The 56,278-nt window shown below is 60.6% G+C and carries 50 protein-coding genes (2 of these 50 cut by a window edge); 37 read left to right on the forward strand and 13 right to left on the reverse strand.

All coding sequences use genetic code 11. From position 1 onward, the window contains the following. Positions 1-3,513, reverse strand: the 5' portion of a protein-coding gene (gene metH / locus HV822_RS15960) for a methionine synthase (protein ID WP_238871203.1). The gene continues 180 nt to the left of window position 1, outside the view; the window shows 3,513 of its 3,693 coding nt (coding positions 1-3,513); it begins with the start codon at positions 3,511-3,513; the stop codon falls past the left edge of the window. Positions 3,514-3,684: 171 nt separating this feature from the next. Here metH and nfuA point away from each other — a divergent pair, with 171 nt between their 5' ends. Both nfuA and HV822_RS15970 read left to right on the forward strand, forming a co-directional pair. Then, complete coding sequence (gene nfuA / locus HV822_RS15965) at positions 3,685-4,269, forward strand: Fe-S biogenesis protein NfuA (RefSeq protein WP_238871205.1); 585 nt, start codon at positions 3,685-3,687, stop codon at positions 4,267-4,269. A gap of 131 nt (positions 4,270-4,400) precedes the next feature. Beyond that, positions 4,401-5,333 carry a chemotaxis protein CheV gene (locus HV822_RS15970; RefSeq protein ID WP_238871206.1) on the forward strand — a complete coding sequence of 311 codons (933 nt, stop codon included), beginning with the start codon at positions 4,401-4,403 and terminating at the stop codon, positions 5,331-5,333. A 32-nt stretch (positions 5,334-5,365) separates the two neighbouring features. Here the strand turns inward: HV822_RS15970 and HV822_RS15975 are convergent, their stop codons facing one another. Then, a complete protein-coding gene (locus HV822_RS15975; RefSeq protein ID WP_238871208.1) occupies positions 5,366-7,297 on the reverse strand; it encodes a transglycosylase SLT domain-containing protein in 1,932 nt (643 codons plus the stop codon). A 198-nt stretch (positions 7,298-7,495) separates the two neighbouring features. Between HV822_RS15975 and HV822_RS15980 the strand changes: the two genes are divergently transcribed. Then, positions 7,496-9,418 carry an ATP-binding cassette domain-containing protein gene (locus HV822_RS15980; protein WP_238871210.1) on the forward strand — a complete coding sequence of 641 codons (1,923 nt, stop codon included), beginning with the start codon at positions 7,496-7,498 and terminating at the stop codon, positions 9,416-9,418. 133 nt (positions 9,419-9,551) lie between these two features. Here the strand turns inward: HV822_RS15980 and HV822_RS15985 are convergent, their stop codons facing one another. Continuing rightward, on the reverse strand, positions 9,552-9,989 hold the full coding sequence (locus HV822_RS15985) for a universal stress protein (RefSeq protein WP_238871211.1): 438 nt from the start codon (positions 9,987-9,989) through the stop codon (positions 9,552-9,554). A 497-nt stretch (positions 9,990-10,486) separates the two neighbouring features. Between HV822_RS15985 and fadB the strand changes: the two genes are divergently transcribed. From fadB to HV822_RS16015, 6 genes are all read left to right on the forward strand, one after another. Continuing rightward, a complete protein-coding gene (gene fadB / locus HV822_RS15990; RefSeq protein ID WP_238871213.1) occupies positions 10,487-12,634 on the forward strand; it encodes a fatty acid oxidation complex subunit alpha FadB in 2,148 nt (715 codons plus the stop codon). Between the two features lie 30 nt (positions 12,635-12,664). Further along, complete coding sequence (gene fadA / locus HV822_RS15995) at positions 12,665-13,840, forward strand: acetyl-CoA C-acyltransferase FadA (RefSeq protein ID WP_083726001.1); 1,176 nt, start codon at positions 12,665-12,667, stop codon at positions 13,838-13,840. Positions 13,841-13,909: 69 nt separating this feature from the next. Then, positions 13,910-14,122: a DUF1653 domain-containing protein gene (locus HV822_RS16000; protein ID WP_174704249.1), complete on the forward strand. Its 213-nt coding sequence runs from the start codon at positions 13,910-13,912 to the stop codon at positions 14,120-14,122. 91 nt (positions 14,123-14,213) lie between these two features. After that, positions 14,214-16,835, forward strand: coding sequence for a type I DNA topoisomerase (gene topA / locus HV822_RS16005; protein ID WP_238871215.1), 2,622 nt, complete (start codon positions 14,214-14,216; stop codon positions 16,833-16,835). 11 nt (positions 16,836-16,846) lie between these two features. After that, positions 16,847-17,347 (forward strand): DUF6586 family protein, encoded by a 501-nt coding sequence (locus HV822_RS16010; protein ID WP_238871216.1) that lies wholly within the window; start codon positions 16,847-16,849, stop codon positions 17,345-17,347. Positions 17,348-17,410: 63 nt separating this feature from the next. Next, positions 17,411-17,656: a hypothetical protein gene (locus HV822_RS16015; protein ID WP_238871218.1), complete on the forward strand. Its 246-nt coding sequence runs from the start codon at positions 17,411-17,413 to the stop codon at positions 17,654-17,656. A 52-nt stretch (positions 17,657-17,708) separates the two neighbouring features. On the opposite strand, the gene sulA is transcribed toward HV822_RS16015, so the two are convergent. Together sulA and lexA are read right to left on the reverse strand one after the other, a co-directional pair. After that, positions 17,709-18,191: an SOS-induced cell division inhibitor SulA gene (sulA, locus tag HV822_RS16020; RefSeq protein ID WP_238871219.1), complete on the reverse strand. Its 483-nt coding sequence runs from the start codon at positions 18,189-18,191 to the stop codon at positions 17,709-17,711. A 10-nt stretch (positions 18,192-18,201) separates the two neighbouring features. Beyond that, positions 18,202-18,810 (reverse strand): transcriptional repressor LexA, encoded by a 609-nt coding sequence (gene lexA / locus HV822_RS16025; protein ID WP_238871221.1) that lies wholly within the window; start codon positions 18,808-18,810, stop codon positions 18,202-18,204. A gap of 236 nt (positions 18,811-19,046) precedes the next feature. Between lexA and HV822_RS16030 the strand changes: the two genes are divergently transcribed. From HV822_RS16030 to HV822_RS16050, 5 genes are all read left to right on the forward strand, one after another. Beyond that, positions 19,047-19,709 (forward strand): TetR/AcrR family transcriptional regulator, encoded by a 663-nt coding sequence (locus tag HV822_RS16030; protein ID WP_238871223.1) that lies wholly within the window; start codon positions 19,047-19,049, stop codon positions 19,707-19,709. Positions 19,710-19,769: 60 nt separating this feature from the next. Next, the gene (locus tag HV822_RS16035) at positions 19,770-20,255 is read left to right on the forward strand and encodes a L,D-transpeptidase (protein WP_238871225.1); all 486 of its coding nucleotides are present in this window, start codon (positions 19,770-19,772) and stop codon (positions 20,253-20,255) included. Between the two features lie 78 nt (positions 20,256-20,333). Beyond that, complete coding sequence (nagZ, locus tag HV822_RS16040) at positions 20,334-21,320, forward strand: beta-N-acetylhexosaminidase (protein WP_238873630.1); 987 nt, start codon at positions 20,334-20,336, stop codon at positions 21,318-21,320. Continuing rightward, a complete protein-coding gene (locus HV822_RS16045; RefSeq protein ID WP_238871226.1) occupies positions 21,317-22,486 on the forward strand; it encodes a mechanosensitive ion channel family protein in 1,170 nt (389 codons plus the stop codon). The genes nagZ and HV822_RS16045 overlap by 4 nt, the downstream gene beginning before the upstream one ends. Further along, a complete protein-coding gene (locus HV822_RS16050) occupies positions 22,483-23,229 on the forward strand; it encodes an S-methyl-5'-thioinosine phosphorylase (RefSeq protein WP_238871227.1) in 747 nt (248 codons plus the stop codon). Before HV822_RS16045 ends, HV822_RS16050 begins: the two co-directional genes overlap by 4 nt. A gap of 17 nt (positions 23,230-23,246) precedes the next feature. Here the strand turns inward: HV822_RS16050 and HV822_RS16055 are convergent, their stop codons facing one another. Next, positions 23,247-23,813, reverse strand: a complete 567-nt coding sequence (locus HV822_RS16055) for a CsiV family protein (RefSeq protein ID WP_238871229.1) — start codon at positions 23,811-23,813, stop codon at positions 23,247-23,249. Then, positions 23,810-27,298: a transcription-repair coupling factor gene (mfd, locus tag HV822_RS16060; protein WP_238871230.1), complete on the reverse strand. Its 3,489-nt coding sequence runs from the start codon at positions 27,296-27,298 to the stop codon at positions 23,810-23,812. The genes HV822_RS16055 and mfd overlap by 4 nt, the downstream gene beginning before the upstream one ends. 177 nt (positions 27,299-27,475) lie before the next feature. Between mfd and HV822_RS16065 the strand changes: the two genes are divergently transcribed. After that, entirely contained in the window at positions 27,476-28,921 is a 1,446-nt protein-coding gene (locus HV822_RS16065) for a glyceraldehyde-3-phosphate dehydrogenase (RefSeq protein WP_396265170.1), read from the forward strand. Between the two features lie 62 nt (positions 28,922-28,983). Here the strand turns inward: HV822_RS16065 and HV822_RS16070 are convergent, their stop codons facing one another. Beyond that, on the reverse strand, positions 28,984-29,496 hold the full coding sequence (locus HV822_RS16070; protein ID WP_238871234.1) for a chalcone isomerase family protein: 513 nt from the start codon (positions 29,494-29,496) through the stop codon (positions 28,984-28,986). 343 nt (positions 29,497-29,839) lie between these two features. On the opposite strand from HV822_RS16070, the gene HV822_RS16075 reads away from it, so the two are divergent. The 9 genes from HV822_RS16075 to sthA are packed head-to-tail and all read left to right on the forward strand — an operon-like array spanning position 29,840 to position 38,415. After that, on the forward strand, positions 29,840-31,177 hold the full coding sequence (locus tag HV822_RS16075; protein ID WP_238871235.1) for a Na(+)-translocating NADH-quinone reductase subunit A: 1,338 nt from the start codon (positions 29,840-29,842) through the stop codon (positions 31,175-31,177). 3 nt (positions 31,178-31,180) lie between these two features. After that, a complete protein-coding gene (locus tag HV822_RS16080; protein ID WP_238871236.1) occupies positions 31,181-32,395 on the forward strand; it encodes an NADH:ubiquinone reductase (Na(+)-transporting) subunit B in 1,215 nt (404 codons plus the stop codon). Further along, positions 32,385-33,164, forward strand: coding sequence for a Na(+)-translocating NADH-quinone reductase subunit C (locus HV822_RS16085; protein ID WP_238871238.1), 780 nt, complete (start codon positions 32,385-32,387; stop codon positions 33,162-33,164). Before HV822_RS16080 ends, HV822_RS16085 begins: the two co-directional genes overlap by 11 nt. A 2-nt stretch (positions 33,165-33,166) precedes the next feature. Continuing rightward, positions 33,167-33,838 carry an NADH:ubiquinone reductase (Na(+)-transporting) subunit D gene (locus HV822_RS16090; protein ID WP_396264924.1) on the forward strand — a complete coding sequence of 224 codons (672 nt, stop codon included), beginning with the start codon at positions 33,167-33,169 and terminating at the stop codon, positions 33,836-33,838. 6 nt (positions 33,839-33,844) lie between these two features. Further along, on the forward strand, positions 33,845-34,453 hold the full coding sequence (nqrE, locus tag HV822_RS16095; protein ID WP_238873632.1) for an NADH:ubiquinone reductase (Na(+)-transporting) subunit E: 609 nt from the start codon (positions 33,845-33,847) through the stop codon (positions 34,451-34,453). 15 nt (positions 34,454-34,468) lie between these two features. Then, positions 34,469-35,692, forward strand: a complete 1,224-nt coding sequence (nqrF, locus tag HV822_RS16100) for an NADH:ubiquinone reductase (Na(+)-transporting) subunit F (RefSeq protein WP_396264925.1) — start codon at positions 34,469-34,471, stop codon at positions 35,690-35,692. A 3-nt stretch (positions 35,693-35,695) separates the two neighbouring features. Then, entirely contained in the window at positions 35,696-36,718 is a 1,023-nt protein-coding gene (locus HV822_RS16105; RefSeq protein WP_238871240.1) for an FAD:protein FMN transferase, read from the forward strand. A 3-nt stretch (positions 36,719-36,721) separates the two neighbouring features. Continuing rightward, positions 36,722-36,961 carry a (Na+)-NQR maturation NqrM gene (nqrM, locus tag HV822_RS16110; RefSeq protein ID WP_238871242.1) on the forward strand — a complete coding sequence of 80 codons (240 nt, stop codon included), beginning with the start codon at positions 36,722-36,724 and terminating at the stop codon, positions 36,959-36,961. Between the two features lie 56 nt (positions 36,962-37,017). Further along, a complete protein-coding gene (gene sthA / locus HV822_RS16115; protein ID WP_238871244.1) occupies positions 37,018-38,415 on the forward strand; it encodes a Si-specific NAD(P)(+) transhydrogenase in 1,398 nt (465 codons plus the stop codon). A gap of 359 nt (positions 38,416-38,774) precedes the next feature. Here sthA and HV822_RS16120 read toward each other — a convergent pair whose 3' ends face one another. From HV822_RS16120 to HV822_RS16130, 3 genes are read right to left on the reverse strand one after another with little or no spacing between them, the layout of a single operon-like run. Next, positions 38,775-39,503, reverse strand: coding sequence for a glycerophosphodiester phosphodiesterase (locus HV822_RS16120; RefSeq protein ID WP_238871246.1), 729 nt, complete (start codon positions 39,501-39,503; stop codon positions 38,775-38,777). Positions 39,504-39,508: 5 nt separating this feature from the next. Continuing rightward, positions 39,509-39,796 (reverse strand): phosphodiesterase, encoded by a 288-nt coding sequence (locus HV822_RS16125; protein ID WP_238871247.1) that lies wholly within the window; start codon positions 39,794-39,796, stop codon positions 39,509-39,511. 12 nt (positions 39,797-39,808) lie between these two features. After that, complete coding sequence (locus HV822_RS16130; RefSeq protein ID WP_238871249.1) at positions 39,809-40,369, reverse strand: PilZ domain-containing protein; 561 nt, start codon at positions 40,367-40,369, stop codon at positions 39,809-39,811. 111 nt (positions 40,370-40,480) lie between these two features. Between HV822_RS16130 and HV822_RS16135 the strand changes: the two genes are divergently transcribed. Continuing rightward, entirely contained in the window at positions 40,481-41,725 is a 1,245-nt protein-coding gene (locus HV822_RS16135) for a lipoprotein-releasing ABC transporter permease subunit (RefSeq protein ID WP_238871251.1), read from the forward strand. After that, a complete protein-coding gene (lolD, locus tag HV822_RS16140; protein ID WP_238871252.1) occupies positions 41,718-42,401 on the forward strand; it encodes a lipoprotein-releasing ABC transporter ATP-binding protein LolD in 684 nt (227 codons plus the stop codon). The genes HV822_RS16135 and lolD overlap by 8 nt, the downstream gene beginning before the upstream one ends. A gap of 8 nt (positions 42,402-42,409) precedes the next feature. On the opposite strand, the gene HV822_RS16145 is transcribed toward lolD, so the two are convergent. Beyond that, positions 42,410-42,940, reverse strand: coding sequence for a DUF2062 domain-containing protein (locus HV822_RS16145; protein WP_238871253.1), 531 nt, complete (start codon positions 42,938-42,940; stop codon positions 42,410-42,412). A 110-nt stretch (positions 42,941-43,050) separates the two neighbouring features. On the opposite strand from HV822_RS16145, the gene HV822_RS16150 reads away from it, so the two are divergent. From HV822_RS16150 to murB, 8 genes are all read left to right on the forward strand, one after another. Continuing rightward, a complete protein-coding gene (locus HV822_RS16150) occupies positions 43,051-45,297 on the forward strand; it encodes a DNA internalization-related competence protein ComEC/Rec2 (RefSeq protein WP_238871254.1) in 2,247 nt (748 codons plus the stop codon). A gap of 79 nt (positions 45,298-45,376) precedes the next feature. Further along, positions 45,377-46,048 (forward strand): MotA/TolQ/ExbB proton channel family protein, encoded by a 672-nt coding sequence (locus HV822_RS16155; protein ID WP_238871256.1) that lies wholly within the window; start codon positions 45,377-45,379, stop codon positions 46,046-46,048. Positions 46,049-46,050: 2 nt separating this feature from the next. Beyond that, positions 46,051-46,485: an ExbD/TolR family protein gene (locus HV822_RS16160; RefSeq protein ID WP_238871258.1), complete on the forward strand. Its 435-nt coding sequence runs from the start codon at positions 46,051-46,053 to the stop codon at positions 46,483-46,485. Then, positions 46,482-47,495 (forward strand): tetraacyldisaccharide 4'-kinase, encoded by a 1,014-nt coding sequence (lpxK, locus tag HV822_RS16165; RefSeq protein WP_238871260.1) that lies wholly within the window; start codon positions 46,482-46,484, stop codon positions 47,493-47,495. Before HV822_RS16160 ends, lpxK begins: the two co-directional genes overlap by 4 nt. 19 nt (positions 47,496-47,514) lie before the next feature. Next, positions 47,515-47,700 carry a Trm112 family protein gene (locus HV822_RS16170; protein WP_238871262.1) on the forward strand — a complete coding sequence of 62 codons (186 nt, stop codon included), beginning with the start codon at positions 47,515-47,517 and terminating at the stop codon, positions 47,698-47,700. 2 nt (positions 47,701-47,702) lie between these two features. After that, entirely contained in the window at positions 47,703-48,461 is a 759-nt protein-coding gene (gene kdsB / locus HV822_RS16175; protein ID WP_238871263.1) for a 3-deoxy-manno-octulosonate cytidylyltransferase, read from the forward strand. Next, positions 48,458-48,919 (forward strand): low molecular weight protein-tyrosine-phosphatase, encoded by a 462-nt coding sequence (locus tag HV822_RS16180; protein ID WP_238871265.1) that lies wholly within the window; start codon positions 48,458-48,460, stop codon positions 48,917-48,919. Before kdsB ends, HV822_RS16180 begins: the two co-directional genes overlap by 4 nt. Beyond that, positions 48,919-49,941 carry a UDP-N-acetylmuramate dehydrogenase gene (gene murB, locus HV822_RS16185; RefSeq protein ID WP_238871267.1) on the forward strand — a complete coding sequence of 341 codons (1,023 nt, stop codon included), beginning with the start codon at positions 48,919-48,921 and terminating at the stop codon, positions 49,939-49,941. The genes HV822_RS16180 and murB overlap by 1 nt, the downstream gene beginning before the upstream one ends. Positions 49,942-50,042: 101 nt before the next feature. Here murB and rne read toward each other — a convergent pair whose 3' ends face one another. Then, positions 50,043-53,354 carry a ribonuclease E gene (rne, locus tag HV822_RS16190; protein ID WP_449555750.1) on the reverse strand — a complete coding sequence of 1,104 codons (3,312 nt, stop codon included), beginning with the start codon at positions 53,352-53,354 and terminating at the stop codon, positions 50,043-50,045. Between the two features lie 680 nt (positions 53,355-54,034). Between rne and rluC the strand changes: the two genes are divergently transcribed. The 3 genes in view from rluC to sppA are tightly spaced (at most 29 nt apart) and all read left to right on the forward strand, a layout consistent with a single transcriptional unit that may run on beyond the window. Then, positions 54,035-55,000: a 23S rRNA pseudouridine(955/2504/2580) synthase RluC gene (rluC, locus tag HV822_RS16195; protein ID WP_238871271.1), complete on the forward strand. Its 966-nt coding sequence runs from the start codon at positions 54,035-54,037 to the stop codon at positions 54,998-55,000. Further along, a complete protein-coding gene (locus HV822_RS16200; protein WP_238871273.1) occupies positions 54,990-55,673 on the forward strand; it encodes an HAD-IA family hydrolase in 684 nt (227 codons plus the stop codon). The genes rluC and HV822_RS16200 overlap by 11 nt, the downstream gene beginning before the upstream one ends. A 29-nt stretch (positions 55,674-55,702) precedes the next feature. Further along, positions 55,703-56,278 carry the 5' portion of a signal peptide peptidase SppA gene (gene sppA / locus HV822_RS16205; RefSeq protein WP_238873634.1) on the forward strand. The gene runs 393 nt beyond the window's last position, so only the first 576 of its 969 coding nucleotides appear in the window; the start codon lies at positions 55,703-55,705; the stop codon falls past the right edge of the window.

Genomic DNA, 56,278 nt, shown 5'->3' on the forward strand with positions numbered 1-56,278 from the left:
CTCGGTCAGGGTTACGCCGCTGGTGCCCTCAGGGTCGAGCAGTTTGAACAGGGTGGCCTTTTCGGTGTGGTCAGGGCAGGCCGGATAGCCTGGGGCCGGTCGAATGCCGCGATACTGCTCACGGATCAGGCTGTCGTTGTCCAGCTCCTCGCTGCTGTCGTAACCCCAGTAGGTCTTGCGCACCTGCTCGTGCAGCCACTCGGCGCAGGCCTCGGCCAGGCGGTCGGCCAGCGCCTTGACCATGATGGCGCTGTAATCGTCCCCCTTGGCCTCGTATTCCTTGGCCAGCTCTTCGGCGCCAATGCCGGCGCTGGTGATAAAGCCGCCAACGTAGTCTGTCTTGCCGCTGTCTGCCGGGGCTACAAAGTCGGCCAGCGAGAGGTTGGGTTTGCCGTCGGGCTTGATGGTTTGCTGGCGCAGGTGGTGCAACTGAGCCAGCGGTTCGCCTTGCGGGTCGAACAGCTGGATGTCGTCATGTGCAACCTGCTGGGCTGGCCAGAAGCCGAAGACCGCGCGAGCGCTGATCAGCTTCTCGTCGATCAAACGGGACAGCATGGTGCGGGCGTCGGCATACAGCGCAGTTGCCGCTTCGCCAACCACCTCATCTTGCAGAATGCGCGGGAACTTGCCGGCCAGGTCCCAGGAGATAAAGAAGGGCGTCCAGTCGATGTATTCCGCCAGCACGCGCAGATCGATGTCGTCGAGCGTCTGTACGCCGAGGGTGCGCGGGGCGGGTGGCTGGTAGTCGCTCCAGTCCAGCTGCAGGCGGTTGTCGACCGCCTGTTGATAGGTCAGGTATTCGGTGCGTGCCGAACGGTTGGCGGTGCGCTCGCGCACCACGGCATAGTCCTCGCGGATCTGCTGCACGTAGGCGGGCTTGAGCTCCTTGGACAGCAGCGAGGTGGCAACACCCACTGCACGCGAGGCGTCGGTGACGTAGATCACCGCATCGTTGTGGTAGTGCGGCTCGATCTTCACGGCGGTATGCGCCTTGGACGTGGTGGCCCCGCCAATCAGCAGCGGCAGGTGAAAGTCGCGGCGCTGCATTTCCTTGGCTACGTGCACCATCTCGTCCAGCGACGGGGTGATCAGGCCGGACAGGCCAATGATGTCGCATTTCTCGTCGATGGCGGTCTGCAGGATCTTTTCTGCCGGCACCATCACCCCCAGGTCGACGATGTCATAGCCGTTACAGCCCAGCACCACGCCAACGATGTTTTTGCCGATGTCGTGTACGTCACCTTTTACCGTGGCCATGAGAATCTTGCCTTTGGCTTCGGGGGTATCGCCCTTTTCCTCTTCAATAAAGGGGATCAGGTGCGCGACGGCCTGTTTCATGACGCGGGCGGATTTAACCACCTGGGGCAGGAACATCTTGCCGGCGCCGAACAGGTCACCGACCACGTTCATGCCGGCCATCAACGGGCCTTCAATCACTTCGATCGGACGCTTGGCCTGCTGACGAGCCTGCTCGGTGTCTTCGACGATCCAGGCGGTGATGCCCTTGACCAGCGAATGCTCAAGGCGCTTTTCCACCGGCCAGCTACGCCATTCTTCGTTTTCCGCTTCCTTGGCGGCGCCGTCGCCCTTGAACTGCTCGGCAATGGCCAGCAAGGCGTCGGTGGCATCAGGGCTGCGGTTGAGGATGACGTCCTCTACGCGGTCACGCAGTTCGGCCGGGATCTCGTCGTAAATCTCCAGCTGACCGGCGTTGACGATACCCATGGTCAGGCCGCTGCGAATGGCGTAGTAGAGAAATACCGAGTGAATCGCCTCGCGCACCGGGTTGTTGCCGCGGAACGAGAAGGACACGTTGGACACGCCGCCTGAGCTCAGTGCGTAGGGCAGGTTGTCGCGGATGTAGGCGCAGGCGTTGATGAAATCAACGGCGTAGTTATTGTGCTCCTCAATGCCGGTAGCCACGGCAAAGATGTTGGCGTCGAAGATGATGTCTTCCGGCGCAAAGCCGACTTCGTTGACCAGAATGTCGTAGGAGCGTTGACAGATTTCGTTCTTGCGAGCCTCGGTGTCGGCCTGGCCAGCTTCATCGAAGGCCATGACGATCACCGCTGCGCCATAGCGCTTGCACAGACGGGCATGCTGCTTGAACTGCTCGACGCCTTCCTTCATGGAGATCGAGTTGACGATGCCCTTGCCCTGAATGCACTTGAGGCCGGCCTCGATCACATCCCATTTGGAGGAGTCGATCATGATCGGCACGCGGGAGATGTCAGGCTCGCCGGCGATCAGGTTGAGAAAACGCACCATCGCCGCCTTGGAGTCGAGCATGCCCTCGTCCATGTTGATGTCGATAATCTGGGCACCGGCTTCCACCTGCTGCAGAGCGACTTCAAGGGCTTCGGTGTAATTCTCCTCGCGAATCAGGCGGGCAAACTTGGCGCTGCCGGTAATGTTGGTGCGCTCACCAACGTTAACGAACAGCGACTCGCGGGTAATGGTGAAGGGTTCCAGGCCGGAGAGACGGCAGGCCGGGGCAATCTCCGGGATTTGCCGGGGCGGGTACTTGGCTACGGTCTCGGCAATGGCACGAATGTGCGCCGGGGTGCTGCCGCAGCAGCCGCCGACGATGTTCAAGAAGCCGGCGCGGGCAAAGTCGTCGATCACCGCGGCCATTTCTTCAGGAGTCTCGTCGTACTCGCCAAACTCGTTCGGCAGGCCTGCATTCGGGTGGGCGGATACAAAGGTATTCGCCTTGTTCGACAGCTCTTCCAGATAGGGACGCAGGTCTTTGGCGCCCAGGGCGCAGTTCAAACCGATGGAAATGGGCTTGGCGTGGCGCACCGAGTTCCAGAAGGCCTCGGTGGTCTGGCCTGAGAGCGTGCGGCCCGAGGCGTCGGTGATGGTGCCGGAGATCATGATCGGCAGCTCGATACCGTCGTCCTCAAATACCTGCTGTACGGCAAAGATGGCCGCCTTGGCGTTCAGGGTGTCGAAGATGGTTTCGATCAGGATCAGGTCGGCGCCGCCTTCGATCAGGCCACGGGTGGATTCGATGTAATTCTCGACCAGCTCGTCAAAGGTGACGTTGCGGTAACCCGGGTCATTTACGTCCGGTGAGATGGAGCAGGTGCGGCTGGTCGGGCCCAGTACGCCGGCAACAAAACGCGGGCGATCCGGGGTTTCGGCGGTTTTGGCATCACACACCTGGCGTGCGATGCGGGCACCGGCGACGTTCAGCTCGTAAGACAGCGCCTGCATGCCGTAATCGGCCTGGGAGATGCGTGTGGCATTGAAGGTGTTGGTTTCGATGATATCGGCGCCGGCGTCCAGGTAGGCCTTCTGAATGGCCGACAGAGCCTCGGTCTGCGTCAGTTGCAGCAGGTCGTTGTTGCCCTTGACGTCGCTGGGCCAATCGGCAAAGCGCTCGCCACGGTAGTCTGCCTCCTCCAGTTTGTAACTCTGGATCATGGTACCCATGCCGCCATCGAGAATCAGGATACGCTGCTGCAGGGCTTCGCGCAGGGCGGTCAGGCGGGTGCTTCGGTCAGACATGGGTACTCCGGAAAAGGCGCGCTGAAAAGCCGAGAAGCATAGCACGACGTGGGCCTGGCCGGCAGTTGGCTAGTGTCTGGATAATAACCAAGCAAAAAGGTAGGGCTTTATTCGTAAGCCCGCATCCCTTACACTTGCGGCCTAGTAAGGTCATTGAGTACGAGGCATTTCATGGCAGGTATCGTTTTTACCCAGGCAGCAGAGGAGTATCTTGCTGACCTGCTGTCCAAGCAGGACTCCGAGGGCGTTGGCATCCGGGTGTTTATCACCCAGCCCGGCACGCCCTACGCAGAAACCTGCATTGCCTACTGCAAGCCCGGTGAAGAAAAGCCGGAAGATCAGTTGCTGAAACTGGACTCCTTTAATGTATGGCAAGACGCCGTCAGCGTGCCTTTTCTGGAGGAGGCGCTGGTGGATTTCGCGACTGACCGCATGGGCGGTCAACTGACCATCAAGGCGCCCAACGCCAAGGTGCCGATGGTCAACGACGACAGTCCGCTGAACGACCGCATCAACTACTTGCTGCAGACCGAGATCAACCCCGGTCTGGCCAGTCATGGCGGCGACGTCAAGCTGGTGGATGTGGTTGAGGGCGGCATCGCCATTCTGCAGTTTGGTGGCGGTTGTCAGGGCTGCGGTATGGTTGACGTCACGCTCAAGGAAGGCATCGAGAAAACCATGATCGCGCGTATTCCGGAGATCACGGCGGTGCGCGACGCAACCGATCACAGCGTTACCGAAAACGCTTACTACTGACACCCTTGCTGGATCGCCGCTTGCGCAGGCGTCATCGATGCTTGCGCGGGGCTGCACCTCTGACGCTATACTGCCGAAAGCGGGCTGGCACCTAGCCAGTCCGTGTTCCATCCGCTTGGTGAGGCAAGGTTATGGCAGGGGTTCTGGATACGGTTGATCAGCGCACGCGCCTGGTAGGCGAAAACCGGCTGGAAATTCTGCTGTTTCAGTTGGCCGGGCCGCAGCTGTTTGCGCTCAACGTGTTCAAGATTCGCGAAGTTCTTACCCTGCCCACGCTTACCCAGATGCCCCAGCGTCACCCTAATGTCGTTGGCGTGATTCATCTGCGTGGACAGACCATCCCGGTGATTGACCTCTCAGGTGCAATTGGCTTGCAGCCGCAGCCGTTAGACGGCAACAGCACCATCATCGTTACTGAATACAACCTCTCCGTGCAGGCCTTTCTTGTCCGCACCGTTGACCGGATCATGAACCTCAACTGGGATGCCGTTCAGCCGCCGCCGCGTGGTGCCGGACGCGCGCACTACCTCACGGCCATTACCCGGCTGGAGAATATGCGCCTGGTCGAGATTATTGACGTGGAGAAGGTGCTTGCCGAAATTGTGCCTTTCAATACCCGGGTCAGTGATGCCTTGCTGGAAGATCCGCTGCTGCAGCGCGCGCGTGGCCGCGAGGTGCTGGTGGTGGATGACTCACCGACGGGTGTCAACCAGGTGCGCGACACTCTGGCTCAGCTTGACCTCAAGCTGCATGTGGCGACAGACGGGCTAAAGGCGCTACGTATGTTGCAGGGCTGGGCGGATGCTGGTGAAGATATGAACGAGCGCTTGCTGATGGTGATTACCGACGCCGAGATGCCGGAAATGGATGGCTACCGGCTGACCACCGAGATTCGCCGAGATCCGCGGCTCAAAGACCTGTTTGTCGTACTGCACACCTCGTTATCCGGCAACTTCAACAAGGCCATGGTCGAGAAGGTCGGTTGTGACGGCTTTCTCTCCAAGTTTCAGCCTGACCAGCTGGTTGAAGTGGTGCGTGCCCGGCTGCAGCGGCTGGAGCCCTGACGCCGCAGCGCGGCGCCAGGAGTGAATGAAACTCAGGGCTCCAGATGACGCTCGTGCTGCTCCATGACCGGCTGGGGGATACCCAGTTTTTGCCCGTAGATCACCGCATAACTCAACACGCTCTGCACGTACTTGCGGGTTTCGTCGAAGGGGATGGCCTCAATCCAGACATCCGAAGGCAGACTGCCCATGCCGCGAGTCCATTGACGGACGCGGCCCGGGCCGGCGTTGTAGGCGGCCGAAGCCAGTACCCGATTGCCGGAAAACTGTTGGTGCAGGCCTGACAGGTAAGCTGCGCCGAGGGCGATATTACGCTCGGGGATCAGCGCGTCCTGATTGCCGGAATAGGGGATGGCGTACCGCCGAGCCGTTTCCCGTGCCGTTGCGGGCATTAGCTGCATCAGGCCCATGGCGCCGGCATGCGAGCGTGCATCCGCCATAAAGGCGCTTTCCTGGCGGGTGATCGCATACACCCAGGTGGTGTTGAGCTGACGGGCCTGGGCCTGCTGTTGAATTGGCTGCTGGTAGGCCATCGGGAAGCGAATATCCAGGTCATCCCAGTACTGCGCCTGGCTGATGCCGCGAATGGCCGGGAAGTACCAGGCCATCTCGTTGGCCAGCAGCGCCTGCGCAATCAGTTGCTCGCGGTTGAAACGGTCGCCGGCGTGATACCACTCGCGACGGGCGTTGATTACTTCGTTACGGTTCAGAAATTCACGGGCACGCAGGGTGCCTGGATCCTGCTGCACGCTTTGCATCACCGCGTCCGGCACGCTGGCCCGCTGGTGATTCAGAGCATAGGGCTGGCGGGCGCGCTCTGCCGCGAGAAAGCCATAGAAGTCGCGTTCCTGTGCCAGCGCCTGGTACTCACTGACCAATTCGCCGACGCCGTTGTTGGCCAGTTGCGCGCTACGCAGGCGCCAGTAGCGCCAGCGGCTCTGCTCGGCCAGCGAGGGCGGTAGTTGAGCTGTTAGCTGGCTGGCGGCATCCCACTGGCGAGTGCGCAGGGCCAGGCGGACACGCCATTCGCTAACGTCGTCATCTTTCATTTGCGGGTCGTTGGCAGCCATGAAGAGCAGGGCGGCAGGGTCGACCTTTTTGGCCAGGCGCACGCCGATATCGCGCGTGATCGCCAGGCGGTCCTCCTCGGTGTAGGGCAGATCCTTGTATTGCGGCCAGAGGCCCAGCGCAGTGCTGGCGTCGTCGCGGCCGAGGCGGCGCAGCGAGACGGTCGCAATGTCAGCCATGCGCTGCGGTGGCAGATTGCGATAGGCGCTGGTGTCGCGGAGCTTGCTCGGCTGGGTGGCAGTATCGACAAACAGGGTGGCTAGTGTCTGATTGTGCTGCATCAGCTTGGTCAGGTAGCGGGCCAGGGCGTCCTGGCGATACAGCAGAGCCAGGCGGATTCGTTGCCAAACGACGTCGTCGTTCAGGCCGCCGGCTGCACGCCAGCGGTCGAACAGCGGGTCACAGGCATCGGGTTGTGAGCGACCTACAGTCCAGAGGGTCTGCGCCTGTTGCATGGCGCCGGCACGATCGCCGCTGTCCCACTGGTGCATGGCGCGGCGGCAGTCCTGGCTGGCGTTGCGGTCGGCCTCCTGGTACTGCTGGTCAAACTGTTGCCATTTGCCCTGGCGCGCCAGGCGCGTCAGCCAGCGGTCCTTGAGGCGACTGGCGAAGGGCAGGTTGCTGTGGTCGCGGACAAAGTCGGCCAGCTCCTGATCGGTAGCGCTGTCGAAGGTCTGGTTCAGGTAAGCCTGGCGCACATAGGGATACAGCACGTAGTCGCGCAGCCCTGGCTCCAGCTGCCGAAATTGCTCCCACTGGGCCTTGTCGATGGCCTCTAGTGCACGGTCGTAGTTTAGACGCTGACTGTCTAATCGGGCATTGGCTTGGGTCAGCGCGGGGAGAAGAAGGCCTGTGAGCAGGGCACAGATGAGCAAGGAGCGGGTGTGGCGACGCATGATTCTCCTGCCGCTGGGGCGTTGCAAGATCGATGATTGTCTTTGCGGCTGTCTGCTTTGCTGGCTGCAGCCTGTTTGGGCACAGCTTAGCCTGTTGCCTGACAGCGGCATAGTGGCCGCATGTGAAATGGTGCACAGCGGTTATCGGCGCGCCCGCCAGAGGGTAGACTATGCGGCTTGCAAACCAACAGGTGAGTTATGGCACTGCTCTCGTTTTCCGACGTATCCCTGGCCTACGGCCTCAACCCGCTGCTCGACAAGGTCAGCTTTCAGCTCGATCGCGGTGAGCGTGTCTGTCTGATCGGTCGCAATGGCGCCGGCAAGTCGAGTTTGTTTCGCTTGGTGACCGGCGAGCAGGGTGCGGACGAGGGGGATATCTGGTTTGCCCCTGGCCTGAAGATTGGCCAGTTACCCCAGGAGCTGCCGGCGGCTGATGATAAGACCGTGTATGACGTGGTGGCGTCCGGCCTGGCAGGGGTAGGTGAGCTGCTGGCTGAGTACCATCATCTGATCACCGGCGAGATGGGCGATGCGGAGCTGGCACGGCTGGAGAAGGTGCAGGTGCAGCTTGAAGCCAAAGACGGCTGGCGCCTGGATCAACTGGTCGATACCACGCTGACGCGGCTAGGCCTGCCGGCCGACAAGCTGATGTCCGAGCTCTCCGGTGGCTGGCGCCGCCGCGTGCTGCTGGCCCAGGCGCTGGTGGCCGAGCCGGATGTGTTGCTGCTGGATGAGCCGACCAACCACCTGGATATCCATACCATTGCCTGGCTGGAGTCGGTGCTGCTGGAGTTTCGCGGTGCTGTGCTTTTTATTACCCACGACCGTTCCTTCCTGCAGGCGCTGGCGACACGGATTCTGGAGCTGGATCGCGGCCAGTTGATTGACTGGCAGGGCGACTACCGTAGTTTTCTTGAGCACAAGGAGCAGCAGTTGGCTGCCGAAGCCACGGCCAATGCGCTGTTTGACAAGAAGCTGGCGCAGGAAGAAGCCTGGATTCGTCAGGGCATCAAGGCGCGCCGTACTCGTAACGAAGGGCGTGTGCGTGCGCTCAAGGCCATGCGTGAGGAGCGTGCCCAGCGGATTGAGCGCCAGGGCAAGGCGAGCTTCCAGCTGGAAACCGCAGAAGCGTCTGGCAAGCGGGTTATCGAGGCCGAGGGGGTCAATTTCGCCTGGCCGGACAAGGCGCCTCTGGTGCGTGACCTGACCCTGAACGTGATCCGTGGCGACCGCATTGGTCTGATTGGCAACAACGGCTCGGGCAAGAGCACGCTGCTCAAGTTGCTGCTCGGTCAACTGCAGCCCACCAGCGGCCGTATTCATAGCGGTACGCGACTGGAAGTGGCCTATTTTGACCAGCTGCGGGATCAGCTGGACCCGGAAAAGACCGTAATCGACAACATCTCCGAAGGGCGTGACTTTATCGAGATCAATGGCGATCGCCGGCACATCATCAGTTACCTCGGTGATTTCCTGTTCTCGGCTGAACGCGCACGCACGCCCGTCAAGGCGCTATCCGGTGGTGAGCGCGCTCGCCTGCTGCTGGCGCGACTGTTCAGCAAGCCGGCGAACATGCTGGTGCTGGATGAGCCGACCAACGACCTGGATGTGGAAACCCTGGAGCTGCTGGAAGACGTGCTGGCCGGCTTTGATGGCACGGTGCTGATTGTCAGCCACGACCGGGCCTTCCTGGATAACGTGGTCACCAGCAGTCTGGTGTTTGAGGGCAAGGGCCGCGTGCGTGAGTACGTTGGCGGTTACGCCGACTGGCTGCGCCAGGGCGGTAGCGTTGACCAGCTAGCCGAGTGGGGAGAGAAGGCCCAGCCCGCAAACGCTGCTGAGCCCGAGCCGACGCCTGCGCCGGCCGCCCCGGCGGCCGCGCCCGCAAGCAAGCCCAAGCTCAGCTACAAGCTGCAGCGCGAGCTGGATGCGCTGCCGGCGTTATTGGAAAAGCTGGAGGCGGAGGTGGAAGCGCTGCAGGCCCAGGTCGGCGATCCTACTTTTTACCAGCAGCCCCACGACGTCACCGCGCCGGTGCTCGCCGCAGTAGAGGTCAAACAAGCCGAACTCGACGCCGCCATGGAGCGCTGGGCCGAGCTGGAAGATCAGGCGGGCGGCTAGGCCGCCCGGCTAGAGGCTAGAGGTGGTAGGGCCGAAAGGTCAGGCTGGTGCTTGAGGGGTAACCTAAGCGCATGGCTAGGCTTTTCAGCCTTCAGCCTTCAGCCTTCAGCCTTCAGCCTTCAGCCTTCAGCTGTTAGTCCTTCTTCCCCAGCCGTACCGCAATGACATCGCAGGGCGCGCCGTGCAACACGTCATTGGCGGTGGAGCCCAGCAGCAGAGCGAGGCCGTGACGGCCGTGGCTGCCGACGACAATAAGGTCGCACGCCTGATCGGTGGCGACCCGGTGGATTTCCTGGCGCGGATGGCCGAAGGCGATCTGCAGGCGCTCGTCCGGCAACCCGTAGTCGGCGGCAAACAGTTGCATGCGCTCCTTGGCTTGCTCGAACTGTTGCTGCTGCAGCATGGACAAGTCCATGGGCACATCCCCGCCGTAAGCCATGGCCAGGGGCTCGACCACATGCAACAGCGACAGCTCGGCATTTAATGCGTTGGCCAGCTGCATGGCATGGTCGGCAACGGCCCGACATTCTTCGATCAGGTCAACAGCCACCAGTACGTGTTTGTACAGCATAGGCACTTTCTCCTTTTTTGAGCGGATACTAGCAGGCCTCTTAGGCTGTGTGCAGTCATGGCAAGGAAACTGTTTCCAGCATACGCCGCTCCCAGCGACAGGCAATGTTTTCAGGCTGGCGAAGGCTCTGGCGCGGCGACTGGAAAGCTGCTTGGTGGCTGCTACAGTGGTTCGATGCTGTGCTGGCACAGTGATTTTATATGCTGCTTATTCGTGCAAAGATTTACATGCAAGTGATTGTTTTTTAATGGTTTTGATATTTCTTGTTGAGGGGCGCAGGCTGGTTGCCGACCGGGCTGCTGCGCGCCGGCAATTGACATCCGAGAGGAATTAAAAGAAGGTGTGCGCACCCGAATCAAACGGTCGTATGAATTCTTTTGGTTCATCCCGTCCCGGATAATCGGGATCGTTCATGACACGGGTTTGGCCCTCGTCTGCACAGGCGGTCGGGTCAGCCGGTGTTTCTCATGTGCTTTTCATAGCGTGGAGATCAGTTGATGATTTACGAAGGTAAAGCCATCACGGTTCAAGGCCTTGAAGACGGCATCGTCGAGCTCAGATTTGATCTGCAGGGCGAGTCGGTCAACAAGTTCAACAGCGCCACTCTGTCCGAGCTCGATGCGGCAGTGCAGGCCATCCAGAACAACGCCGACGTCAAGGGCGTTGTTGTCACCAGCGGCAAGGACGTGTTCATCGTCGGCGCCGACATCACCGAATTCGTCAGCACCTTCAAGCTGCCTGAAGAAGACCTGGTTGCCGGCAACTTGTCCGCCAACAAGATCTTCAATGCCTTTGAAGACCTGAATGTCCCCACGGTCGCTGCCATCAACGGCATCGCGCTGGGCGGTGGTCTGGAAATGTGTCTGGCTGCTGACTTCCGTGTCATGGCCGCCAGCGCCAAGATCGGTCTGCCGGAAGTCAAGCTGGGTATCTACCCGGGCTTTGGCGGCACTGTACGTTTGCCGCGCATCATCGGTGTCGACAACGCCATTGAGTGGATCTGCGGTGGCTCCGAGCAGCGCGCCGACAAGGCTCTGAAAGCCGGTGCTGTTGACGCAGTTGTTGCTGATGACAAGCTCAAAGCCGCTGCCATCGACGTGATCAAGCGCGCCATTGCCGGTGAGCTGGATTACAAGGCCAAGCGTCAGCCCAAGCTGGAAAAGGTCAAGCTCAACACCATCGAGCAGATGATGGCGTTCGAAACCTCCAAAGGTTTCGTTGCAGGTCAGGCTGGCCCGAACTACCCGGCGCCGGTTGAAGCCATCAAGACCATTCAGAAAGCAGCCAACCATGGCCGTGAAAAAGCACTGGAAGTGGAAGCCGCTGGTTTTGCCAAGCTGGCCAAGACGACCGTTGCTGCCAGCCTGGTGGGTCTGTTCCTGAATGATCAGGTGCTCAAGCACAAGGCCAAGAAGTACGACAAGCAGGCCGCTGACGTTAACCTGGCTGCGGTACTGGGCGCGGGCATCATGGGTGGCGGTATCGCCTACCAGTCTGCGGTCAAGGGCACCCCGATCCTGATGAAGGATATCCGCGAGGAAGGCATCCAGCTGGGTCTGGACGAAGCCTCCAAGCTGCTGGGCAAGCGCGTAGCCAAAGGCCGCATGAAGCCTGAGCAAATGGCCAAGGCGCTGAACGCCATCCGTCCGACCATGTCCTACGGCGACTTCAAGGAAGTTGACCTGGTGGTTGAAGCGGTTGTCGAGAACCCGAAGGTCAAGCACGCGGTGCTGGCTGAAGTAGAAGGTCAGGTGACTGAAGACACCATCATCACCTCCAACACCTCTACCATCTCCATCACCTATCTGGCTGAAGCGCTGAAACGCCCGGAAAACTTCTGCGGCATGCACTTCTTCAACCCGGTGCACATGATGCCGCTGGTTGAGGTTATTCGTGGCGAGAAGTCCAGCGAGAAGGCGGTTGCTACCACCGTTGCCTACGCCAAGAAAATGGGTAAGACCCCGGTTGTCGTCAACGACTGCCCAGGCTTCCTGGTTAACCGCGTTCTGTTCCCGTACTTCGGCGGCTTTGCGCGTCTGATCGGTATGGGTGCTGACTTCCAGCGCGTTGACAAGATCATGGAAAAATTCGGCTGGCCGATGGGCCCGGCTTACCTGATGGACGTTGTCGGCATGGACACCGGTCATCACGGCCGTGACGTCATGGCCGAAGGTTACCCGGATCGCATGGCTGACAAGACCCGCACCGCTGTTGACGTCATGTATGACGCCGGCCGCCTGGGTCAGAAGACCGGTAGCGGTTTCTACGCCTACGAGATGGACAAGAAGGGCAAGCCGAAGAAGGTGGTCGACGCCAAGGCTTACGAACTGCTGAAAGATGTGGTTCTGGAGCAGCGCGAGTTCACCGACGAAGAAATCATCGAAATCATGATGGTTCCGCTGTGCCTGGAGACCGTGCGCTGCCTGGAAGACGGCGTCGTCGAGTCTGCGGCAGATGCCGATATGGGTCTGGTCTACGGTATCGGCTTCCCGCCCTTCCGTGGTGGCGCGCTGCGCTACATCGACACCCTGGGCGTGGCTGAATTCGTCGCCATCGCTGATAAATACGCCGAATTCGGCGCCATGTACGCACCGACTGAAAAGCTGCGTGAAATGGCGAAGAACGGTCAGAAATTCTTCGGTTAACCGCGGAACGTACAGAGCGAGAGTAAATCTATGAGCCTGAATCCGAGAGACGTCGTTATTGTCGACTTCGGCCGTACCCCGATGGGCCGTTCCAAGGGCGGCATGTACCGCAACGTGCGTGCTGAAACCCTGTCCGCCAACCTGATTACCGGCGTACTGGCACGTAACCCGAAGATCGATCCGGCAGAAGTTGAAGATGTAATCTGGGGCTGTGTAAACCAGACCCTGGAGCAGGGCTGGAACATCGCGCGCATGGCGTCGCTGATGACCCCGATCCCGCACACCAGTGCTGCGCAAACCGTAAGCCGTCTGTGTGGCTCGTCCATGAGCGCACTGCACACCGCCGCGCAAGCGATCATGACCGGCAACGGCGACGTATTCGTTGTTGGTGGTGTTGAGCACATGGGCCACGTGGGCATGATGCACGGTGTTGATCCGAATCCGGCCCTGTCGCTGTACGCTGCCAAGGCGTCTGGCATGATGGGTCTGACTGCTGAAATGCTGGGCAAGATGCATGGCATCACCCGCGAGCAGCAGGATGCCTTTGGTGAGCGTTCTCACCGTCTGGCCCACAAGGCCACCGTTGAGGGCAATTTCAAGGATGAGATCATCCCGATGGAAGGTCACGACGAGAACGGCTTCCTGAAGCTGTTCACCGAAGACGAGACCATTCGCCCGGAAACCACGCTGGAAAGCCTGGCAGCCCTGCGCCCGGCGTTTAACCCCAAAGGCGGCACCGTGACTGCGGGTACGTCCTCGCAGATCACTGACGGCGCTTCCTGCATGATCGTGATGTCTGCTGAGCGCGCTCAGGCCCTGGGTCTGGAGCCGTTGGCGGTTATCCGCTCCATGGCGGTTGCTGGTGTCGATCCGGCGATCATGGGTTATGGTCCGGTTCCGTCCACCAAGAAGGCCCTGCAGCGTGCTGGCCTGAGCATGAGCGATGTTGACTTCGTTGAACTGAACGAAGCCTTCGCTGCCCAGGCTCTGCCGGTCCTGAAAGACCTGAAGCTGCTGGATCAGATGGACGAGAAGGTGAACCTGCACGGCGGCGCCATCGCCCTGGGTCACCCGTTTGGCTGCTCCGGTGCGCGTATCTCTGGCACCCTGCTGAACGTCATGAAACAGAACAACGGCACCATTGGGATTTCCACCATGTGCGTTGGCCTGGGTCAGGGCATCACCACGGTCTTTGAGCGCGTCTAACGGCTCTGGCTGGTGAATAAAGCCGAGGCCCTGTGCCTCGGCTTTTTTATTGCTTCAAGGAGGTTGTACATGCGTCCAGGACGCTATCGGCACTATAAAGGAAAGGACTATCAGGTCATCGGTCTGGCGCGGCACTCTGAGACCGAGGAACCCTTGGTGGTCTACCGCACTCTGTATGGTGATTTCGATCTCTGGGTCAGGCCGCTGGCCATGTTCAACGAGCAGGTTGAGGTTGACGGGGAGCAATATCCACGCTTTACCTTTATCAGCGAAGACGTGTAGGCTCTGGCCCTCCAGCCTGTCCGGCAGTGTTCTGCCAGAAGGGGTTGAGTGTCAGCTTCGAGTTCAGTTCGGGTCAGGAAAACAAGTATCCATGGGAAAAGCACTGGTCATTGTGGAGTCGCCAGCCAAGGCCAAGACAATCAACAAGTACCTCGGCAACGAGTTTGTGGTGAAGTCGAGTATCGGCCATATTCGCGACCTGCCCACCAGCGGCAGCGGCAAGACCGAAAGCAAACCCAAGGGCGGGCGTAAGGCTGCTGCCAGCGAGCAAGAGAAGCAGCAGAAGGCGCGTGCCCAGTTGGTCAAACGCATGGGCGTCGATCCAGAAAACGACTGGAAAGCCCATTACGAGATCCTGCCCGGCAAAGAAAAGGTGGTGGACGAGTTGCGCCGCCTGGCCAAGGACGCCGACACCGTCTATCTCGCGACGGACTTGGACCGCGAAGGGGAGGCCATTGCCTGGCACCTGCGCGAGAGTATTGGCGGTGATGATTCCCGCTACAAGCGCGTGGTGTTCAACGAAATTACCAAAAAGGCGATTCAGGAAGCCTTTGCCGAGCCTGGCGATCTGGACATGAATCGGGTCAACGCGCAGCAGGCGCGGCGTTTTCTCGATCGCGTGGTTGGCTACATGGTGTCGCCGCTGCTATGGCAGAAGATCGCCCGTGGCCTGTCTGCCGGCCGGGTGCAGTCGGTGGCTGTAAAGCTGATTGTCGATCGCGAGCGCGAGATTCGTGCGTTCGTGCCCGAAGAGTTCTGGGAAGTTCACGCCAAGCTGAATACGCCCAAAGCTGAGAGTGTGCGCTTTCAGGTGGTCAAGCAGAACGGCGAGACCTTCCGCCCAGGCAACAAGGCCGAGGCGGATGCCGCCCTGGCGCTGCTGAAAGAAGCGGCCTACAAGGTTGCCAAGCGTGAGGACAAACCGACCAGCTCGCGCCCCAATGCGCCCTTTATTACCTCCACGCTGCAGCAGGCTGCGAGTACGCGCCTGGGCTTCAGCGTAAAGAAAACCATGATGATGGCCCAGCGTCTGTATGAAGCGGGTTACATCACCTATATGCGTACCGACTCGACCAACCTGTCGGCGGATGCCATTGCCATGGCGCGCAGCTATATCGAGAGCAACTTCGGCGCGCCTTACCTGCCGGAAAAGCCCAATCTGTACAGCAGCAAGGAAGGCGCGCAAGAGGCCCACGAAGCTATTCGCCCCTCGGACGTGAAGCTCAAGCAGACCGATCTCAAAGGTATGGAGCGTGACGCCGAGCGCCTGTACGAGCTGATCTGGCGTCAGTTTGTGGCCTGTCAGATGACCCCGGCCAAGTACCTGTCCACCAATATTCAGGTGGCTGCCGGCGACTTCGAGCTGCGTGCCAAGGGTCGCATCCTCAAGTTTGACGGTTACACCCGTGTTATGCCGCAGCAGGGCAAGGGCGGTGAGGACGAGGTGCTGCCCGAGATTCAGGTTGATGACGTCATGGCGCTGCAGGCCCTGGACCCCAAACAGCACTTTACCAAGCCGCCGGCGCGGTACGCCGAGGCGAGTCTGGTAAAAGAGCTGGAGAAGCGCGGTATCGGCCGTCCTTCGACCTATGCATCAATCATTTCCACCATTCAGGATCGTGGGTACGTCACGCTCAATAATCGTCGCTTTTACGCCGAAAAGATGGGCGACATCGTGACCGAGCGCCTTAACGAGAGCTTCCCGAACCTGATGGACTATGGCTTTACCGCCAACATGGAAGAGTCGCTGGACGACGTTGCTCAGGGCGAAGTGCTCTGGAAGAAGGTGCTGAATGACTTCTACAGCGATTTCAGTGCCAAGCTCAGCACCGCCTCTGCGTCCGGCGACGACAAGGGGATGCGCGCCAATCAGCCGACGCTAACCGATATTGCCTGCCATGAATGTGGCCGGCCGATGATGATTCGTACGGCGTCCACCGGCGTATTTCTCGGCTGTTCTGGTTACGCGCTGCCACCCAAAGAGCGCTGCAAGGCCACCATCAACCTGGTGCCGGGTAACGAAGTGGCCGCTGATGATGACGAGGGCGAGTCGCGCGTATTGCGCGGTAAGCATCGTTGCGGGCTGTGTGGCACGGCGATGGACAGCTACCTGATCGATGAGCGTCGCAAGCTGCATGTTTGCGGTAATAACCCGGACTGTTCCGGCTTTGAGATCGAAGAGGGTCAGTTCAAGATCAAGGGCTACGATGGCCCGACGCTGGAGTGCGACAAGTGCGGCAGTGAAATGCAGCTGAAGACGGGCCGCTTCGGCAAGTATTTCGGCTGCACCAACAGCGAGTGCAAGAACACCCGCAAACTGCTGCGCAATGGCGAGGCAGCGCCGCCCAAGGCCGACCCGGTGCCCATGCCGGAACTCAAGTGCGAGAAGGTGGATGACGTCTACGTCCTGCGTGATGGCGCTTCAGGGCTGTTCCTAGCGGCAAGCCAGTTCCCGAAAAACCGGGAAACCCGCGCGCCGCTGGTTAAGGAGTTGCTGCCACACAAGAGCGAAATCGATCCCAAGTACCAGTTTCTGCTGGATGCGCCGGTCGCTGACCCGGAAGGTAACCCGACCGTGGTGCGCTATAGTCGCAAGACCAAGGAGCAGTACGTACAGACGGAAGTTGAAGGTAAGCCGACTGGCTGGCGTGCATTCCACGATGGCAAGAAGTGGTCGGTGGATGACAGTCGCAGCAAGAAAGCCAAGCGTTGAGGTGATCAGCCATGGCCAATGAAGCTTATACCCGCACCAATCAGGCGCTGTTCTTTGCGCGCAAGGCGATCGAGTCCTGGCAGCAGGCAGAGAGCAGCAATGCGCTGGATGCCCTGACTCAGGCGCAGTACCACCGTGAACACGCGGTGTTTCACTTGTACCGCGGGGCGCTAGCCCTGATCCATGAGGTGGCCGACCGCTACCGCTGGCCACTGGTTGACGCACGTCAGGTTGAGGCCGTGCTGGTGCCGTCGGTAGTGCAGCGCTTTCCCGGCCCGGAATTGGCCGAGTTGACCGAGCTGGCGGATAGCAAGGGCACCTGGCTGGCTGGCGTAGTCGGTGCTTGGCAGCGCCTGCAAGCGCCGCCGGTGCCGGCTGACAGCAACGCCCAGTCGCTGATAGCGAGTAGCGCGGTTGCTGCCACCGAGTGGAGCAGTAGCGATGCGCAGGACGCTCTGCAAGCGCTGTCCGAGCGCGTGGCTGCATACCGTGACGGTATGCAGGAGTGGTAGTGCGGATGCCCTGAGGGTGGCGCTGTGTTACACTGCGCCGCTGTCATACAGGAGAACCGCGTCATGTCCTCACCCTTTCTGGAAATCGTCGAACTCGCCAACGGCAAGGTAGCGCTGCGTCGCTCCGACGAGGAAGGGGAGCCGCTGCTGGTGATCGAGTTCTCCGACGATGCGCGCGAATATCTGCAAGGCAACTACATTGAAGTCGCCAAGGTCATGATCAGCGCCGGCATGCAAATGGCCGGGCACATGGTGGACGATGAAGACGAAGATGGCGAGTTGATCCCGGAGGATCGGGTTCTGCATTGAGCGTCGAAGGGATACAAAAAGGCCAGCTGAGAAGCTGGCCTTTTTCTTTGTATCAGCCCAGATGCACGTTCAGGCTGTGGCAGTGACCGCTGCGGGCGGCGCGCTCAAGCCGAGGCGCGATGCAGCTGTCCTTGTCGAGCCAGCTGACCACGGTATGGCTGCCGCCCATCTTCAGCAGGTCACAGCATAGGGTCAGTGTGTCCATGCCGGACTTGGAGCGCACAATCATGATGCGCTGCGGGTCAAGGTTGGCACCGCGTAACCACTGCTGGCTGACGGCTGCGGGTGGGTCGATCAGTGTCAGCCAGCGCCGGCTGTTACGTGTGCTCAGATCACGCAGTACCGGTGCAAGCCATTGCAGACACTGGCGCGCACTGCCTTGCAGGCTCATCTCGCTATAGCTGCCTTCCATGTCCTCGACGGGTTGTCTGGACGCGGTCTCAAGGCGCTCGTGTTTGAGTTGGCTGGCCATCAGGGCGTTATGAAACAGGTCGGCCTGGGTCAGGGTCTGTTGTTCGGTGCGGGCGTACTGCATGATCAGCTCCTCAGCGACGGATAACGCCGACGCTTAAACCTTCAATGGTAAGGTCCTGTTCGGTGAGGTCGACTTCGATTGGTTTGAAGTCCGGGTTTTCGGCAATCAGCGAGACCTTGCGGCCCTGCTTTTGAAAGCGTTTTACGGTCACTTCTTCGCCGATACGTGCCACGACGATCTGGCCGTTGCGCGCTTCGCTGGTGCGGTGCACTGCCAGCAGGTCGCCATCCATAATGCCGATGTCGCGCATACTTTCTCCCTGAACACGCAGCAGGTAGTCGGCGCGTGGCTGAAAGAAGTCCGGATCAATGCGGCAATGATCCTCTACGTTCTCCAGCGCCAAAACCGGAGCGCCTGCGGCGACACGGCCGATGACGGGCAGCTGGCCTTCGCTGTTGTCAGTTTCTGACTCGGGCAGGCGAATGCCGCGGGAAGCGCCGGGGATCATTTCAATAGCGCCTTTGCGTGCCAGTGCGCGCAGGTGATCTTCGGCGGCGTTGGGGGATTTGAAGCCCAGTGTCTTGGCTATGTCGACGCGGGTAGGTGGGTACCCGTTGCCGTCCATGTACTCCTTGATGAAGGCCAGAACCTGCTGTTGTCGTGCGGTTAGCTTCTGCATGGAAGGGTGCCTGTGTTTTTATCCAGTATCTGGGATTATATACAGTTGTTTGGTCGCGACAACCCCATTGGCTGATTTTCCTGGTTGCTTGGGCGTTGCGGGTGAGGAGCGGGCTGATGAGCGGGGAGGTACGCGCTGCGCCGTATGGCGGGGTAGCAGGGTTGACGGTCTAATGTTTTAAACGTATGTTTGAAACACTTGTTTGTAACCAATCGTTTGCTATCTGTGGGGGACGCATGGCGCAGTCTGATACCGTCAAGCGCATACTGGATGCCGCTGAGCAACTGTTCGCAGAGAAGGGGTTTGCCGAAACCTCGCTGCGCTTGATCACCAGCAAGGCCGGGGTCAACCTGGCTGCGGTCAATTACCACTTCGGGTCCAAGAAGGCGCTGATTCAAGCGGTCTTTGTGCGTTTTCTTGACCCTTTTGTCAGCAGCCTGGAGCGTGAGCTGGATCAGCGCGAGCAGCGTGGAGACAGCACACAAAGCCTCGAAACCCTGCTTGAGATGCTGGTCGATCAGGCGCTGGCGGTCAAGCCGCGCAGCGGCAATGATTTGGCGACATTCATGCGTTTGTTGGGGCTTGCCTTCAGTCAGAGTCAGGGGCATTTGCGCAAGTATCTGAGCGAGGTGTACGGCAAGGTGTTCCAGCGCTATATGGGACTGGTTGTCGGTGCTGTACCCGGAATCCCACCACAGGAGCTGTTCTGGCGCGTGCATTTCATGCTCGGTAGTGCCGCTTTCACCATGTCCAGCATGAAGGCGCTGCGTGCCATCGCCGAGGCTGAGCTGGGTGAGCCGCGTCCGGTTGATAGCGTATTGCGCCTGATGGTGCCGTTCCTGGCCGCCGGTATGCGCGCCGACAGTGCGGTAGCAGGGCAGCAGGCCGAGGCCGTCTGATTTAGCTGCATTTACCTTGGCTGCGCCGTCCGCTATGGTGTGCGCAGCGTTGGAGGTGACATGCAGCTCGACCATATCCATATTTCCCTTTCTGATCAGCAGCTCGTCGGTTTTGTCGATGGTCAGCCGGTGTGCCGCTATCCGGTATCTACGGCGCTCAACGGCGCGGGTGAAGCTGAGGGCTCGGGCTGCACGCCTCGTGGCCTGCACCGGGTGCGCGCGCGCATTGGCGAAGGTCAGCCGTTGGGCGCGGTGTTTATTGGCCGGCGGCCAACCGGTGAGGTTTGGTCTGCTGAGCTCGCTGCAGCCTTCGCGCAGCGTGATTGGATTCTCAGCCGCATTCTCTGGTTGTGCGGTGAGGAGCCTGGTTTCAACCGCGGCGGCAGTGTCGATTCGCAGCGACGCTACATCTATATACACGGTACCGGTGATGATCAGCCGATGGGTCGCCCGCTGTCTCATGGTTGCGTACGGATGCGCAACGAAGACATGGTGGAACTGTTCGCTTGTACGCCGGTCGGTTGCTTGGTCCAGATAGACGCCTGAGAGCAGCGCCATGGTGGCAGCAGGCAGGCGTTATCGCGTATTTCGTCAGGAGAGTTCGCATTGAAACAGGGTGCATTGATGCTGGATCTGCCCGGCCTGTGGCTGCAGGCGGAGGATCGGCAGTTGTTGCGTCAACCCGAGGTGGCCGGCCTAATTCTGTTTGCCCGCAACACCGAGTCACCGCAGCAGGTCAGTGAGCTGGTGCGCGCCATCCGCGCTGAGCGTCCGGACATGCTGATTGCTATCGATCAGGAGGGGGGGCGGGTACAGCGCCTGCGCCGTGATGTGTTGCGTTTGCCGGCGTTGGCGGACGTGGCGGCGGTGTCCGATGAGCATGCTGACACCGTGGCGCGTACGGCGGCCTGGGTAATGGCCACCGAAATGCTGGCGTGCGGCATCGACATCAGTTTTGCCCCGGTGCTGGATTTGGACCATGGCCGCAGCCAGGTGATTGGCAACCGTTCGCTGGGCGGTGATCCGGAGCGGGTTACGCGGCTGGCGACAGCCTATCTTGAGGGCTTGCGCAGTGCTGGCATGGCCGCAACCGGTAAACACTTTCCCGGTCACGGCTGGGCCGAGGCCGACTCCCACTTTGCGTTGCCGGTGGACGAGCGCTCGCTTGATGAGATTCGGCGCAGCGACCTGGTGCCGTTCGCTCGGCTCGCTGGCAAGCTGGACGGCATCATGCCGGCCCACGTGGTTTACTCGCAGGTCGACAGTTTGCCGGCCGGGTTTTCCTCGCGTTGGCTGCAGGAGATTTTGCGCGCGGAGCTGGGCTTTGACGGTGTGATCTTCAGTGATGATCTGACCATGGCCGGCGCGCATGCCGTGGGGGGCATCCCCGAGCGTATAGATGCGGCTCAGGCTGCCGGCGGCGACATGCTGCTGATCTGCAACGATCGGGCCGCGGCTGAAGAGGGTCTGGTGCACGCCCAGCGAATTGGGCTGCAGGCGCCTGAGCGCATTGCGCGCATGCTTGCGCGTCAACCTGTTATGTCTGACTACCGCGCTACGCCACAGTGGCGCGCCGCGGTCTCTGTATTAAAGGAGTTTGAGCTGGTTTGAATGACTTACTGGAACAGCTGCCAGAGCAGATAGAGCAGCTACCGTTGATTGGTGAGTACTGGATTTACCAGGTCTTTGCCGTGGTGTTTTCGGCCCTGGTGCTGGCTTATATCGCCAAGCGTGTGCTCGATCATATACAGCGCCGCGCCGAGCGCACCCGTAATATCTGGGACGATGCGCTGGTAGATGCGGCGCGGCGTCCGGCCTGGGTGATGATCTGGAGTATGGGGTTGATGTGGGCTGCCCGCATCACTGCCGTGCAGATGGATCAGGCGCTGGAGCAGGTGCTTGATCAGATTCAGCGGGTATTGCTGATTGTACTGCTGGCCTGGTTCCTGCTGCGTTTGATGCGACAGATTGAGCGGCGCCTGGTGGACCCGCGCTATCGCGCCAAGCCGGCCGACCAGACCACAGTCAGCGCCGTAGGCAAGCTGCTGCGAGCCTCGGTGGTTATTACCGCGGTGCTGGTGATACTGCAATCACTGGGTTACAGCATCTCCGGTGTGCTGGCGTTTGGCGGGATTGGTGGTCTGGCGGTGGGCTTTGCCGCCAAAGATCTGCTGGCCAACTTCTTCGGCGGCCTGATGGTCTATCTGGATCGACCCTTTGTGGTCGGTAACTGGGTGCGTTCACCGGACCGCAACATCGAAGGCACCGTTGAGCATATCGGCTGGCGGCTGACCCGCATCCGCACCTTTGACAAGCGTCCGCTGTATATTCCCAACGCGATTTTCAACAACATCGTGGTGGAAAACCCTTCACGTATGAGCCATCGACGTATCTACGAGCATATTGGCATCCGCTATGCGGACATTGACCGTATGGAGCAGATCGTTGCGGATGTACGGCAGATGTTGCAGGGGCACGAAGACATCGATCAGGACCAGACGCTGATGGTGTTCTTTGATCGTTGTGCGCCCTCGTCGGTGGACTTCTTTATCTATTGCTTTACCACGCCTGTGTGGGCGGAGTTTCACCGGGTCAAGGAAGATGTGCTGTTGAAGATTCTTGGCATCATCGAAGGGCACGAGGCACAGGTTGCCTTTCCGACATCTACCCTGCACCTGCCGGATGCCCTCGAGCTGCGCCGCGCGCAGCAGGCCGACGAGCCCAGTCAGGGTGCGCCGCAGGCTGATCGTCGCGCCAGCCAGGAGAGTGAGGCATGAGCGGGTTGTGGGGCGTCATTGGCGGTACCGGCCTGAGTCAGCTGCAAGGGTTGCGTTTGACCGGCGAAAGCCGGCCGCACACGCCTTGGGGCGATACCTCTGCGCCGCTGGTGCAGGGTGAGTTGGCTGGTCAGCCGGTGTGCTTTCTGGCGCGACACGGCCACCCGCATACCATCCCGCCGCACCGGGTGAACTACCGGGCCAACCTGTGGGCCCTGCGCGAGGCGGGCGTTAGTCGCATCGTTGCGGTCAACGCGGTCGGTGGTATCCACGCTGATCTGCCTACCGGTCGCTTTTGTGTCCCCGATCAACTGATCGATTACACCTGGGGTCGACCTTCCTCGTTTTACGAGGACGGCCTGGAAGAGGTGGTGCACGTGGACTTTGCCGACCCCTACGACGCTGAACTGCGAACGCGTCTGCTAGCGGCAGCTGCGGCTCAGGGGGTCGATTGTCGTGACGGTGGCGTGTATGCAGCAACTCAGGGGCCGCGATTGGAAACGGCAGCGGAGATCCGCAGGCTGGAGCGTGATGGCGCTGACCTGGTTGGCATGACCGGTATGCCGGAAGCGGCCCTGGCCAGGGAACTTGGGCTGGCTTACGCCTGTCTGGCGCTGGTGGTCAATCCGGCGGCGGGCAAATCGAGTGAGGTGATCACCATGGCCGCTATCGAGGCGGTGGTGAAGGCTGGCATGCAGCAGGTGCGGGCTGTACTGCGCGAGGTGGTGGCGCCGGCAGGCTAAGCCGCCGGCGGTATTGCTCAGCGGCTGATGGTCACCAGCATGCCGAGGCTTTGATGGTCGAGGTAATGCACTTCGTTCACGCGCAAAGCACGGGTCTGGTGCAACTGCTCGGAGATCACCGACGTGGCGGCTTGCAGTCCCAGCTCGGCGGTCGGGCGATTACGCCAGAAAGCCACTTGCAGCTCGGTCAGGTTGTCCTGGCTCAGGCGCACCAACCCTTGAACCGGATAGATGCCGTTGTCCGCCCGGCCGCGGTGCAGGGCCACCACCAGTTCGTTGTCCAGCGGTTGAGTCCAGGCCTGATGCAGGTAGATTTGATATCCGCTCTGCTCCAGTTTGCGCGCCTGCTCATCCAGGCGGTAGCGGGTCTTGTCGATGCTGCGGACGTCGGGGCGGGCGGTTGATGCCAGGTCAATCGCGTTGGCGTCCCAATCCAGGTCTGGCGGAGTGCCCTGCACCAGCGGTGCCGAGGGTTGTCCGAAGAAGACCACCTCAACCAGGTAGTCTTCTGCCTGTGCCAGTGGGGCGACGGCGAGCAGGGTGCTCAGCAGTAGCAGGCCGAGCGCGTTGCTCAACTGTTTCATGGGCGTTTTCCTTTGCCTTGTGGGGTGGTGTTAGCCGGGGTATCTGTCAGGCGCTCGATTAGCGCCTCGACGGTGTTCAGGCGCAATTCGGCATTGCCCATGGGGGCATTGAAGCGAAATACCGTGGCGCCTTCAAGTCGGTAGCGTTGCGGGCTGTCCTGAATCATGCGCACCAGAATCATCGGGTCGATGCTGGTGTCGGCGGCAAACTCGATGCGGCCGTGTTCGGCGCCTACGTCGATCTTGCTGATACCCAGCGGTTCGCAGTGTAGTTTGAGTGCGGTGATGCGGAACAGCGTCTTGACCTGCTCGGGTAGCAGGCCGAAACGGTCGATCATTTCTACCTGCAGGTCTTTCAGTGCCTCGTCGTCGGTTGCGTTGGCGATGCGTTTGTAGAGAATCAGGCGCGCGTGCACATCCGGCAGGTAGTCCTCGGGGATTAGCGCCGGCAGACGCAGGTTGATGTCGGTGCCGCCGCCCAGTGGTTGTTCTAGCTCGGGTTGTTTGCCCTGCTTGATAGCCTTGACCGCGCGCTCGAGCATTTCCATGTAAAGGGTGAAGCCAACGGCCTGAATCTGGCCACTTTGGCCTTCGCCGAGCAGCTCGCCGGCGCCGCGAATCTCCAGATCGTGGGTCGCCAGGGTAAAGCCGGCGCCCAGGTCTTGCGCTGCGGCAATGGCTTCCAGCCGTTTCTCCGCGTCACTGGTGACCTTGCGGCCCTCTGGAGTCAGCAGGTAGGCGTAGGCCTGGTGGTGGCTGCGACCGACGCGGCCGCGCAATTGGTGCAGCTGTGCCAGACCAAACTTGTCGGCGCGCTCGATGATGATGGTGTTGGCACTGGGAACATCGATACCGGTTTCGATGATCGTGCTGGTCACCAGAATATTGAAGCGGCGGTGGTAGAAGTCTCGCATCACCTGCTCGAGCGCCCGTTCCGGCATCTGGCCGTGGCTGATGCCGATACGGGCTTCTGGCACCAGCTCGGCCAGGTCGGCGGCGCACTTCTCGATGGTCTCTACCTCGTTGTGCAGGTAATAGACCTGACCGCCGCGCAGCAGCTCGCGCAGGATGGCTTCCTTGACCACCGGCTTTTGCTGCGCCATGACAAAGGTCTTGACCGACAGGCGGCGCGCCGGCGGGGTGGCAATGATCGACAGGTCGCGCATGCCCGAGAAGGACATGTTCAGGGTGCGTGGAATAGGCGTGGCCGTGAGAGTCAGCACGTCTACTTCGCTGCGTAGCGCCTTGAGCGCCTCTTTCTGGCGCACGCCGAAGCGGTGCTCTTCGTCGATGATAACCAGCCCCAGGTCCTGAAACTGCACGTCGCCCTGCAGCAGCTTGTGGGTGCCGATCATGATGTCGACCTTGCCCTCGGCCAGCTCGGCGGCGGCGGCTTTGACCTCTTTGGCAGACTTGAAGCGTGACATCACTTCGACGCGGACCGGCCAGTTGGCAAAGCGGTCCTTGAAGCTGTTGTAGTGCTGCTGGGCGAGCAGGGTGGTGGGCACCAGCACAGCCACCTGCTTGCCGCTGTGCACCGCGAGGAAGGCAGCGCGCATGGCGACTTCGGTCTTGCCGAAGCCAACATCGCCGCAGACCAGGCGATCCATCGGCTGGGCGCTGGTCATGTCGCTGAATACGGCCTCGATGGCGGCGGCCTGGTCAGCGGTTTCCTCGAACGGGAAGTCGTCGGCGAAGCTCTGGTAGTCCTGCTCGGGGTTGGCAAAGCTGAAGCCCTGGCGTGCGGCGCGGCGGGCGTAGACATCGAGAAGTTCCGCAGCCACGTCACGGACTTTCTCCGCGGCTTTGCGGCGGGCTCTTTGCCATTGGTCTGAGCCCAGTCGGTGCAGCGGTGCATTGTCGTCATCGCTACCGGAGTAGCGGGCAATCAGGTGCAGGTTGGCAACCGGGACGTACAGCTTGGCTTCGTCCGCGTATTCAAGCACCAAAAACTCGGCCTGCTGGTCTTCCACGGTGAGGTTGGTCAGCCCCAGATAGCGGCCCACGCCGTGGTCAATGTGGACCACGGGTGCGCCCTCGCGCAGCTCGGTCAGGTTGCGAATGACCGCGTCGCCAAGGTCGGTGGCCTTGCCCCGGCGCCGGCGCTGCATAACACGCTGACCGAATAGTTGGCTCTCGGCGATCAGCGCTACGCCCGCGCTGTTGATCTGCATGCCCTGGTCCAGCGGGGCGATGGTGATCGCTACCGGCGTTTTGCTGGCAGTGAATTCGGGCCAGCTGTCGACGGCGGTGGGCTTGAGTTGAATGCGTGCCAGCAGTTCGGTCAGTGCTTCCCGGCGGCCGGCGGTTTCAGCGACAAACAGGGTGCGGCCCGGGTGTTGTTGCAAAAAGCGTTGCAGTGCCGATAGCGGGTTTTCCAGCTTGTTATCGATGGCCAGCTCCGGCGCTGCCGGGCAGTCAAAGACGTTGGCCTGTGGCTCATCCGGGCGGTCCTGGTGGCAAACGATGCGAGGCTGGCGCTTGAGCTGAGCAAACACCTCTTCGACCGGCAGAAACAGCTCGGCGGGAGGCAGCAGCGGGCGAGTGGGGTCCACGCCCTGTTCGCTGTGGCGGGTGCGCACGTCTTGCCAGAAATGCTCGGCGCTCTGCTCGATGCCGGGCAGGGTAAACAGACGGGTGTTGTCCGGCAGGTAATCGAGGAGGCTGGCCAGCTCATCAAAGAACAGCGGCAGGTAGTACTCGATGCCGGGTGGCACCAGGCCTTCGCTCAGATCCTGATACAGCGGGCAGCGCCGGTGGTCGACCTCAAAGCGCTCGCGAAAGCGCGCACGAAACCCCGTCAGGGCCGACTTGTCGAGCGGAAACTCCTTGGCCGGCAGCAGGTGAATCTGCTCTACCTTGTCGATTGAACGTTGGCTTTCGGGGTCGAAGGTGCGCAGTGTTTCGATTTCTTCATCGAACAGGTCGATGCGGTAGGGCAGGTTGCTGCCCATCGGAAACAGATCCAGCAGAGCGCCGCGAACGGCGTAGTCGCCATGCTCGTAGACGGTATCGACGCAGCGGTAGCCGGCGGCGTCCAGATTCAAGCGCATCTGCTCGATATCCAGCCGCTGGCCTACTTCCATAAGGAGCACCGAGCCGCCGAGAAATGCCCGCGGCGGTAAGCGGTGCAGGACGGTGGTCATGGGTACCACAAGGATGCCCTGGCCAATCGTTGGCAGTTGAAACAGGGTTTTCAGGCGCTGGGAGATAATGTCCTGGTGTGGCGAGAAGCGGTCGTAGGGCAGCGTCTCCCAGTCGGGAAAGCTGATTACCGGCAGTTGGGGCGCAAAGAACCTCAGCTCCTGCTCCAGGCTGTCGGCTGAGGCGCTGTCTGGCGTAATGACCAGGCTCAGGCCCTGATGCTGTTCGGCCCCTTCGGCGATGGCCAGTGCGCGCGCGGCCCCTTGCAGGCCGGTCCAGTACAGGCGGTTGCCGGTAGAGGCCGTCAACGGCGGGGATAGCAGCGGCTGTGATGCAGGCATGTAATCGCTCTTGAATCGGTTCAGAATGGCGCTGGCCAGCGGCCGGCTGACAAAGGCAGGCAGTTTAGCGCGCTCGCCACGATTGTGCCCGCATCCTTGGGTTTTTCTGCGAATCATTGCCTATGACGACCAGTGAAAGCATAATATGCGCCCTTTAGTTACCAAGACTTGGAAGGTATAGCCGTGACTCAAGCGCAATTTGAGCAGTGTCTGGAAAACTGGACGGACCGTGAAGCAACCGCCGAGGCAATGATTCCTCTGATCGGCCGTCTGTACCGTGAACATAACGTGGTGACCTCCATTTATGGTCGTGGCCTGGTCAATCGTTCGGTCATCAGTCTGCTGAAATCCCACCGCTTCGCCCGTCAGATCGATGATACCGAGCTGTCTGTGCACGACACCTTCCCGGTCCTCAAGGCGCTGCTGGAGATGGATCTTGGTCCGGCTTCCATCGACTTGGCTCGTCTGGTCAACAAATTCCGCTCCAGCGGCAGCGACGATCTGAATGCGTTTCTGCGTGATGAGCTGGCCAGTGTTATCGGCAAGACCGGTGAGCGTCGTCAGGGGCGTGACGTTGTACTGTACGGCTTTGGTCGTATCGGCCGCCTGCTGGCTCGTATCCTGATCGAGAAGTCCGGCGCCGGCGACGGTCTGCGTCTGCGTGCCATCGTTGTACGCAAGGGCGCTGCCAATGATCTGGCCAAGCGTGCCAGCCTGCTGCGTCGTGACTCGGTGCACGGCTCCTTCCAGGGCACCATCACCATTGATGAAGAAAACAACACCCTGACCGCCAACGGCAATCTGATCAAGGTGATCTACGCCAGCGATCCGACCAGCATCGATTACACCGCCTACGGTATTGAAGACGCCATCGTTGTCGACAACACCGGCGTGTGGCGCGACGAAGCTGGCCTGTCTCAGCACCTGCAGTGCAAGGGCGCGGCTCAGGTTGTGCTGACTGCACCGGGCAAAGGTGATCTGAAAAACGTGGTGCACGGCATCAACCACGCGGTCATCACGCCGGAAGACAAGATCATTTCTGCTGCCTCCTGTACCACCAACGCCATCGTGCCGGTACTCAAGGCTATCAATGACAAGTTCGGTATCGTTAACGGTCACGTTGAAACTGTGCACTCGTACACCAACGACCAGAACCTGATCGACAACTTCCACAAGGGCGATCGTCGCGGTCGTAGCGCTGCGCTGAACATGGTTATCACCGAGACCGGTGCTGCCAAGGCTGTTGCCAAGGCGCTGCCGGAGCTGGCGGGCAAGCTGAGCGGTAACGCGATTCGCGTTCCGACGCCGAACGTTTCCATGGCGATCCTGAACCTGAACCTGGAAAAGTCGACCGATCGCGACGAGGTCAACGACTACCTGCGCTACATGGCGCTGCACTCGGACCTGCACAAGCAGATCGATTTCACCAACTCGCAGGAAGTGGTTTCCACTGACTTCGTAGGTTCCCGTCACGCGGGTGTGGTGGATGCCGAGGCGACAATCTGCAACGACAACCGCGTCATCCTCTACGTGTGGTATGACAACGAGTTTGGTTACAGCTGCCAGGTTGTTCGTATCCTGGAAGATATGGCTCACGTTAATCCGCCGGCGTTCCCGGCTTGATTTTCGCGGGTTAGAGCAAAAAAGGCGCTTCGGCGCCTTTTTTGTTGTCTGTTATGCCTGTGCTACTGGAGCAGGGCGCTGCGTAGCGAGTCGGACAGGCCATCTTCGCCCAGCCAGATGCCCAGGTACAGGGTCGCAAGCCCGGGTGTGTCGCTCTGATAGCTGAGCGTGCCATTGTGGCGGAGTGTCAGCGTGCCCTCTGCGCTGCGCTCAAGGCTGTAGCTGTCGCCATCCTTGATGTCGCTAAAGCGGCTGTGCAGGGTGTCCAGTTCGGCCTGCCAAAGGCTCAAATCGTTCTCGCCATGCTGGCGTCGTAGGGTGGTTTGCGCCGCTTTGATCAGGTCTTTTCTGGCAATGTTGCGGTGATAGCGCAGGGTCAGTCGCGCTGCCTGATCGCTCGCCAGTAATTGTTCGAGGGGCGCCTGGGCTGGGGCGTACAGCTCTGCCGTGTAGATATCCATCAGCAGATACCGAAACAGGTGTTGGTTGCGCAGTGTCAGCGCGTTATCCGCACTGTGGATAATGGGGCTGACGAGTAGGGCGCCAAGAAGGAAGGTGCGGATGATCGGGTGCATGACTTTGGTCTGGTTGCTGGTGATTCGTATTTAGCTTAGAGGGCTATCCGGCCTCTTTGTTGCTTGCTGGTAGATACAGTGTTTCCGGGTGTTTCCGCTTGGTGCCCAATACCCGGCTTGTTTATAGATTTCGTCAATGTAAGTTATTAAAAAAAGGAAAAAACCAAGTGGCTGAGTAGCATTGAAAAGTCATGCTATTTATACTTGCAGGGATTTTTTATTGGGGTTTGAGGCTGCTTTGCCCTGATCGTTTGCACCTGCTGTCAAGTGGTACTCGGCGCATGCATTTGCTCGCGTAAGCGGCCCGCCCTGAAAGATTCCACCAAGTGATTAGGCTATTCGTATGATAAAAATCAAACGGGGCTTGGATCTGCCGATCACCGGTTCTCCAGAGCAGCGTATCGAGGACGCCCGTCCGGTACGCAGCGTCGCTGTTGTTGGCTTCGATTACCACGGTATGAAGCCGACCATGGAGGTGCGTGAAGGAGACCGGGTCAAGCTGGGGCAGATTCTGTTCAGCGACAAGAAAACACCCGGAGTTGTGTTTACCGCGCCTGCGGCAGGCACCATCAGTGCCATCAATCGTGGTGATAAGCGCGTGCTGCAGTCGGTTGTCATCGATATCGATGGTGATGATGCGGTCAGCTTTGACGCCCACAGTGCTGCCACCCTTGAGCAGTTGACTGATCAGCAGGTACGTGACCAGCTGATTGCCTCCGGTCTGTGGACCGCGCTGCGCACCCGCCCGTTCAGCAAGACGCCCGCCGTCGACGCCAAACCCAGTTCGATTTTTGTCACTGCCATGGACTCCAATCCGCTGGCGGCTGACCCGGCTGTGATCATCAAGCAGCACGCCGCTGAATTTGAAAGCGGTTTGAAGGTGCTGGCGCGTATGGCCAAGGTCTGGCTGTGCAAGGCCGACGGTGTCAGCCTGCCGGGCGAAAGCGTCAGTGGTGTCAGCACTGAGAGCTTTGCCGGCCCGCACCCGGCTGGTCTGGCCGGTACGCATATCCATCACCTAGATCCGGTTGGTGAGAGCAAGAGCGTCTGGCAGATCAACTATCAAGACGTGATTGCCTTCGGCGTGCTGTTTACCGAAGGCCGCATCTGGACCGATCGCTATGTTGCCCTGGCTGGTCCGCAGGTCGAAAAGCCCCGCCTGCTGAAAACCCGTCTGGGTGCCCAGCTGGACGAGCTGACTGCTGGCGAGCTGAAAAGCGGCGACAATCGCCTGATTTCCGGTTCGGTGTTCGGCGGCCGTGTGGCCCGTGGCCCGGTTGCCTATCTGGGACGTTTCCATTCCCAGGTGTCGGTCCTGAAAGAAGGTAACGAGCGTCAGATGCTGCATTACCTGCGTGCCGGCGTTAAGAAGCACTCGGTACTGAATATCTTCGTTTCCAAGCTGAACCCCTCCCGCCTGTTCGACTTCGATACCAGCACCAACGGCAGTCCGCGTGCCATGGTACCGGTGGGCAACTATGAGATGGTCATGCCGCTGGATATCCTGCCGACCCAACTGCTGCGTTACCTGGTGGTGGGCGATACCGACATGGCGCAGAAGCTGGGCGCCCTGGAGCTGGACGAAGAAGACCTGGCGCTGTGCAGCTACGTCTGCGCTGGCAAGTACGAGTACGGCCCGATTCTGCGGGACAACCTGACTCGCATCGAGAAGGAGGGCTGACAGATGGGCCTGCGTTCATTCCTCGACAAGATCGAGCACAACTTCGAAAAGGGCGGCAAGCACGAAAAGTGGTATGCCCTCTACGAAGCCGTAGATACATTCTTCTATCGTCCGGGTAGCGTCACCAAGACCACTGCCCACGTGCGTGATGGTCTCGACCTCAAACGCATGATGATTACCGTCTGGCTGTGCACCTTCCCGGTGATTTTCTACGGGATGTACAACATCGGTTTTCAGGCCAACAGCATTTACGCGGGTAACCCCGATCTGCTGGCATCCCAGGACAACTGGCGTCTGGCGCTGATCGCGATGTTTGCCGGTTTTGATCCGGCAAGCCTGTGGGATAACCTGATCCACGGGGCGGCGTACTTCCTCCCGGTTTACGCTGTGACCTTCCTGGTCGGTGGCTTCTGGGAAGTGCTGTTCGCCTCCATCCGTAAGCACGAGGTCAACGAGGGTTTCTTTGTTACCTCCATCCTGTTTGCCCTGATTGTGCCGCCGAGCATTCCGCTGTGGCAGGTTGCTCTGGGTATCAGCTTTGGTGTGGTGATCGGTAAGGAAGTCTTCGGCGGTACCGGCAAGAACTTCCTCAACCCGGCGCTGACCGGCCGTGCCTTCCTGTTCTTCGCCTATCCGGCGCAGATGTCGGGTGACGCGGTGTGGACAGCGGTTGACGGCTTTGCCGGTGCGACTGCGCTGAGTATGGCTGCCTCCGGTGGTGTTGAGCAGGTCATCGCCAGCGGTATCACCTGGTGGGATGCTTTCTACGGCAACCTGCAGGGCTCCATGGGTGAGGTGTCTACACTGGCTATCTTCATCGGTGGTGCGGTATTGCTGATGACCAAGATTGCCAACTGGCGCATCGTGGCAGGCGTGATGATCGGCATGATCGCCACAACCCTGCTGTTCAACGGTATCGGCTCCGATACCAACCCCATGTTCGGTGTGCCGTGGTACTGGCACATGGTGATCGGTGGTTTTGCCTTCGGCATGATCTTTATGGCGACTGACCCGGTGTCGGCCTCCATGACCAATACCGGTAAGTGGATCTTCGGTGCCCTGATCGGTCTGATGGTCATCCTGATTCGTGTCGTTAACCCAGCATTCCCTGAGGGCATGATGCTGGCAATTCTGTTTGCCAACCTCTTCTCTCCGCTCATCGACCACTTCGTGGTTCAGGCCAACATCAAACGGAGGCTTGCACGCAATGTCCAGTAAGAAAGAATCCGTTGTCCGCACGCTGACAGTCGCTCTGCTGGTCTGTCTGGTTTGCTCGGTGGTGGTCTCGGCCGCAGCCGTGGCGCTGAAGCCGGTGCAAACCACCAACCGCCTGCAGGACAAGCAGCGTAATATCCTGCAGATTGCCGGTCTGTACGAAGAAGGCCGCAGCATCCAAGAGCAGTTCCAGCAGATCACACCGCGTCTGGTTGATCTGCGCACTGGTGAGTTCAGCGATGCTCAGGACCCCTTGACCTTCGATCAGCAGAAGGCCTCCAAGGATCCGGACATGTCGCAGCAGCTCACCGGTGAGCAGGACATTGCCAGCATCCGCCGCCGTGCCGACTACTCGACTGTCTACGTGGTAGAAAACCCTGATGGCAGCATCAAAACCCTGATTCTGCCGATTCACGGTTATGGCCTGTGGTCGACCCTTTACGGCTTTATGGCGCTGGAAAGCGACCTGGAGACTGTGGTTGGTCTGGGTTTCTATCAGCACGCTGAAACCCCTGGTCTGGGCGGTGAAGTCGACAACCCGAACTGGAAGGCGCAGTGGCAGGGCAAGGTCGTTTACGACGAGTCCGGTGATGTTGATATCAGCGTCGTCAAGGGCAGCGTAGATCCGAATAGCCCCAAAGCTGAACATCAGGTTGACGGCCTGGCCGGTGCCACACTGACCAGCCGCGGCGTAGAGAGCCTGGTGCGTTTCTGGCTGGGTGAGGACGGCTTTGGTCCGTTCCTCGATCATCTTCGTGCAGGGGAGGCATAATCATGGCTAAAGCCACTGCAAAGCAGGTTCTGTTCGAGCCTATTTTCAGCAACAACCCGATTGCCCTGCAGATTCTGGGCATCTGTTCGGCGCTGGCGGTAACCACCAGCCTGAGCGTCACCCTGGTCATGTGTATCGCGCTGACCTCGGTAACCGCGCTGTCGAACTTCTTTATTTCCATCGTCCGTAACCAGATTCCCAGCTCGATCCGCATGATCGTCCAGATGGTAATCATTGCGTCGTTGGTAATTGTCGTAGACCAGGTGCTCAAGGCTTACGCTTACAGCATCAGCAAGCAGCTGTCGGTCTTCGTCGGTTTGATCATTACCAACTGCATCGTGATGGGCCGCGCCGAAGCCTTTGCCATGCAAAACCCGCCGCACATGAGCTTCCTGGACGGTGTGGGTAACGGCCTGGGTTACAGCTTTATTCTGATCTGCGTCGCTGTTGTGCGTGAGCTGCTGGGCGCTGGCAAACTGTTCGGTATCGAGATCCTGCCGCTGGTCAACGCCGGTGGCTGGTATCAGCCTAACGGCCTGCTGCTGCTGCCGCCGTCCGCGTTCTTCATCATTGGTCTGATCATCTGGGGCCTGCGCTCCTGGAAGACCGATCAGGTGGAAGCGGAAGAGTTCAAGATGGCTCCCCAGACGCGCGCCATGAAGGAGGCTATGTAAGCCATGATTGAACATTACATCAGCCTGATGGTACGGGCGATTTTCGTCGAAAACATGGCGTTGGCCTTCTTCCTGGGGATGTGTACCTTTATCGCCATCTCCAAGAAGGTACAGACCGCGCTGGGTCTGGGTATTGCGGTGGTTGTGGTACTGACCATCACCGTGCCGGCCAACAACCTGATCTACACCTACCTGCTCAAGGACGGCGCACTGGCCTGGGCCGGCATGCCGAACGTGGACCTGAGCTTCCTGGGTCTGCTGAGCTATATCGGTGTGATCGCAGCGATCGTGCAGATCCTCGAGATGCTGCTCGACAAGTTCGTACCTGCGCTCTACAACGCCCTGGGTGTCTTCCTGCCGCTGATCACCGTGAACTGCGCCATCATGGGTGCATCGCTGTTCATGGTTGAGCGTGATTATGCTTTCGGTGAGAGCGTCGTCTACGGCGCGGGTGCCGGTATCGGCTGGGCGCTGGCCATCGTTGCGTTGGCGGGTATCCGTGAAAAACTCAAGTACAGCGATGTGCCGGATGGTCTGCGCGGTCTGGGCATCACCTTCATTACTGTTGGTCTGATGTCGCTGGGCTTCATGTCCTTCTCCGGCGTGCAACTGTAAGAGGAGCTGTAACTGATGAACATGGAAATCTATCTGGGCGTCGGGATGTTTACCGCGATTGTATTGTCGCTGGTTACCATCATTCTGATTGCCCGGTCCAAGCTGGTCAGCAGCGGCGACGTGAGCATCGAGATCAACGGTGAGCGCACCGTTACCGTTGCGGCTGGCTCCAAGCTGTTGAACACCCTGTCTGCTAACGGCATCTTCCTGTCCTCCGCCTGTGGCGGCGGCGGTACCTGTGCCCAGTGCAAGTGCATCGTTGAAAGCGGTGGCGGTGAAATGCTGCCGACTGAGGAGTCGCACTTCACCAAGCGTGAGGCGAAGGAAGGCTGGCGCCTGTCCTGCCAGACTCCGGTCAAGCAGGACATGAAGATCGAAGTGCCGGAAGAAGTCTTCGGCGTGAAGAAATGGGAATGCACGGTCGAGTCAAACCCGAACGTGGCCACCTTCATCAAAGAACTGACCCTGAAGCTGCCGGAAGGCGAAAATGTTGACTTCCGCGCGGGCGGTTACGTGCAGCTGGAATGCCCGCCGCACACCGTCAACTACAAGGATTTCGACATTCAGCCGGAATTCCGTGGCGACTGGGACAAGTTCAATCTGTGGAAGTACGTCTCCAAGGTTGATGAAACCACTATCCGCGCCTACTCCATGGCTAACTACCCGGAAGAGAAGGGCCTGGTGAAGTTCAACATCCGTGTTGCTTCGCCGCCTCCGGGTCGTGACGATCTGCCGCCGGGCAAGATGTCCTCTTGGGTTTTCTCGCTCAAGGCTGGCGACAAGGTGACCGTGTACGGTCCGTTTGGTGAGTTCTTCGCCAAGGATACCGACGCCGAAATGGTCTTCATCGGTGGTGGTGCCGGTATGGCGCCGATGCGTTCGCACATCTTCGATCAGCTCAAGCGTCTGAACTCCAAGCGCAAGATGAGCTTCTGGTACGGCGCCCGTTCGCTGCGTGAAGCCTTCTACGTTGAGGAATACGATCAGCTGGCGGCCGAGAACGACAACTTCAAGTGGCATCTGGCGCTGTCTGATCCTCTGCCGGAAGACAACTGGGAAGGCCCCACCGGCTTTATCCATAACGTACTGTTCGAGAACTATCTGAAGGACCATCCGGCGCCTGAAGACTGTGAGTTCTACATGTGCGGACCGCCGATGATGAACGCATCCGTGATCAAGATGCTGCAGGATCTTGGTGTTGAACCCGAGAACATCCTGCTCGACGACTTCGGCGGCTAGTCCATGCGCCTGAGCGTCATCCGGCCCGTTATTGCTGTTGCCCTGGCAGCAGCTCTAACGGGCTGTTTCAATTCTGTAGACCCGGTTGCCGAGATGTACGGCGCCACCATGGGCAGCACCTATTCGATCAAATGGGTGCCAGTCGAGGATGCGCCGGACACCGAAACCCTGCAGGCTGATGTTGATCGCATGCTGGCGCAGTTTGACGCTGAGGTGTCTACCTGGCGCTCTGATTCAGCGCTGGCGCATTTCAATGCGGCACCTGCCGGCACCTGCATGGACATGCCGCCGTCGGTGCTGGCGTTGATGGCGCAGGCGGATCAGCTGGCTGACGAAAGCAGCGGAGCCTTTGACGTTACCGTGGCGCCACTGCTCAAGCTTTGGGGGTTTCACGGCGATCCGCAGCAACAAGCGGTGCCCGAGCAGCCCCTGCTGGATCAGGCCATGGCCAAGGTCGGTCAGAAGCACCTGCGGGTCGACGCTGGGCAACTTTGCAAGGATGTCGCGCTAACAGTGGATTTCAGCAGTATCGGCGCCGGTTATATGGTTGACCGGGTGGCTGAACGACTGGAGAGCTATGGCATCCAAAATTATATGGTGGAAATCACCGGTGAGTTGAAGGCGGTTGGCCGCAAGCCGGGTGACCGGCCCTGGCGGATTGCTATCGAAGAGCCGCGCGACGATAACCGTGTGGCGCAGATTATTCTCTCGCTGAGCGGCGAGTCGGTGTCGACTTCAGGGGATTACCGCAATTATTTTGAGCTCGACGGGCAGCGGTTTTCCCACACCTTCGATGCTCGCACCGGGCAGCCAGTGATGCATCGCCTGGCCGCCGTCACCGTGCTGGACCCATCTGCAATGAGGGCGGACGGCTTGTCCACGGTGTTGATGATTATGGGCGAAGAGGCTGGCTGGGATTATGCGGTCAGTCATCAGATCCCGGCGTTTTTTGTTGTGCGGGCCGGTGAGCTGTTTGAATCTCGAGCCACCCCCCGCTTTACAGCCCTGACAGAGGGCGAGGAGTAAAACATGGTTTGGCTGCTGGCGTTTGCCCTGATGCTGTTGCTGTTTGCTGGCATGGCTGTGGGTGTGATGATGGGGCGCAAGCCCATTGCCGGCTCCTGTGGCGGCATTGGCGCTGTTGGCGTCGATAAGGCGTGTGGCATTTGCGGTGGTGACACCACCAAATGCGAAGAGGCGAGTGCCAATGCGGGTGTTGTACAGCGTCCGCGTAACGATCTGGCTCACGACGCGACCAAGGTCGACTAGGTCAGTGCCACCTCCCGTGGCACTCTGAATTGCCTGTTGAAACAAGGAAATACTGAATGGCCGTATATAACTACGACGTAGTGGTGCTGGGCTCTGGTCCTGCGGGTGAAGGGGCGGCGATGAATGCTGCCAAGCACGGCCGCAAGGTGGCCGTGGTGGAGGAGCGCAAGGAAGTCGGCGGCAACTGCACTCACCTGGGGACCATTCCCTCCAAGGCGTTGCGTTACTCGGTCAAGCAGATCATCCAGTTCAACACCAACCCCATGTTTCGCCAGATTGGCGACCCGCGCTGGTTCTCGTTCCCTGACGTTCTGCGCAGCGCTGAGAAGGTAATGAGCAAACAGGTGGCTTCGCGCACCAGTTACTACGCGCGTAACCGCGTGGATGTGTTCTTTGGCAAGGGCAGTTTCGCTGACGAGCACACCCTGGAGATCGTTGACGGCTCTGGCGCAGTCGACAAGTTGGTTGCCAAGGAAATAATCATCGCGACCGGCTCGCGGCCTTACCGCCCGGCGGACGTGAATTTTGGCCATCCGCGTATCTACGATAGCGACACTATTCTCAAGCTCAATCACACCCCGCGTACGCTGATTATCTACGGTGCAGGGGTGATCGGTTGTGAATATGCGTCGATCTTCTGCGGGCTGGGGGTGAAGGTCGACCTGATCGATACGCGTGAGCGCCTGCTCAACTTCCTTGATGATGAGATCTCGGATGCGCTGAGCTATCACCTGCGCAACAGCAGCGTGCTGATTCGGCACAACGAGGAATACGAAAAGATCGAGGGCGTGGACGGCCGTGGCGTGATCCTGCAGCTCAAGTCGGGTAAGCGCCTGAAGGCCGACGCGCTGCTGTGGTGTAACGGCCGGACCGGCAACACCGATGGCCTGGGGCTGGAGAATGTGGGCCTGCATCCCAATGGCCGTGGTCAGTTGGAGGTGGACGAAAACTACCGCACCAGCGTGCCCAACATCTATGCGGTGGGCGATGTGATTGGCTGGCCGAGTCTGGCCAGTGCCGCGTTCGACCAGGGGCGTTCGGCGGCCGGTAATATCGTCAGCAACGACGCCTGGCGCTTTGTTGATGATGTACCAACCGGTATCTACACCATTCCGGAGATCAGCTCGCTGGGCAAGACAGAGCGCGAGCTTACCGAGGCCTGCGTGCCCTATGAGATCGGGCAGGCATTCTTCAAGAGTATTGCCCGGGCGCAGATCAGCGGTGAGCCGGTGGGGTTGCTGAAAATTCTGTTCCACCGCGAAACCCTGGAGGTGCTGGGCATTCACTGCTTTGGTGACCAGGCGGCGGAGATCGTGCACATTGGTCAGGCCATCATGAACCAGAAAGATGGCGCCAACACCATTAACTACTTCGTCAACACTACCTTCAATTACCCGACCATGGCTGAGGCCTACCGTGTCGCGGCACTGGACGGTCTGAACCGTCTGTTCTGAGCTGCCGGGGCGTGAGGGTCTGTTGACGTTTCGTTCACCCTCCTGTTGCAGCCTGTAAAGCCGCCAATCAAGGAGCGAGAAGCGTAGGGTGTTCAGCGCATCCCTGCGCTTCACTCCTTCGGGGCTGGCGCGCAAAAACGCTCCCGGCGTTTTTGTGGTCATTCCACGTAAGCGACGAGCGACGCCGAGTGGCGGCTTTACAGGCGCAACCTCGGCGGCCCCACCCGCAGGGCCGGAGCCATTTTTCGGCCATGCTGCGTTGTCGGTCGCTTATGTGGAATGACCACACTGCGCTCCCTCCGCCTTTCCTGGCCGAAAAATGGCCTCCGGCAGGCGGGTGAACGAAACGACAATAGACCCTAGCCGCGCCCCTGGCTCACTTCCATCGCTCTTGCCGGGTAGTCCGTGATCAGGCTGTCGACGCCCATGTCGATCAGCTGCTGCATGCGCAAGGCGTCATTTACTGTCCAAACGGATACGTGCAGACCCTGCGCCTGGGCTTGGCGCAACCGCTCCGGGTTACACAGCTTCCAGTTGAGAATCAGGTAACGGCAGCCGTAGCGTTTTGCGCTTTTCAACGGGTTGAGCAGTCCATACTCCTCGACCAGGCCGGTAGGCAGGGTGAAACCGCTGCGTTTGGCGTAGCGCAGCAGGGTGCGGCTGGCTGAGGTGACTACGACCTTGTCGTGCAGGTTGTACCGCTCAACCAGGGCCATGATGGCCTGCAGCACGATACGTGACTGGCGCTCGGAGCCGCTTTTTACTTCCAGCTGGTAGTGCTCAATCTCCGGGCAGGCCTGCAGTAACTGCTCTAACGTCGGAATGGGACAGGGCTCGGCCCAGCCGGGCAGTCCCAGCCGTGCGTCCATACGGGTAAGTTCTGCGGCGCTGTGCTGAGCCACCTTGCCGCGTAGTCCAGTGGTGCGCTTGAGGGTCGGGTCGTGAATGACCATCAACTGCTGGTCTGCCGACAGGTGCAGGTCTAGCTCCACCCGGGTAACCCCTGCCTCCAGCGCTTTTTTGAAACTGGGCAGGGTGTTTTCTGGTGCTTCTGCCCGCGCACCACGGTGTCCGTAAATCTGCGTCATCGGGCTTAGGGGGCCTTGTGTTGGCGAACGGCGTCAATCACCTTGTTGTACTCGAAGTAGACGCTGAAACCGGGGTAGTCCCAGCGGGTAATCGGCGGTTGACCGACAGCGGCATGGCGGCGGCTAGGCTCGCCCCAGCGCGCGCTGACGCTATCGAAACTGGCGCCGCGTTGGGGCAGAGCGGTTTGAGCCGAGCCGGCTTGCTCGCCGACCGGAATGCGCAGGGTGTCGGCCTGAGCCGCACCAGCCAGCAGCAGGCTGGCGCCAAACAGCAAAGCAGGTAGGGTCTTCATGGTGAGTTCCTTTCAGGTTGATTTGGCGGCGCGAATATCCTGCGCCTGCTTCTGCAGGATATGCCGCGCCAACAGTTGACGTTGGGCGTCATTGAGCACATCAAAGTTCACTGCAATTTTGAAGCTGCCTGCCGCCTCGCTCGCTTCGCAGCGGGTGACCCGGGCCGGCAGGGCCAGGCCAAGAGGCGAGGGCAGCAGCACAATGTGCAAGGCAAGCCAGCTATTTGCGGGGTAGGGCTGAGGGCTGGTGAAGTCCATGCCGCCTTCGCTCAGGCCAACCTGCTGCGGCGCACCAAAGTCTGCACTGAGCTCCATGGCCAGCGCGCGACTCAGCAGATCGATGCGTTTATTGATGATCTTCAGATACTGGGCTACCGCGCGGTCGCGCTCGCTGATCTGGCGCAGCAGGTGCTGGGACTCGTAGTCCAGCATGTGCATGTCGGTGAATAGGTTGAAAAGACTGCTTTGGTGGGAGTCGAGATCGACCTCTGGTCCGGCAATGGGCTTGCATTCAAGATGTATCTGATCCTGAATGCGGAAGAACTTGCGGCTGTCTTCATGGTCTGTGTGCATGGCAAATCTCGTTGGGCGCTGATGACAAGCGCTGACCAGCCTTTGCCGTTCAGTGTAACATGTCGCGCACAATTCACCGGCTGGGGCCGGATTCAAGGTAGCCTGCTTTTCATGTTCAGACCCTTACCGTTTTTTATCGGCCTGCGTTATACCCGTGCCAAGCGGCGTAACCATTTCATCTCGTTCATTTCGCTGATTTCCATGCTCGGCCTGACCCTCGGCGTTATGGTCATGATTTTGGTGTTGTCGGTGATGAACGGCTTTGATCGTGAGCTGCGCACGCGCATTCTTGGCATGGTGCCCCACGCGACTATCAACGGCTATCAGCCGATTGATGACTGGCGCGCGTTGGCAGAGCAGTTGGAGGCTAACCCCAAGGTGGTTGGCACTGCGCCCTTCATTCAACTCCAGGGCATGCTGACGCACAACGGCAGTGTGGCGCCGGTGCTGGTCAACGGGATTGAGCCGCAGGCCGAAAAGCGAGTGTCGATTCTGCAGAATCATATGCAGTCCGGTTCGCTCGACAATCTGGCTGAAGGGGAGTTTGGCATCGTAATTGGCGAGCTGATTGCCAAGCGCTTTGATGTGGCACCCGGTGACAAGCTCACCTTTGTGCTGCCGGAGGCATCTGTCACGCCGGCTGGCGTGTTCCCGCGCCTGAAACGCTTCACCGTGGCGGGTGTGTTCAAGGTGGGCGCTGAGCTGGATGGTTCGCTGGCGATGATCCATGTGGCCGATGCGGCGCGCCTGAGTCGCTGGCAGCCGGGACAGGTTCAGGGTGTGCGCCTGCAGTTGCAGAACCTGTTCGAGGCGCCCCAGGTAGCTTGGGAGCTGGTTCGCGAACTGCCCGGCGACTATTACGCCCAGGATTGGACGCGGACCCACGGCAATCTGTTCGCGGCGATCAAGATGGAGAAAACCATGATCGGCCTGCTGTTGATGCTGATCGTTGCGGTGGCGGCCTTCAACATTATCTCGACCCTGGTCATGGTGGTGACGGACAAGAAAGCCGACATCGCGATCTTGCGCACCCTGGGTGCCACTCCCGGTTCGATTATGGGCATCTTTATGGTTCAGGGCTCGCTGATCGGCATCGTCGGCACGGTCAGTGGCTGTATCCTTGGCGTGCTGGCGGCACTCAATGTGTCCGATATGGTCGCCTGGCTTGAGCGGGTGCTGGGTATACAGTTCCTCAGCTCGGACGTGTATTTCATCAGCTACCTGCCGTCTGAACTGATCTGGAGCGATGTGGCGGTTATCTGCACTACCGCCTTGAGCCTCAGTTTCCTTGCAACCCTGTATCCCGCCTGGCGGGCATCGCGTACCGAGCCGGCGGAGGCCCTGCGTTATGACTGATGTCGTTCTCGAATGCCGTGACCTGAGCAAGGAATACTCGGTTGGTCCGCAGACCCTGCGTGTGCTGGACCAGGTGCAGTTGCGCCTGCTGCGCGGTGAGCGCGTGGCCATCGTCGGCAGCTCCGGCTCTGGCAAGACCACCTTGCTGAACATGCTTGGCGGGCTGGACACGCCAACGTCAGGTGAGGTGCGGCTGGCCGGCCAGCAGATGTCCAGGCTCAAGGAGGCCGAGCGGGGCCGCTTGCGCAATCAGCAGCTGGGCTTTGTCTACCAATTCCATCACCTGCTGCCGGAGTTCACTGCGCTGGAGAACGTTTGCATGCCGCTGTTGATCGGAAAAACCCCGATTGCCGAGGGGCGCCAGCGTGCAACCGCCATGCTTGAGCGGGTTGGGTTGGGCGAGAGGATAGGGCACAAGCCTGCTGAGCTATCGGGTGGTGAGCGTCAGCGTGTGGCCATTGCCCGTGCCCTGATCAGTCAGCCGGCCTGTGTGCTGCTGGATGAGCCGACCGGTAACCTGGATCAGCAGACCGCCGAGAGCATTCAGCAATTGATGCTGGAGCTGAGCCAGACCCTGCAGACCGCCTTTCTGGTGGTCACCCACGATCTGGCCCTGGCGGCCCGCATGGATCGTACTTTCACCCTCAAGCAGGGGCAGCTGCGCGAGCAGGCCTGAGGCGCTGATTAATCGGGCGACTGGGGACGGCGTCGCAATTTGCGGCGCTGCCAGTTGCGCGACACCCAGATGCGCCAATACAACAGCGTCAGCACATAGCCCAGCGCCGCAACCACCGTTCCGACGATCAGCGAGCCGAGCAGTAGCGGCTGCCAGATATGCTGCAGCTCGGCCATCAGCCAGGTGACGGATAGCTCCATCGGCATGCCGCGTTCCGGCGCACCCAGCAGCAGGGTGCCAACCTTGTATTGGGCGAAGAAGATGGGCGGCATGGTGACCGGGTTGGTCAGCCAAACCAGGCTAACCGAAATGGGTAGGTTGGAGCGCGCGACGATGGCCACTGCTGCTGCTACCGCCATCTGCATCGGGATGGGCATGAAGGCGACAAACAGGCCGACGGCCATGGCGCGGGACACGCTGTGGCGGTTGAGATGCCACAGATTCGGATCGTGCAGCAGGTTACCCAGAAACTGCAGGGACTTGCTGCTCTTGATCCGATCCGGATGGGGCATCATGCGTTTGAGAAAACGGCGTGGCATCGCAGGATTCGGCTAGGTGGGCGTGCGCCAATTATGCCCGGATTGATACCTCGGCACTACTGCCTGAGAGCGAGGGTCAACAGACCCCAATAGGAAAACAGGATGTTTCCGTGAGCGAGCACCGTTTGCTGCTGATTGCCTTGCTGGCTGGTTTGCTGCTGCCGCTAGGGTTTTCAAGCCTGCCGACGGTGTCTTGGTGGGGCTGGCTGGTCCTCCTGCTGGTGTTATTGCCGGCATCGCGCAGGCCCCTTGGGCGCATGTTGCTGGCCTGCGCGCTAGGCCTTATCTGGTCACTTGCCTGGCATCAGGGGCAGTTGAGCGAGCAATTGCCGCAACAGCTGGATAACCAGGTGCTCGAACTGGAGGGCACGGTGACGGCGCTGCCGGAGCAGACCGAGACGGGGTGGCGCTTTATGCTGCAGGATGTGCACAGCCTTGACGGCCAGCGCCTGCCACTGATGCGCTTGCACTGGTGGGGCGGCGATGCCATTCGCGCCGGCGAGCGCTGGCAACTGAGCGTGCGCCTGCGAGCGCCTCGCGGCATGCGTAACCCAGGCACCTTTGACTATGAAGCCTGGCTCTATGCCCAGCACATCGGCGCGGTAGGCAGTGTGCGTGGTGGTCATCGCCTTGCCGCTGCGCCGGCATTAGGCCAGTGGCGCGATCGCTTGCAGCAACATCTGGGCACCAGCCTGGCGTCGGCGGACAATCGCCGCCTGCTGGCGCTGCTGGTGGGTGATCGCCAGGCGCTGAGTGATGCTGATTGGGACGTGTTGCAGCGGACCGGCACCAGTCATCTGCTGGTCATTTCAGGGTTGCACGTGGGTATGCTGGCACTGGCCTTTTTCCTGCTGGTGCAGCAGTTGGTGCGCTGGTTACCCTGGCATTGGCCCTGGCCTCAGCTTTGGTTGTCGGCGCCTCTGGCGCTATGCGCGGCCGCCAGTTACGCGCTGTTGGCGGGGATGGCGGTGCCGGTACAGCGCGCCTTGTTGATGTGCGCAGCTGCCTTGCTGCTCAAGCTCTGGCGGCGTGCTATCGGCCCCGTGACCTTGTGGTTGTTGGCAATGTGTATGGTGGTGCTGGCGAACCCGGCAGCGCCGCTGCGCGCTGGTTTCTGGTTGTCCTTTATTGCGGTCGGTCTGTTGATTCTTGGGATGGGCGGGCGCCTGCACAATCGGGGGCTTTGGTGGCGCTGGGGGCGGGCGCAATGGGTTGCCTTTATTGGACTTTGGCCCTGGTTGGTGCTCTGGGGCATGCCGGCCAGCGGTGCTTCCATGCTGATCAACCTCGTAGCGATTCCCTGGATCAGTCTGCTAGTGGTGCCGTTGGCGCTGCTGGGCAGTCTGCTGCAGCTGGTGACCGGGTTGGATCAGCTGCTCCTGTTGGCGGCCTCGTCGCTCAACCTGTTTATGGGCTTTCTTAGCTGGGCGGCCGGCTGGAGTCCGCTGATTTACCTGCCCTTTCCCGGTTGGTGGGGCTGGTGTCTGGCCCTGGTCGGCAGCCTGATGCTATTGCTGCCGGGCGCTGCGACTGTGCGCCCGCTGGCGCTGTTCTGCCTGTTGCCGTTGTTGCTTGCCGAGCAACCGCGTCCGGCACAAGGGCAATTGCGCGTGGTGGTGCTGGACGTCGGGCAGGGGCTGTCAGTGCTGCTGCAAACGGCAGAGCATGATCTGCTGTATGACGCTGGCGCGCGGCTGGCCAGCGGCTTTGATCTGGGCGAGGCTGTGGTTGTGCCCAGTTTATCGGCGTTGGGCGTCGAGAAGCTGGACGTGCTGCTGATCAGCCATGGCGATAATGATCACGCCGGCGGCGCGTTCAGCGTGTCGCGCATGTTCCCTGCCGGGCGATTGATAGCCGGCGAGCCTGAGCGGCTGTTGGGCTTGTCGGCAGAGCCGTGTCAGCACGGCGAGCGTTGGCAGTGGGATGGCGTCGAGTTTCAGCTGTTACGTGCCCGCCTGCCTGCAGCGCCGGCCAACGGCCAATCCTGCGTGCTGCAGGTAACGGCGAGCGGTCAGGCCGTGCTTCTACCAGGGGATATCCGCCAGATCGAGGAATACGCCTTGCTTTCAGCGCTGTCTCCGGCCGAGGTGTTGCTGGCACCGCATCACGGTAGCCGAAGCTCGTCGAGTTACGCTTTCATTCGGCGCCTAAACCCTGACTGGGTGGTGTTCAGTGCGGGGTATCACAGCCCCTATGGTCATCCACATCCGCAGGTTGTGCAGCGCTACCGCGAATTGGGCAGCAATGCGATTTATACTGGCCAGTCGGGGGCGGTCGGTTTTATGCTGGGCCGGCCGGGGCAGGTACGCCCCGAATGGCGCTGGCGGGAGGCCGCACGCCGTTTCTGGCATCAATGATAATGACGGGCAGTGCGGCGGTTTTCCGCGCAGCAGCCTGTGCTAGAGTAGGCAACCATTTTTGGGGGAGGGATCGCTTGTGTGGGAATTGATCAGTTCTGGCGGTTGGTTGATGGCGCCCATCATCCTGTCGTCAGTCATTGCTGTGGCTATCGTCTTTGAGCGTTTGTGGGTGTTGCGCGCCGCGCGGGTCGCACCAGCAGGTTTGCTCGGTCAGGTCTGGCAATGGGTCAGGGAAGGCCAACTGGACGCAGCGAAGCTGAAGACGCTGCGGGCTGATTCACCGCTCGGTGAAATCCTTGCTGCTGGCCTGGCCAACTCGCGCCACGGCCGCGACATCATGAAAGAGTGCATCCAGGAAGCCGCCGGCAAGGTGGTGCATGAGCTGGAGCGCTATCTAAATACCCTGGGCACCATCGCCGCCATTACGCCGCTACTGGGCCTGCTGGGCACTGTGATCGGCATGATCGATGTGTTCAGTGCCATCATGGTGCAGGGCACCGGTAACACCGGCGTACTGGCTGGTGGTATCTCCAAGGCGCTGATTACCACCGCTGCGGGCTTGACGGTCGCTATTCCGGCGGTCTTTTTCCATCGCTTTTTTGTGCGCCGGGTGGATGAGCTGGTGGTGACCATGGAGCAGGAAGCGACCAAGCTGGTAGAGGTGGTGCTGGGTAATCGTGAAGTGGACTTTAACGGCAATGGCAGCGGTCGCAAGGTTGCCGCTGTGGCCAGCGCTAGGGGAGCCTGAGCGTGAACTTTCGCCGGCAGAAGATTGAAGAGGTCAGCGTAAACCTGACGCCGCTGATCGATGTGGTGTTTTTGTTGCTGATCTTCTTCATGGTGTCGACCACCTTTACCCGTGAAACCCAACTCAAGCTGGACCTGCCGCAAGCCGCCTCGGGTGAACGGGTTGAAAACCGCAGTGTGCAGCAGCTGGAGCTGACTATCGCTGCCAGCGGCGAGATGGCACTGAATGAGCGCACCTTGCTGCGTTCTGACCTGCAAACCCTCACTGCAGCACTGCAAAAAGAGTCAGGCGGCGACACGCTGTTGCCGTTGGTCATTACCGCCGATGCGCAAACACCTCATCAATACGTGATCACCGCTATGGATGCTGCCGGGCAGCTCGGTTTCAGCCGCCTGCGCCTGACCACCAGTGAAACCGAGGCGGACGCTACGCAGTGAGCGGTCAGTCCCTGGAGCAGCGTTTGCTGCGCGCCTGGTACGGCAAGGCGCGTTGGCTCACGCTGTTGCGTCCGTTATCCTGGTTGTATCGGCGGGTGGTGGTGCGTCGCCGACAGCAGTATCTGGCAGGCGAACGCACGCAGTGGCAACCACCTGTCCCCTTGATTGTGGTTGGCAACATCACACTGGGTGGTACTGGCAAGACGCCCATGGTGATCTGGCTGGTCGAATTCCTGCAGCGCCAGGGGTGGCGCGTTGGCGTGATCAGTCGTGGCTATGGTGCCAGCCCCCCATCCTTGCCTTGGCTGGTAACGCCAGGCGATAGCGCCGCAGTGGCTGGTGATGAGCCACTGCTGATAGTGCAGCGTTGCCAAGTCCCTCTGGTTATTGACCCGGATCGTCCTGCCGCGGCCCGGCGCTTGCTGGCCGAAGGGGTAGATCTGATCATCAGTGATGATGGCTTGCAGCACTATGCCCTTGGCCGCAGCGTCGAGCTGGTGCTGCTGGATCAGCAGCGCGACCTGGGTAACCGGCGCTGCCTGCCCGAAGGCCCGCTGCGTGAGCCCGCCGAGCGGCTCCAGTCGGTTGATCTGATTGTTCGCAATGGCGCCAGCGCCGATGGTGCCAAGGGCTATGCCATGCAGCTGGTGCCCGGCGTCCTGGTCAACCTGGCCAGCGGTGAGCGCCTGCCAGCTACGCGCTGGTCCGGTCCGCGGCAGGTGTCCGCGATGGCCGGCATCGGCAATCCCGAACGCTTCTTTTCTACCCTCGAGGCACTGGCCTTTGAGTGTGAAACCTACGTCTTTGCCGATCACGCCCGCTATGATGAGCAGATGCTGGCGGCATTACCTGTTAATCGCCCTGTGTTGATGACCGAAAAAGATGCGGTCAAATGTGCCGGGCTGGCGCGCGACAACTGGTGGTATTTGAGTGTCGACGCGCAGCTTAGTGAAGACTTCGCAGCAGCCTTGTTGACGCTGCTGCCTGCGGCGCCTCAAAAAGGTGCGTGAACCAATCCAGGAGTAACTGATGGACCCCAAATTGATGGATGTGCTGGCCTGCCCCCTGTGCAAGGGGCCGCTGGTGCTGAGTAACGACAAGCAGGAACTTTGGTGCCGCGCCGACGGATTGGCCTTCCCCGTGCGCGACGGCATTCCAGTGATGCTGGAGTCCGAGGCGCGACCGCTGAACGCTGACGAAAAGCTGGGTGGCTAACGATGTTCCACGTCATTATCCCTGCTCGTTACGCGTCCACACGTTTGCCTGGCAAGCCGTTGCAGCTGATTGCCGGCAAGCCAATGGTGCAACATGTGTGGGAGCAAGCTTGCAAAAGTGGCGCGGCGACGGTCACCGTGGCCACCGACGATCAGCGCATTGTCGAGGCGTGTAAGGGCTTTGGCGCCGAGGTGGTGCTGACCCGTGCCGATCACCCCTCGGGCACTGATCGTCTGCAGGAAGTGGTGAGCCAGCTCGGCCTGGATGACGGTGCCTGCGTGGTTAACGTACAGGGCGATGAGCCGCTGATACCGCCGGCGGTTATCGACCAGGTGGCGGCCAATCTGCTGGCAGCGACCGACGCAGGCATCGCAACCCTGGCTGAGCCAATTGGCGATAGTGAGACCCTGTTCAACCCGAATGCGGTCAAGGTGGTGACTGATCATCAGGGCTACGCCTTGTACTTCAGTCGTGCACCGATGCCCTGGTGTCGGGATCAGTTTGCCAATGGCCCGGCGCCGTTGCCTGGGGATATTCCGTTCCGTCGACACGTCGGCATTTATGCCTACAAGGTGAGTTTTCTGCATGCCTATGTTGGCTGGCCGGCCAGTGCGCTGGAAACGGCCGAGTCGCTGGAGCAGCTGCGCGCGCTGTGGTTTGGCACCCGGATTCATGTCGCCGATGCCTGTCAGACACTGCCGGCTGGCGTAGATACCGCAGAGGATCTGGCGCGGGTGCGGGCATTGCTGGAGTCAGCATGAAGCGCGTGCTCTTCGTCTGCCTGGGCAACATTTGCCGCTCGCCCAGTGCTCAAGGTGTGTTTGAGGCGCGTCTGGCCGAGCGCGGCTTGCAGCAGGGTTATCAGGTTGATTCGGCCGGTACGGGTGGTTACCACGCCGGCGAGCCGCCAGATCGCAGGGCGCAGGCTGCTGCCCGACGGCGCGGCTACGACATCGGCGGACAGCGGGCTCGCGCGGTGCGTGACGGTGACTTTCACGAGTTTGACCTGATACTTGCGATGGATCGCAGCAACCTGGCTAACCTGCTGCAGCGCGCGCCCGCCAATTGTCGAGCGCAGGTTCGTCTGTTCATGACAGGTGTCGAAGGTTGGCCGCAGGAAGTGCCTGACCCGTATTTCGGTGGTGAGCAGGGCTTTGAGCAGGTGCTGGATATGCTTGAAGCCGCCTCTGATGCATTGCTCGCGGAGCATGGCCACTGATGCTGTTGCGCGACGGAGTGGACCTCCAACCCTTCAATACCATGGCGCTCGCCGCTCCGGCTGCGCACTTTGTGCAGGTGCGTTCCGATGCGGAGCTGCAAGCGGCGCTGGCGCTCGCCGAAGGCGAGAGCTGGCCGGTGACCCTGTTTGGCGGCGGTAGCAATGTGATCCTGGCTGGCCCGGTGCCTGGGCTGGTTATCCGCATGGCCAGCCGCGGGCGCCGGGTGCTATCGCGCGGTACTGAACAGGTGCTGATTGAGGCAGAAGCAGGGGAAAACTGGCACCAATTGGTGTGCTGGAGTCTGGATTTGGGGTTGAGTGGCCTGGAAAACCTGGCGCTGATCCCCGGAACCGTGGGCGCGGCGCCCGTGCAGAATATCGGTGCCTACGGCGTCGAGCTGTGCGACTGTTTTGACAGCCTGCAGGCGCTGGACCGGCAGACTGGCGAGTTGTGCTGGTTCAATCGTGAAGACTGTAAGTTTGCCTACCGCGACAGTCGCTTCAAGCGAGAGGCGGGGCGTTACGTGATCTTGCGGGTTCGTCTTAGCCTGGCGCGGCAGCCGCGTCTGGCGGTGGGTTATGCGCCGCTGGCTGAGGCCTGGAAGGCGACGGGGCTGCAAGTGCCTGATGCGCGCGTCGTCGCTGCCTTGGTAACTGGGATTCGGCAAAGCAAGTTACCTGACCCTGCCGTGCTGCCTAATGCCGGTAGCTTTTTCAAGAACCCGGTGGTGGCAGTCGAGCAGGCGCAAGGGTTGGCGCAGCGTTTTCCTGCCATGCCGCAATTTGCGCAAGCCGATGGCTCGGTGAAGTTGGCTGCAGCCTGGCTGATTGATCAGGCTGGCTGGAAGGGTTTTCGCGACAGTGCAGCTGGCGTGCATAGCGAGCAGGCGCTGGTGCTGGTTAACCACGGCGGTGCAAGCGGTGCGCAGATTCTGCAGCTCGCGGCGCGTATTCGTGCCGATGTGCTGGCGCGCTACGGTGTCGAGCTGGAGCAGGAACCTCCGGTCATAGGTTCTCTTTAGACGAGCAAGAAAACGCCCGACGAACTCGTCGGGCGTTTTTTGTAAATAGCGCGCACAAAAAAGGGGATGCCAATTGGCATCCCCTTTTTAGTTGCTACCCGTCAGGGCTTTTCGCTGTCGACTGCGTGCGCGTCCTTGCGGGCTTGCTCGCTGTCTTCGCCTTCTGTCTGCGTCTCGGCATCGGCGTTAGCGTCAGCCTTGGCATTGGCTTCCGCTTCTGCCTCAGCTATTGCTGCCGCCACCGCGGGCTGCTCTGCATCTGCCGGTTCCGTCAGCAGGTCGGCCTGTTGCGGCTGAGCGGTCAGGGCAACCTGCGCCTGGGTCTCAGCCTCTGGCACTGTGACGCCTTCCGGCTCGGCTGCAGCTACGCTCGCTTCGACTGCAACAGGCTCGGCGGCCGGCGCTGCCTCGCTTTGTGCTGCCTGGGCGGCTTCCTCGGCCTGACGCTTGGCCTCAAGCTGACGCTTGCGGATTTCGCGTGGGTCGTTGTAGGCACGGCCGCTTTCGGTCAGGGCCGGAATGGCTGTTTCTTCCGCAGCGGCTGGCGCCGCTTGCTCGGGCTCAGGGGTGGCAGTAGCTGGCGCTTGCGGCTGCTCAGGGGCTTGCTCGACTGCCGGCTCAACGGGTTCTGCGACGGGCTCCGCTGCAGGAGTGGCTTCAGCGGCCGGTTGCTCAGCCGGTGCCGGCTCAGCCTGCGGTGCACTGGCTACGCTTGCCTCGGTGCTCTCCTCGGCTGCAGGTTCTGCGGCGGGCGCTTCGGCAGGCTGCTCGGACGGTTCTGCATTCTCCTCGGAGCGGTTGCTGTTGCGCTCGCGGCGGGGGCGGCGGTTGCGCTCGCCACGCTCACGGCGGGACGGGCGTGCCTCTGCCTGCTCGGCTTGCTCGCCAGACTCTTCGCTCTGCGCAGTGTCAGTCGCTGCCTCGGTAGCGGCCTGCGGTTGCTCTTCGCTATCAGACTTGTCGACCGGCTGTGCCTGGGTGAAGGCCTCAACGGCGGTTTCGATGGAGGCTTCCAGCTTACTGGCAGCTTCGGTCAGACCCGCTTCAACCGGCGTTTGCACGTCGGTGACGGTCTCGGCATCGGCGTCGACTGCAGTGGTTACTGCAGCATCGCTGCTGGGGGGCTCGGCAGAGGTGGCTACGGCTGCGGCGACGGCAGTGGTGCCGACTTCGCTGTTCTCACCTTCCTGCTGAGCGCCTTCGGCCTGCGGACGACGACGGTTGTTGCGACGACGCTGGCTGCTGCGTGAACGGCGCTTGGGACGATCGCCTTCGTTAGCCTCGGTGGCGTTGTCCTGGGCCTCGTCAGCAGTAGCCTGCAGGTTGTTCAGCTCATCTGTTTGCTCGGCTTCTTCGGCGCGCGGTTGCGGGGCCCGACGCTCGCGCTGCTCGCGTGGCTGACGGTTCTGGCTGTCGTCGTCGCGGTTGGCGCGTTGCTCGGCATCAGCCGGGCGGCGACGGCGGCGGGTGTTGCCGCCCTCATTTTTGCGGGCTTCGCTGGCGTCGTTCTCGCCGCGCTGTTCGGGCTTGGCGCCTTGTGCCTTGCGTTCGCCGTCCTGGCGGTTGCCACGATCGTTGCGCTCACCGCGCTCACCGCGCTCACCGCGCTGGCGACGGTTGCGGTTGTTGCGGCGCTCGTCGGCATTGCGCGGGTTGCGCTCACGCTTACGTTCGTTGCTGTCGCTCTGTTCCGGCTTCTCTGTTTGCTCTGCAGCCGGCTGTTCGCTGGCGAACAGGCCTACCAGGCTCTTGATCAGCCCCTTGAACAGGTTCGGTTGAGCGGCTTGCACGGCTTCGACCGGTGCCGGCGGAGTCGGTGCCGGGCGGGCAGGGGAGAGTGCCTTGACGGCGGCTTCCTGGCGCACGATGGCGCGGGTCTGGCTAACCGGAGCGGGCTCTTCCACTTCGACAGCAGCGGTAGCGGTGTAGCTGGACTCGCCGTTCAGGACCGATTCGTGGTCGTCACGCAGACGCTGCACGTCAAAGTGCGGGGTGTCCATGTGCGGGTTGGGCAGTACCAGCACGCGTACGCGAGTGCGCGCTTCGGTCTTGGCCAGGGCATCGCGCTTTTCGTTCAGCAGGAAGGTGGCGACCGGTACAGGTACGTGGGCACGTACTTCGGCGGTGCGGTCCTTCAGGGCTTCTTCTTCGATCAGACGCAGCACGGACAGCGACAGGGACTCGACGTCGCGGATGGTGCCGCGGCCATTACAGCGCGGGCAGACGATGCCGCTGGTCTCACCCAGGGATGGGCGCAGACGCTGACGGGACATTTCCAGCAGGCCGAAGCGGGAGATGCGACCAACCTGTACGCGGGCGCGGTCGGCTTCGAGGCTTTCACGTACGCGTTCTTCGACGGCGCGCTGGTTCTTGGCCGGCGTCATGTCGATAAAGTCGATAACAATCAGGCCGCCGATGTCGCGCAGGCGCAGCTGGCGAGCGATCTCTTCGGCTGCTTCCAGGTTGGTCTGCAGCGCGGTTTCTTCGATATCGCCACCCTTGGTTGCGCGGGCGGAGTTGATGTCGATGGAAACCAGGGCTTCTGTGTGGTCGATCACGATGGAGCCGCCGGACGGCAGTTTCACTTCGCGCTCGAAGGCGGTCTCGATCTGGCTCTCGATCTGGAAGCGGTTGAACAGCGGTACGCTGTCTTCGTACAGCTTCACCTTGCTCGCGTACTGCGGCATGACCTGGCTGATGAAGCTCAGGGCTTCTTCCTTGACCTCTTCGCTGTCGATCAGGACTTCACCGATGTCCTGGCGCAGGTAGTCGCGGATGGCGCGGATGATGACGTTGCTTTCCTGATAGATCAGGAACGGGGCCTTGCGCTCTTCCGAGGCGCCCTTGATGGCTTCCCAGAGTTGCAGCAGGTAGTCGAGGTCCCATTGCAGTTCTTCTGCGCTGCGGCCAAGGCCGGCGGTGCGCACGATCATGCCCATGTCAGCTGGTACGTTCAGGCTGTTCAGGGCTTCGCGCAGTTCGTTGCGCTCTTCGCCTTCGATGCGGCGGGAGATGCCGCCGGCACGGGGGTTGTTTGGCATCAGCACCAGATAGCGACCGGCCAGGCTGATAAAGGTGGTCAGGGCTGCGCCCTTGTTGCCGCGCTCTTCCTTGTCGACCTGGACAATGACTTCCTGGCCTTCTTTCAGAACGTCCTTGATGTTGACGCGGCCTTCAACCTGCTTGGAGAAGTATTCGCGGGAGATTTCCTTGAGGGGGAGAAAACCGTGGCGTTCGGAGCCGAAGTCGACAAAGGCGGCTTCCAGGCTGGGTTCGACGCGGGTGATACGGCCTTTGTAGATGTTGGCCTTTTTCTGCTCGCGGGCGCCGGACTCGATGTCCAGATCGTAGAGGCGTTGACCGTCTACCAGGGCGACACGCAACTCTTCGGGTTGAGTTGCGTTAATGAGCATTCTTTTCATGAAGTACCGTTGTGTTTCCAGAGCTATCCGGTCTACACGGTCACGGCACCTGCGACTCTTCAGTTGGGTGTCAGGTGTGTTTCTGTCATCGGCCAGGCCGAGGCGCAGAGTTCACATCGCCAGCAAGGTGGCGACAGTTCATTCTGTTACTGCGTACAGAGAAACTGCTTCAGGACTCCCTGCCTTGCGGTCTGGCGGGGCGTGGCAGCGGGTTGGCTGCCGGGTGGGGCCTGGGGCGTCTACGCAAGGTCTGCGGATGCCGATAGGGCCTTAATGCCTGCGCGCCGGAGCGCTATTGCAGGGAATCCGTGGGGAGGAATCAGCTGGACTGGGGACGGGGACACGCTGGTTGGCAAGTGTCTACGCTCGTCACATGATCCTGAGGCTGTGCATCTCCACCTAAACACTTACCCATCTGAATCGGGTGCCGCTCCGTACATTGAACGGAAGCGGGTTAATGTTCTGGTCGCCCGTGGGCGCTCAGTCGTTCAAACACAGGGCCTGTCGACGTTTTGAATTCTGCTTGCTGCGTCAGGCCGCCGTGCGGTTGTTTCTGGGGGTGACAGGCCGTTGTCTGGTCTGAGTTCCCCGGCTGCAGAATCGGCAGCTCGCCGGACTATAGCAGCATTTTTTAAGTGCTTCAATTGCATGAAAAATTGTATGATGCGCCGATGAAAAACACCGCTCCAGACCTTCCCGCTCAGGTTCAATTCGACCATATCTCCGCCGACCAGGCGGGGCAGCGGATCGATAATTACCTGATTACGCGCCTCAAGGGTGCGCCCAAAACCCTCGTTTACCGCATTCTGCGCAAGGGCGAGGTGCGGGTGAACAAGGGCCGAGTCAAGCCCGATTACCGCTTGCAGGCGGGTGATCAACTGCGCATTCCGCCGGTTCGCCTGCCGGCGCCGGATGAGCCGGTGCTGGTGGGGCAGGGCATCTTGAATGCGCTTGAGCAGAATATTCTGTTCGAGGATAAGGGCTTGATCGTGGTCAACAAGCCGGCCGGGCTGGCAGTGCACGGTGGTAGTGGTCTGCATTTTGGGGTGATCGAGGCGATGCGCCAGTTGCGCCCCGATTGTCCGCAGCTGGAGCTGGTTCACCGGCTTGATCGCGATACCTCAGGCTGTCTGATGATCGCCAAGAAGCGCAGTGTGCTGCGTCATCTGCACGCCGCGCTGCGTGGTGATGGCGTCAACAAGCGCTACTGGGCGCTGGTGCGAGGGCGCTGGCCGGGCTCCACCAAGAAAGTGCATGCGCCATTGCAGAAAAATAACCTGCGGTCGGGCGAGCGCATGGTAGAGGTTGATCCGGCCGGCAAGGAAAGTCTGACCGTGTTTAGTGTGCTGCAGCGTTTTGGCGATCGCGCCACGCTGGTTGAGGCGCGGCCCATTACCGGGCGTACCCATCAGATTCGTGTGCACGCCAAGCACGCTGGTCATCCGATTGGTGGTGACCCCAAATACGGTGACGATGAATTTTCCCGGGAGCTGCGCGAGCTGGGCGGTAAGCGGCTGTTTCTGCATGCGCGCTCGTTGGCGGTGACGCTGGCCGATGGCGAAGCGCTGGAAGTACAGGCTGAACCGGGCCCCATGTGGGACGAGACGCTGCGCAGGTTGGCTGCCCATGTCGATTGATACGCTTATTTTTGACTGGGACGGCACTCTGGCCGACTCGATAGGTCACATCGTCAGCACCATGCAGAGCGCTGCCGTGGCGGTTGGGTTGCCGGTGCCCAGTGACGAGGCGGTCAAGGGGATTATCGGCCTTGGTCTGCCGGAGGCGGCTGCGGTGCTGTTTCCGCAACGCCCTGATCTGGCCGTGCCGGTGGTTGATGCTTACCGCGATATCTACTTGAGCGATGATCGGCAGGCGGTGCCGTTGTTTGCTGGTGTTCGGCAGGCGCTGGATGAGTGGCGCGAGCAGGGTTATCTGCTTGCCGTTGCCACGGGCAAGGGGCGTCGCGGTCTAGATCGAGTGTTGGGTCAGCACGATCTGCTGGATTATTTTGACGCCACGCGTTGTGCTGACGAGACTGTCAGTAAGCCGGATCCGGCCATGCTGCATCAGATATTGCGGCAGCTGGGGCGAGGCGCCGGCGCGGCGGTTATGGTCGGTGATAGCAGTTTTGATGTTCAGATGGCGCACAACGCAGGCATGCGTGCGGTGGCGGTCAGCTATGGTGCGCAGTCGCGTGCTCAACTGGAGCAACTGACGCCAGCGGTGTGTGTGGACAGGTTTGTCGAGCTTGCGCCCTGGTTGTCCGGGCGGCGGGCAGGTTCTCGTGGCATCGCGTTGGAGAGAGTTTGATGGATCAGGATCGTTGGACGGAAGGCGGGATGGTGTCAGGTGAGCAGCGCCGTGAGGTCAAGGAAGATGCTAAGGCGTGGAAGCTGTTGGAAAAAACGCTGACCGCCTCGCTGCAAGAGCAGCGTCGCTCGCGGCGCTGGGGGATCTTTTTCAAAACGCTGACCTTTATATATCTGTTTGTTGCGCTCTTGCTCATCTCTCCGCTAGGCAAGATGGGGGCGGCAACCAGTGTTGGGCCGCATACGGCTGTGATTGAGGTGCGCGGCGTGATCGCTGACCAGGAGGAGGCCAGTGCCGACAATCTGGTAGGCGCATTGCGAGAGGCGTTCGAGGACGAGAATACTCAGGGTGTGGTGCTGCGCATCAATAGCCCGGGTGGCAGTCCGGTGCAGTCTGGCTACGTCTATGACGAGATCAAGCGTTTGCGTGCCCTGAATCCGGAGATCAAGGTCTATGCCGTGATCACCGATCTGGGTGCCTCCGGCGCCTATTACATTGCATCAGCGGCGGATGAAATCTACGCGGACAAGGCCAGCTTGGTTGGCTCTATTGGTGTGACGGCTGCCAGCTTTGGTTTTGTTGACACCCTGGAAAAGCTTGGTGTC

Origin of the sequence: Halopseudomonas maritima, from assembly GCF_021545785.1 — a bacterium.
GTDB lineage: Bacteria > Pseudomonadota > Gammaproteobacteria > Pseudomonadales > Pseudomonadaceae > Halopseudomonas > Halopseudomonas maritima.

What these genes read in the sequence shown, in the direction of transcription:
- HV822_RS15985 (WP_238871211.1), bottom strand. Translation starts at nt 9,989, where the DNA reads ATGCTGTACAAACACGTACTGGTGGCTGTTGACCTGATCGAAGAATGT.
- sthA (WP_238871244.1), top strand. Translation starts at nt 37,018, where the DNA reads ATGGCCGTATATAACTACGACGTAGTGGTGCTGGGCTCTGGTCCTGCG.
- nagZ (WP_238873630.1), top strand. Translation starts at nt 20,334, where the DNA reads ATGCTGGATCTGCCCGGCCTGTGGCTGCAGGCGGAGGATCGGCAGTTG.
- HV822_RS15980 (WP_238871210.1), top strand. Translation starts at nt 7,496, where the DNA reads ATGGCACTGCTCTCGTTTTCCGACGTATCCCTGGCCTACGGCCTCAAC.
- HV822_RS16135 (WP_238871251.1), top strand. Translation starts at nt 40,481, where the DNA reads ATGTTCAGACCCTTACCGTTTTTTATCGGCCTGCGTTATACCCGTGCC.
- murB (WP_238871267.1), top strand. Translation starts at nt 48,919, where the DNA reads ATGCTGTTGCGCGACGGAGTGGACCTCCAACCCTTCAATACCATGGCG.
- HV822_RS16075 (WP_238871235.1), top strand. Translation starts at nt 29,840, where the DNA reads ATGATAAAAATCAAACGGGGCTTGGATCTGCCGATCACCGGTTCTCCA.
- HV822_RS16080 (WP_238871236.1), top strand. Translation starts at nt 31,181, where the DNA reads ATGGGCCTGCGTTCATTCCTCGACAAGATCGAGCACAACTTCGAAAAG.
- lexA (WP_238871221.1), bottom strand. Translation starts at nt 18,810, where the DNA reads ATGCAGAAGCTAACCGCACGACAACAGCAGGTTCTGGCCTTCATCAAG.
- topA (WP_238871215.1), top strand. Translation starts at nt 14,214, where the DNA reads ATGGGAAAAGCACTGGTCATTGTGGAGTCGCCAGCCAAGGCCAAGACA.
- lolD (WP_238871252.1), top strand. Translation starts at nt 41,718, where the DNA reads ATGACTGATGTCGTTCTCGAATGCCGTGACCTGAGCAAGGAATACTCG.
- HV822_RS16170 (WP_238871262.1), top strand. Translation starts at nt 47,515, where the DNA reads ATGGACCCCAAATTGATGGATGTGCTGGCCTGCCCCCTGTGCAAGGGG.
- HV822_RS16000 (WP_174704249.1), top strand. Translation starts at nt 13,910, where the DNA reads ATGCGTCCAGGACGCTATCGGCACTATAAAGGAAAGGACTATCAGGTC.
- fadB (WP_238871213.1), top strand. Translation starts at nt 10,487, where the DNA reads ATGATTTACGAAGGTAAAGCCATCACGGTTCAAGGCCTTGAAGACGGC.
- fadA (WP_083726001.1), top strand. Translation starts at nt 12,665, where the DNA reads ATGAGCCTGAATCCGAGAGACGTCGTTATTGTCGACTTCGGCCGTACC.
- HV822_RS16055 (WP_238871229.1), bottom strand. Translation starts at nt 23,813, where the DNA reads ATGAAACAGTTGAGCAACGCGCTCGGCCTGCTACTGCTGAGCACCCTG.
- HV822_RS16010 (WP_238871216.1), top strand. Translation starts at nt 16,847, where the DNA reads ATGGCCAATGAAGCTTATACCCGCACCAATCAGGCGCTGTTCTTTGCG.
- HV822_RS15975 (WP_238871208.1), bottom strand. Translation starts at nt 7,297, where the DNA reads ATGCGTCGCCACACCCGCTCCTTGCTCATCTGTGCCCTGCTCACAGGC.
- mfd (WP_238871230.1), bottom strand. Translation starts at nt 27,298, where the DNA reads ATGCCTGCATCACAGCCGCTGCTATCCCCGCCGTTGACGGCCTCTACC.
- HV822_RS16035 (WP_238871225.1), top strand. Translation starts at nt 19,770, where the DNA reads ATGCAGCTCGACCATATCCATATTTCCCTTTCTGATCAGCAGCTCGTC.
- nqrM (WP_238871242.1), top strand. Translation starts at nt 36,722, where the DNA reads ATGGTTTGGCTGCTGGCGTTTGCCCTGATGCTGTTGCTGTTTGCTGGC.
- HV822_RS16050 (WP_238871227.1), top strand. Translation starts at nt 22,483, where the DNA reads ATGAGCGGGTTGTGGGGCGTCATTGGCGGTACCGGCCTGAGTCAGCTG.
- HV822_RS16105 (WP_238871240.1), top strand. Translation starts at nt 35,696, where the DNA reads ATGCGCCTGAGCGTCATCCGGCCCGTTATTGCTGTTGCCCTGGCAGCA.
- HV822_RS16125 (WP_238871247.1), bottom strand. Translation starts at nt 39,796, where the DNA reads ATGAAGACCCTACCTGCTTTGCTGTTTGGCGCCAGCCTGCTGCTGGCT.
- rluC (WP_238871271.1), top strand. Translation starts at nt 54,035, where the DNA reads ATGAAAAACACCGCTCCAGACCTTCCCGCTCAGGTTCAATTCGACCAT.
- nfuA (WP_238871205.1), top strand. Translation starts at nt 3,685, where the DNA reads ATGGCAGGTATCGTTTTTACCCAGGCAGCAGAGGAGTATCTTGCTGAC.
- HV822_RS16085 (WP_238871238.1), top strand. Translation starts at nt 32,385, where the DNA reads ATGTCCAGTAAGAAAGAATCCGTTGTCCGCACGCTGACAGTCGCTCTG.
- HV822_RS16070 (WP_238871234.1), bottom strand. Translation starts at nt 29,496, where the DNA reads ATGCACCCGATCATCCGCACCTTCCTTCTTGGCGCCCTACTCGTCAGC.
- HV822_RS15970 (WP_238871206.1), top strand. Translation starts at nt 4,401, where the DNA reads ATGGCAGGGGTTCTGGATACGGTTGATCAGCGCACGCGCCTGGTAGGC.
- HV822_RS16200 (WP_238871273.1), top strand. Translation starts at nt 54,990, where the DNA reads ATGTCGATTGATACGCTTATTTTTGACTGGGACGGCACTCTGGCCGAC.
- sulA (WP_238871219.1), bottom strand. Translation starts at nt 18,191, where the DNA reads ATGCAGTACGCCCGCACCGAACAACAGACCCTGACCCAGGCCGACCTG.
- HV822_RS16030 (WP_238871223.1), top strand. Translation starts at nt 19,047, where the DNA reads ATGGCGCAGTCTGATACCGTCAAGCGCATACTGGATGCCGCTGAGCAA.
- HV822_RS16180 (WP_238871265.1), top strand. Translation starts at nt 48,458, where the DNA reads ATGAAGCGCGTGCTCTTCGTCTGCCTGGGCAACATTTGCCGCTCGCCC.
- HV822_RS16090 (WP_396264924.1), top strand. Translation starts at nt 33,167, where the DNA reads ATGGCTAAAGCCACTGCAAAGCAGGTTCTGTTCGAGCCTATTTTCAGC.
- HV822_RS16015 (WP_238871218.1), top strand. Translation starts at nt 17,411, where the DNA reads ATGTCCTCACCCTTTCTGGAAATCGTCGAACTCGCCAACGGCAAGGTA.
- HV822_RS16130 (WP_238871249.1), bottom strand. Translation starts at nt 40,369, where the DNA reads ATGCACACAGACCATGAAGACAGCCGCAAGTTCTTCCGCATTCAGGAT.
- kdsB (WP_238871263.1), top strand. Translation starts at nt 47,703, where the DNA reads ATGTTCCACGTCATTATCCCTGCTCGTTACGCGTCCACACGTTTGCCT.
- HV822_RS16145 (WP_238871253.1), bottom strand. Translation starts at nt 42,940, where the DNA reads ATGCCACGCCGTTTTCTCAAACGCATGATGCCCCATCCGGATCGGATC.
- HV822_RS16120 (WP_238871246.1), bottom strand. Translation starts at nt 39,503, where the DNA reads ATGACGCAGATTTACGGACACCGTGGTGCGCGGGCAGAAGCACCAGAA.
- rne (WP_449555750.1), bottom strand. Translation starts at nt 53,354, where the DNA reads ATGCTCATTAACGCAACTCAACCCGAAGAGTTGCGTGTCGCCCTGGTA.
- nqrF (WP_396264925.1), top strand. Translation starts at nt 34,469, where the DNA reads ATGAACATGGAAATCTATCTGGGCGTCGGGATGTTTACCGCGATTGTA.